Here is a 54,157-nt window from a genome sequence, read left to right on the forward strand (position 1 = left end):
CTCACCCTCACCGCCGACCGCACCCACGCCCGCCTCACCGACCCCACCCCCATCAACCCCAAACCCCCCCCCCCCCCCCCCCCCCCCGGCGCGGCCCCCCCCCCCCCCCCCCCCCCCCCCCCCCCCCCACGCCCGTTCCCGAGCCCGCGTCAGGCGCCGCCGCCCAGACCGCGCAGGGTCTCGTAGGCGGCCTGCAGGAACCGGCGCCGGCGGGTCGGCGGCGCGCTCACCAGGGCGACCAGCCCGGTGCCCGCCCTCGGGTCGAAGCCTGCGAAGGCGAGGAACCCCTTGGTGCTGCCCTCGTGGAACACCAGCTCCCGCTCGGGCTCCTCCTCCCCGTCCCGCAGCCCGCGCTGCTTCCAGCCGAGGCAGAACCGGGTGCCCGCCAGCTTCCACGGCACCCGCGGCCGGCGTACCTCGCGCAGCGCGGTGCGCAGCGCCTGGTCGGTGCCGGAGAGCAGACCGGCCGTCCCGCCCAGCGGCACGGCCCCGTCCACGGCGACCAGCGCCTGGAGGTAGCGGAGCATGTCGTCGGCGCTGGAGCGCAGCGCCGACGCCCCGGGCAGGGCCGGCATCCGGAACGACGGCACCCGGCGGCCGCGCCGGTAGCCGTTGCCGGGATCGCCGGCCGCCCCGCAGGAGGTGTCCAGCAGTCCCAGCGGCTCGCAGACCCGGTGGACCAGCAGGTCCTCGTACCGGCTGCCGGCGGCGTTGGCCAGGGCCATGCCGAGCAGCCCGGCGCCGAGGCTGGAGTAGCGCACCTGGGTGCCGGGCGTGCCGCGCACCGGTGTGCGGGCCAGCGAGCGGAGCAGGTGGGCCGCGTTGAAGGTGGCGCACGGCCGGGTGAACCACTGCGGCATCACCCCGGGCATCCCGGCCGGCAGCCGGGGCAGTCCGGAGGTGTGGGTGGCCAGGTGGAACAGGGTGATCGGGCGCTCCTTGGGATAGCCGGGCACCGCCTCGGTCGGCAGGTAGGCGCCGACCGGATCGTCGTACCGGACCTCGCCGCGCGCCACCATGTCGGCCAGCAGCAGCGCGGTGAAGGTCTTGGTGATCGAGCCCAGCTCGAAGCGGGTGTCGGCCCGGATCGGCCGCCGGGTCGCCAGGTCGGTGAAGCCCCGGCAGGCCACCGTCTGTTCGTCCCCCTCGATCACCGCGACGGCCACGCCGCTGTCGGGCGGCAGTCCCTGGAAGAGCGGGCGGAGCCGGCGGTCGGGGGTCAGCGACTCGGCCTCGCGGCGCCGGGCGGCCGCGCCGGGGAGGACGGGCACGGCGGGCTGGGCCGGCTTCGCCCCGCCGGGCCGCCGCCCGGCCGGGCCGAGCGGCTGGGTCGGCCGGACGGCCGAGGGGCGGCGCCTCGGCAGCCTCGTCGCGACCGGGTCCGCCGCCGCCTCCACGGTGGGCGGCCGCAGCGGTCGGGGCGGGATCAGCGGGCGGGCCGGGAGCGGCGGTTCCTGGGACGGGGAGCGCGGGTCCGGCCGGCTCGGCGGGGTGAGCGCGGCGGCCGGTAACCGGGGCGGGGCGCTCTGCGCGGCTCCGTCACCTCCGACGGCCGGGTGGGGCTCGGCGGACCGTCCGGGGGGCACCGGCGCGGCAGAGCCGGCCAGGTCGGCCGGTTCCTCGTGGGACATGGGGTTGCCTCCGGGTGGGGCGGGATCGGGCGGCCGCGGCGGGCCGCGTTGAGATGACGATAAGTTCGCCCACACCCCGTCGCATGCCCGCGCGACGGCGCCCGGGCGCGGTCCGGCGTCCACTGCCAGCGGCCAAGCCAGCAGCGCTACTTGGCGTAGCGGCACAGCCCGTGACGACCGTGACGGTGGGCAACGGATCGCCGTGACCGTCGGCAACCGCGCCCCGCGGAAGTCGGCCCGGCGGGCGCCGCCAAAAGGCGATCCCGCACCCGGCCGCAGGGGCGCAACAATCCCGCATGCGCTCGAAGCTGACGTGAGCTCAGCTCGCCACCGCCCGTCAAATCGCTTGACCGCCGCCCCGGATGACGGGGCTCGACCACCCCGCGTCGCGCACCGTGATCGAGCCACCTCACGCGCCCCTGGAGTGCGCCCCCGTCCGCCACCGTCCGCCCCCGCACGAGCCCGCCACGGCGGCCCACCCGAACGGACGCACACCCCCAGCGACCCCGCCCGGCCCACGCGACAGAAGCGCATGAAAAGATACGAAACGGATATTCACCCCAGATCTGGCAGGAGGTCACCCACGTGGTCAGCCCGCCCGGCCCGCCCCCGCGCCGTCAGTTCCTCGGCCTGCTCCCGCTCCCCGAGCGCCGCTACCTGACCGAGGCGCTGCGCACCGAGACCGTCGGCGGCGTGCTGCTGCTGGTCGCCGCGGTGGCCGCGCTGATCTGGGCCAACGCCTGGCCCGGCAGCTACCAGCAGGCGGTGCACCACGAGATCGGCCCATCCGGACCGCTCCACCTGCACCTGCCGCTGGAGGCCTGGGCCAAGGACGGCCTGCTCACCCTCTTCTTCTTCGTGGCCGGCATCGAGCTGAAGCGCGAGTTCGTGGCCGGCGAGCTGCGCACGCCCAGCGCCGCGCTGCTGCCGGTGATGGCCGCGGTCTGCGGCGTGGCGCTGCCCGCGGTGGTCTTCGCCCTGGCCAACAGCGGACCGGGCGGCCACCCGGCCGGCTGGGCGATCCCGACCGCCACCGACATCGCCTTCGCGCTCGGCGTGCTCGCCGTGGTGAGCAGTCACCTGCCCTCGGCACTGCGGGCGTTCCTGCTCACCCTCGCGGTAGTCGACGACCTGATCGCGATCCTGATCATCGCGGTCTTCTACAGCTCGGGCGTCACCTACTGGGCGCTGGCGGCCTCGGTGGCCGGCCTGGTGCTCTTCTGGTACCTGCACCGGCACGGCGTGCACGGCTGGTACCTCTTCGTCCCGCTCGCCCTGCTGATCTGGGCGCTGATGCACGAGAGCGGGGTGCACCCGACCGTCTCCGGCGTGGCGATGGGCCTGACCCTGCGCTGCCACCTGGAGGACGGGGAGGAGCACTCGCCGGGCGAGCACATCGAGCACCTGGTCCGTCCGCTCTCGGCCGGCATCGCGGTGCCGGTCTTCGCGCTCTTCGCCGCCGGGGTGCCGGTCTCGGGGACGGCGTTGCGGCAGGTCTTCACCCAGGCGATGCCGCTGGGCGTGGTGCTCGGCCTGCTGGTCGGCAAGACGGTGGGGATCTTCGGCGGCACCTGGCTGACCGCCCGGTGGACCCGGGCCGAGCTGAACCCGCGGCTGCGCTGGGCCGACCTGTTCGCCGTCTCGGTGCTGGCCGGGATCGGCTTCACCGTCTCACTGCTGATCAGCGACCTGGCCTTCCCCGGGGACCAGGCGCTGGCCGACCTGGCCAAGGAGGCGGTGCTGGTCGGCTCCCTGTTCTGCGCCGCGGTGGCCGTTCTGCTGCTCAAGCTGCGCAACCGGCACTACCGTCGGCTCTGCGAGGAGGAGGACGGGGAGGACGTCCCCGACCTCCACCGACGGGATCCGGCCACCGGTTGAACCCGCCCGGCCGCACCGGTCAGCCACCCGGACGGGTACGAGCGGGTGACACACCGTCCGGCCGGGGCAGCCCGAAGTGGTGCTTGACTGGTCGGTAGGGGCATGATTCTGAACTGTCCGGAATCTCAGCAGAGGAGAAGACCAGATGTCCGCAGGCTCCGCACGCCCGTCCGGCAGCTCGCGCGCACCCTACGAGGGTGAGCGCTCGGTCGGGCAGCTGTTCGCCGCGGCCACCACCGACCTCTCATCGCTGGTGCACGACGAGATCGCCCTCGCCAAGGCCGAGATCCGACAGGACGCCATCCGCGCGATCACCGGCAGCGCCTCCGGCATCATCGCCGGCGTGGTCGGGATCGCCTCCCTCCCGATGTTCAGCTTCTTCTTCGCCTACGGCCTCAACGACGTCTCGCACATCGGCCTCACCCTGTCGTTCCTGGTGGTGGCCGTCGCCTACGTGCTGATCGCCGTGGTGCTGGTGCTGGTCGCGATGAAGTTCTTCAAGAAGATCGAGAAGCCGAACCGGACCATCGAGGGCGCCCAGGCCACCGCCGAGGTGCTGCGCAACGCCAAGCCGCGCCCGGCCACGCCGGAGGAGCTGGCCGTCCTGGAGGAGCGGGCCGCCGCCCAGGAGCACTGACCGACCCCGCCAGCTCGCCCCCGCCGACCGTCGGGAGGACCCGCCCGACCGGATGTGAAACGCTCTCGCCATGTCACTGGACCAGGAACACCCCGTCCCCGCCCCCTCGGGTCCGCGCTCCGGCGCCCTCCCGGTCCGGTCGGGCGCGGGGGCGGTGCCGGTGGCCGGCCGGGGCGGCTGGACGGTGCGACACCCTGGCCCGTGGACCCACCGCGACCTGGCGGCCAACGGCGCCCGGTTCCACATCGCCGAGCTGGGCGAGGGCCCGATGGTGCTGCTGGTGCACGGCTGGCCGCAGTACTGGTGGGCCTGGCGCCACCAGATGACGGCGCTGGCCGCGGCCGGTTACCGCGCCGTGGCGGTCGACCTGCGCGGGATGGGCGGCAGCGACCGCACCCCGCGCGGCTACGACCCCACCAACCTGGCCCTGGACATCACCGGGGTGATCCGCTCGCTGGGCGAGCACAGCGCCCACCTGGTCGGACACGACACCGGCGGCTCGCTGGGCTTCGTGGCCGCGGTGATGCGCCCTTCGGTGATCCGCAGCCTGACCGTGGTCTCCGCGGCGCACCCCCGCCACCTGCGGCGCGCGCTGCTGCGCGACCGCCGTCAGATGGCCGCCTACGACCACGTGCTGGGCTTCCAGCGGCCGTGGATACCGGAGCGCCGGCTGGTCGCCGAGGACGGCGAGCTGGTCGGCCGCTACCTGGCGGAGTGGACCGGGCCGAACCCGCTGGGCGCCGAGGCGGAGGCCAACTACCGGCAGGCGATCCAGATCCCCAGCACCGCGCACTGCTCGATCGAGCCGTACCGCTGGCTGATCCGCTCGATGGCCCGGCCGGACGGCATCCAGTTCGCCCGCCGGATGAAGAAGCCGGTGACCGCGCCCACCCTGCACGTGCAGGGGGCGGCCGACCCGGTGCTGCTGGCCCGCACGGCGCTCGGCGCCGGGGAGTTCGTCGCGGCGCCCTACCGCTGGCGGCTGCTGCCCGGCGTGGGGCACTTCCCGCACGAGGAGGTGCCGGAGCAGTTCAGCGCCGAGCTGCTGGCCTGGATCGGCGAGCACAAGTGACCCCGGACCGCCCCGCCAATAGCTGACGCTCCGTCAGTTCGGTGCCCCGGCACCGGGTTGCCATGCCGCTGGCATAGGACAGTTCCCCCGGACGAGGGTGGTTACCCCCGGCGGCGCGGGGGCATTCATCGGGTATGACCTGGATGCCCGATCGCGCCGGCGCGGACCGCCGGCGCGCGAAGCGCGGCGCAGCCGCGAAGAACCCCGCCGGCCAGAACCTCGGCCACCTGCCCTGCCCCGCCGACTGGCCGGACGGGCCGTCGGAGCGCGCCAGTACCCCGCACCCGCTGGGCATCCCGCGGATCATCGGGCGCCGGGCCCGGTGGGTGGGAGCCCGCCTCCGCCGCGAGGCCTGAGGCGGGCCGAGCCCGTCCGCCGACCGTGCTCCCGACCGGGCCTCAGCCCAGCACGGTCGGCGCGCCCGCCGTGAACCAGAGCAGCGCGAAGGTGGCCACCGTCATGATCGGGACCAGCACCTTGGTCTCGACGTCGTTGCCGCTGCGCTTGATCAGCACGATCTCGTAGCGCTCCTTGTGCGGCCAGAGCAGCGGGGCGCCCATCTTGGTGAGGCAGTCGCCGAGCAGGTGGGCCAGCGTGCCCAGGCCCACCGCGTACGGCAGCCAGACCGGGGCGGACGGCATCCAGCGGTCCATCACCACGGTGCCGACCACGGCCAGGCCGATGACGGTCAGCCAGGTGTGGTGCCGGTCCCCCGGCACGTGCAGCCGCAGCGCCTTGATCGCCAGCGCCAGCAGGAAGAAGGTCAGGCCGAGGGTGAACCAGCGTCCCAGGTAGTGCACGCCGGCCCAGCTGCCGCCGCCCATCAGCGCCACGAAGAGCAGCGAGTGGGTGGCGTGCCGGTGCCCGCCCGAGACGGCGGCGACGAACCGGCAGAGCAGCTTGGAGACCGGGCCGAGGAAGTTGGCGATGGTCCCGTCGTGGTGGTCCAGGTCCGGCAGCAGCGCGGCGCCGGCCGCCAGCACCGTGCCCAGCAGGATGTCGGCCGGCCTGAGGTGGGTGTGCAGGACCAGCGGCGGCAGGAACGGCACGGCGGCCGCGTACAGCATCGCCCCGCTGACCGCGTGCGAGTGACCCATCATGGCCCGAGTACTCCTTCATCCGTGTGGCGTGCGCGCCACCCGGGACAGCCGTGACTGGGCCGAACGGGTGAGCGCGGCCGACGCTACCAGGATGAGCTGACGGATCGCCGGATGGCGCCTGGGGAAGCGATCCGGACGGCGCGTCAGCCGACGCGCCGTCTACTGGCCGGTCAGAGGGCGCAGCCCTGGGTGTCCACCTGGGCCGAGGCGGTGCTCCCGGTGGCCGCGTCCTGTTTCACCTCGGCCGCGGTCAGCACGTAGCCGGTGTCATCGCTGTCCAGCGACTTGGCGAAGACCACCCCGTAGACCTCGCCGTCCGGGGTGAGCAGCGGCCCGCCGCTGTTGCCCTGGCGGACCAGCGAGCGGATCGAGTAGACGTCCCTGACCACCTGGCCGCGATGGTAGATGTCCGGGCCGTTGGCCTGGATCCGGCCGCGGATCCGGGCCGGCTGGACGTTGAAGGAGCCGTTCTCCGGGAAGCCGGCCACGATCGCGCTGTCGTTGCTGCGCGCCTCGCCGGCGAAGGCCAGCGGCGGCGCGGTCAGCTTGGGCACCTCCAGCACCGCGATGTCGCGCTGCCAGTCGTAGCTGACCACCACCGCGTCGTAGAGCTGCCCGGTACCGCCGATCTGCACCGTCGGCTCGTCCACCCCGCCGACCACGTGCGCGTTGGTCATCACCCGGTGCGGGGCGAAGACGAAGCCGCTGCCCTCCAGCGTCTTGCCGCAGGAGGTGGCCGTGCCGACCACCTTCACCAGGCTCTGCTTGGCCCGCTGCAGCGCGGGGCTGGCGGCCAGCGCCGGGTCGGGCGGCTGCACCTCGGTGATCGGCTCGTGCTCGAAGGGGTTGAAGACCTGCGGGAAGCCGTTCTGCGAGAGCACCTTGCTGAAGTCGGAGAACCAGTTGGGCGCGTCGGACGGCAGCGCGTCCTGCACCCCGCCGAGCACCAGCGAGGTGCGCACCTGCTTGGAGACGGTCGGCATCGAGGTGCCGGCCAGGGCGGAACCGATCAGCCAGGCGACCAGCAGCATCGACAGCACGTTCACCACCGAGCCGCCCAGCGAGTCCAGCGCCTTGGCCGGGCTGCCGCCGATCCGCCCGCGCAGCTTCCAGCCGAGCTGGGTGGTCGCCGCCTGCCCGATCGCCGCGAAGACGATCACCACCACCACGGCCACCACCGAGGCCGTGGTGCCCGGGCTCAGCTGGTCGAGCACCAGCGGCAGCAGCTCCACCGCGATCAGCCCGCCGCCGAGGAAGCCCAGCACGGAGAGGATGCCCACCACGAAACCCTGCCGGTACCCGGACACGGCGAAGCCGATCGCGGCGGCGAGCAGCAGCAGATCCAGCACGTTCACTGTGCCACCCTCCCATGGACCGGCCGCTGCCCCGCAGCTGCCCCGGTCGCCCGTACCCTCCGCATCGGCGCCGTTCGCCTACCCGCCGAGCGGCAGGTCGATCACCCGCGACGCGTCCCAGGCCCGCTCCAGCCCGCTGTGGTGCAGCAACCGGTCGATCACCCCGGCGGTGAAGCCCCAGACCAGTCGCCCCTCGGCCTCGAAGGCCGGGCCGGCGAAACCGGACGGGTGCCGGAAGCGGCCGCGGTTGGCCGGATCGGCCAGCTCGGCCAGCGGCACCCGGAAGACCGCGCCGGTCTCCGCCGGATCCACCGGCGCGACCGGCGACTCCTCGCGCCACCAGCCGAGCACCGGCGTCACCACGAAGTCGCTGACCGGGATGTAGAGCGCGGGCAGGGTGGCGAAGACCTGCACCCCGGCCGGGTCGAGCCCGGTCTCCTCGGCGGCCTCGCGCAGTGCGGCGGCCACCGGACCGCTGCCCAGCGGGTCGCCGTCCACCGGATCGAGCCGGCCGCCGGGGAAGGAGACCTGGCCCGGGTGCGAGCGCAGCGCGGCCGACCGCTCGGTCAGCAGCAGGTCCGGGCCGGCCGGGCCGTCGCCGAAGAGCAGCAGCACGGCCGAGCTCCGGCCGCCCTCGGCCGGCGGCAGGAACCGGCTCAACTGCTCCGGGCGCACCGTCTCGGCCGCCTCGCGGACCGGCAGCAGCCAGTCCGGCAGCCCGTCCCGCACGATCGCCACCACTCCCCCGCTCGTCACTCAGCCCTCCCCGGTCGCCGTCGCCGCCGTAGCGCTCAACGCGCCGGGGGCCGCCGGTGTGCCCGGGTAGCCGGCCGGCGGGCGCAGCCGCTGGCCGGGCTGGCCGCCCATCTCGTACTTGAGCAGCTTGGCGGCCTTCTCCGGATCGGTCTCGCCCTCCCCGTAGGAGGGGCAGAGCGGTGCGATCGGGCAGGCCCCGCAGGCGGGCTTGCGGGCGTGGCAGATCCGGCGGCCGTGGAAGACCACCCGGTGCGAGAGCATCGTCCACTCGCTCTTGGGGAAGATCTCGGCCACCGCGGCCTCCACCGCCACCGGGTCCTCCTCGGCGGTCCACCCGAACCGCCGGGCCAGCCGCCCGAAGTGGGTGTCCACGGTGATCCCGGGGACGCCGAAGGCATTGCCGAGCACCACGTTGGCGGTCTTGCGCCCGACCCCGGGCAGTGTGACCAGCTGCTCCAGCCTGCCCGGGACCTCGCCGCCGAACTCGTCGCGCAGCGCGAGGGAGAGGCCGATCAGCGACTTGGCCTTGTTCCGGAAGAACCCGGTCGGCCGGATCAGCTCCTCCAGCTCGACCGGGTTCGCCGCAGCCATCGCCGCCGGCGTCGGGTAGGCGGCGAACAGCGCCGGGGTGGTCTGGTTCACCCGCAGGTCGGTGGTCTGCGCCGACAGCACGGTCGCCACCAGCAGCTGGAACGGGTTGTCGAAGTCCAGCTCCGGGTGCGCGTACGGGTACAGCTCCGCCAGTGCCCGGTTGATCTTGCGCGCCCGCCGCACCATCGCCAGATGCGACTCCGGCTTCCGCGGCTTCACCGCCACCGACTTCGCGACCGGCTTGGCCGCTGCGGCCTTCCGGATCTTGCTCTCTGCCATGCACGAAGGCTACGCCGGACACCTGGCCACCCGCGGTCGATTGATCAACCCGGACCAGGTGAACCGGTGACGAGATCGTCGCCGTAACGGCCCGGGGTCGGGCGGGAATGAACCGGAGCCCGACCCACGGATGGTCGGACCCCGGCTGTCAGTGCGGATGGGGGTCCGTACTGGGTTGTGATGCCTTGCCCGGCTCGGGTGAACAGGTCCTCCTACGGGGCGCGTGCGCTCGCGGGCGGTCTCCGGAGCGCGTTAGCGTGGCAAACGGACGGGAGTCCGCTGAGGCGGTCCGCCTCGTGCCCGTCGCGACCGGAGCGTCATGGCCGGTCATGGCCTGTTGGGAGCCGGTATGGACGATGTGTCAGAACTGGACGAGCTGGGCCCGATCGACTACCTGGTGATCTCCTTCCCCGGCAGCCGACTGACCGGTGAGGGACTACCGCTGCTGGTCGATCTGGTCGATCGCGGCATCATCCGGGTCCTCGACCTGACCTTCCTGCGCAAGAACGACGACGACACCGTCACCGGCGTCGAACTGGCCGACGTGACCGGCGACGGCCGACTCGACCTGACCGTCTTCGAGGGCGCCTCATCGGGCCTGCTCGGTGAATCCGACCTCGCCGAGGCGGGTGCGCTGCTGGCCCCGGGCGACTCCGCCGCCGTGCTGCTCTACGAGAACCGCTGGGCGGCACCGCTCGCGACGGCCCTGCGCCGGGCGGACGCGCGACTGCTCGCCGGCGGCCGGGTGCCGCTGGAAGACGTGGTCGCCGTGCTCGACGCGATCGAGGAACCAGGCAGCGGCGGATGAACGCCCTGCCCGACCGCCACTGACCCGCCACCGAGGAGGAACCCATGCCAGGACTGCTTCGAGGGGTCGCCCGCACCGCCGTCGTCGCGGGGACCGCGACCGCCGTCTCCAACCGGGTCTCCCGGCGCCAGAGCGGCCGCTGGGCGCAGCAGGAGGCTCAGTTCGCCCCGCCGCCGGCTCCCGCCCCCGCCCCCGTACCGGCGGCGGTGGCCGGGCCGACGATGGAGCAGAAGCTGGACCAGTTGAAGGAGCTGGCCGCGCTCAAGGAGCAGGGCGTACTGACCGAGGACGAGTTCGCCGCGCAGAAGGCCCGCCTCCTTGCCGGCTGAGCGGCCGGCCGCCACCGGCGCCGGTCGGTGGAAGCCGCTGGCCGTGCTCGGAACCGCCCAGTTCCTGATGGTGCTGGACGCCTCCGTGATGAACGTGTCGATCAGTCAGCTGGTCAAGGACTTCCACACCGAGGTCACCGCGATCCAGGCCGTCATCACCCTCTACACGCTGGTGATGGCGGCCTTCATGCTGACCGGCGGGAAAATCGGCGACCTCTTCGGTCGGCGCCGGGTCTTCGTCGTCGGCTTGGCGGTCTACGGCGTCGGCTCGGGGCTCACCGCCCTCGCACCCACGGTCGGGGTACTGGCGCTCGGCTGGTCGGTGATCGAGGGGCTCGGCGCCGCGCTGGTACTGCCCGCGTTGGCGGCGCTGGCAGCCGGCTCGTACCGGGGCCGCGACCGGGCAGTCGCCTACGGCGTGATCGGCGGGCTGGCCGGGGCGGGCATCGCGGTCGGTCCGCTGCTCGGCGGCTGGGTGACCACCTACCTGACCTGGCGACTGGTGTTCGCCGGCGAAGTGGTGCTGGTGGCGGCGATCCTGCTGCTGATGGGCTGGATTCCGGCGCAGCCGCCGCCCGCTCACCGGCCGCGCCTGGACGGGATCGGCGCTTTGCTGTCGGCCGCCGCGCTCGCGCTGATGGTGCTGGCGGTGCTGCAGAGCGGCAGCTGGGGCTGGGTCCAGCCGCGCAATCCGCCGTTCACGGTGCTCGGGTTCGCGCCGACGCTGTTCGTGATCGCGATCGGCGCCGGGCTGCTGTACGCGTTCGCCGCGCACGAGCGGCGGCGCGAGCGGCGCGGGCTGACGCCGCTGGTCTCGCTCGGGCTGTTCGAGAACAAGCCGCTGCGCTCCGGGCTGATGACGCTGTTCAACCAGAACACCGTGCTGCTCGGGCTGTTCTTCGTGATCCCGCTCTACCTGCAGGTGGTGCAGGGCCTGGACGCCTTCGAGACCGGCCTGCGGCTGCTGCCGGTCTCCGTCACCATGCTGGCCACCTCGATGTGCGGCTCGCTGCTGCTGCGGTACGCCTCGCCGCGGGCGATCTGCCGGATCGGGCTGCTGGTGCTGCTGGCCTCCACGCTCTGGCTCATCACGGCGATCGGGCCGCAGTTGAAGGGCTCCTCGTTCGCCGGGGCCATGGCGTTGCTCGGCATCGGCATGGGCCTGCTCGCCTCCCAGCTGGGCAACACTGTGCAGTCCAGTGTGCAGGCCGACCAGCGCAGCGAGGCCGGCGGCCTGCAGTACACGGCGCAGAACCTCGGCTCCTCGCTCGGCACCGCGCTGATCGGCGCGATCCTGATCGGCGCGCTCGCGACCTCCGTCACCAGCCGGATCGAGAGCGATCCGCGCGTCTCGCAGGCCGTCGCGGAGCAGAGCGCCGTGCACATCGAGGCGGGTCTCTCCTTCGTCCCCGCCGACCGGGTGGCCGCCGCACTGGCCAGTCATCCGGAGGTGCCACCGCAGGAGGCGGCCGCCATCGTCGAGCACTACCGGGACGCTCAGATCCAGGGGCTGAAGACAGCGGTGCTGGCCTGCGCCTGCATCACGGCTGGCGCGCTGTTCTTCACCCGCCGCCTGCCCGCCGACCGGCCGAGTCGGCCGCAGCAGGGCGGTAGGCGGCCGTGAGGATGGTGATGTCGTCTCGGTCCCGGTCGATGCCGAAGGTGTCGGCGGAGGCGCGGTGGTTGAGCAGGTAGGCGCCGAGGACCGCGGTGGCGACCAAGGCCACCGCCACTCCGACTCCGCGATCGTCCTCCGGCCCGGCCGGGAGTTCCCGGAGGTCGGGTGCGGGCCTGGCTACTCGCGGCGCCCAGAAGCCCTTCGGTCAGGCCGTAGTCATGCCCGCCGTCCCGAAGGCATTGCCGAGCACCACGTTGGCGGTCTTGCGCCCGACCCCGGGCAGTGTGACCAGCTGCTCCAGCCTGCCCGGGACCTCGCCGCCGAACTCGTCGCGCAGCGCGAGGGAGAGGCCGATCAGCGACTTGGCCTTGTTCCGGAAGAACCCGGTCGGCCGGATCAGCTCCTCCAGCTCGACCGGGTTCGCCGCAGCCATCGCCGCCGGCGTCGGGTAGGCGGCGAACAGCGCCGGGGTGGTCTGGTTCACCCGCAGGTCGGTGGTCTTCTCTGCCATGCCCGAAGGCTACGCCGCGCAGGTGACCGCCGGTGGGGGTTCCGGCGGGCCGTCAGCCGAGCGGGTCGGGGCCGGTGGTGCCCTCGCGGTAGGCGTCGGCGAGGTAGGCGTCCAGGTCGGGGGTGTCGGGGGTGAGCACGTGGCGGACCCAGGAGTCGCGCTCGTGGCGCATCGGGGCCAGCTCCCAGACGCAGCCGATCAGCGGGCGGGTCAGCCGGACGAAGTGGGTGGGGTCCAGGTCGGGGCAGCCGAGGGCCGGCTGGCCGGCGGCCGCGCCGGCGAAGCTGAGCACGTTGTCCCAGGCCCAGCAGTAGGCGCTGACGTAGGCGCCGGTGTCGTCGCCCCGGTGGACCACCACGAAGCCGGACTTCGGGGTGCCGTCCGGGAAGGGCAGCAGGTCGGGCAGCACGGAGTAGGCCGCCTTCTCCACCGCCGGATCGAGGCCGGCCGGATCGGCGGTGACGTGGTAGCGCTTCAGCCGGTAGCCGCCCACCTGGACCGGCCCGGGTGCCCGCAGGAGTTTCTCGGTGAATGCCATGGACGGACGGTAGTTGCGCGCGCCGCCCCGCTCAAGGGGTCCCGGCGGACCGGTTCCGGCCGGCTACCGATGCGTACGGATGGCCCCTTACCGCCCTCCACTGCGCACCCCCTCCTCATATGATCGGAGCGTCATGCGCCATGCTTGGTGATGTAGAGCACTGTTTCAGTACGTGACCGCCCGCCTCCCCACGGCGGTCGGCCGAGAAGGAGGAAGCACGTGGACGATGTTCTGCGGCGCGCCGCGCTCTTCGCGGCGCTCGACGACGAACAGGCCGGCGAGCTGCGCGCTTCCATGACCGAGGTGACCCTCGCGCGCGGCGAGTCGCTGTTCCACGAGGGCGATCCGGGAGACCGGCTCTACGTGGTCGCCGAGGGCAAGGTGAAGCTGCACCGGGCCTCGCCGGACGGCCGGGAGAACATGCTCGCGGTGCTCGGCCCCAGCGAGATGATCGGGGAGCTGTCGCTCTTCGACCCGGGCCCGCGCACCGCCACCGCCAGTGCGCTCACCGAGGTCAAGCTGCTCGGCCTGGGCCACGGCGACCTGCAGCCCTGGCTGCACGCCCGCCCCGAGGTGTCGATCGCGCTGCTGCGCGCCATCGCCCGCCGGCTGCGCCGGACCAACGACGTGATGAGCGACCTGGTCTTCTCGGACGTGCCGGGCCGGGTGGCCAAGGCGCTGCTGGACCTGTCCCGCCGGTTCGGCGTGCAGTCCGAGGAGGGCATCCACGTCGCCCACGACCTGACCCAGGAGGAGCTGGCCCAGCTGGTCGGCGCCTCCCGCGAGACGGTCAACAAGGCGCTGGCCGACTTCGCCGGCCGCGGCTGGCTGAAGCTCGAGGCCCGCGCCGTGGTGCTGCTGGACGTCGAGCGGCTCTCCCGCCGCTCCCGCTGAGCCCCGCTCGGAGGACCGCGGCGCTCAGATGAGCCCGTGGTCCTCCAGGTAGCGCAGCTGGGCCCGGACCGACAGCTCGGCGGCCGGCCAGAGCGCCCGGTCCACATCGGCGTAGACCCGGGCGACCACTTCTTCGGCCGTCCGGCAGCCCGCCTCCACCGCGGTCTCCACCTGGGCCAGCCGGGCCGCCCGGTGCGCCAGGTAGTACTCGACGCTGCCCAGCGCGTCCTGCAGCACCGGGCCGTGGCCGGGCAGCACCGTGCGCACCCCGTGCTCGCCGGCCAGGGTGCGCAGCCGGCGCAGCGAGTCCAGGTAGTCGCCGAGCACCCCGTCCGGGTGGGCGACCATGGTGGTGCCGCGGCCGAGCACGGTGTCCCCGGTGAGGATCGCGCCGTCGGCCGGCAGGTGGAAGGTCAGCGAGTCGGCGGTGTGCCCGGGGGTGGCCACCACCCGCAGCTCCAGGCCGCCGACCTCGATCACCTGACCGCCGGTCAGCCCCTCCTCGCCGAGCCGGTGGGCCGGGTCCAGGGCGCGCACCGCGGTGCCGGTGAGTTCGGCGAACCGGGCCGCGCCGGCCGCGTGGTCGTGGTGGCCGTGGGTCAGCAGGGTGAGCGCGATCCGGCGGCCCTGCCGCTCGGTGGCGTCCACCACCGCGCGCAGGTGGCCCTCGTCCAGCGGACCGGGGTCGACCACCACCACCTGGTCCGAGCCCGGCTCGCAGAGCAGCCAGGTGTTGGTGCCGTCCAGCGTCATCGGGGACGGGTTGGGGGCCAGCACGCAGAGCGCGCGGGCGGTGGCGGCCCCGCCGACGGTGTCGGCGGGGTCCCCGGGCAGGCCGTTGCTCACCGGTCGTGGCCGATGCTGCGGACCAGCGGGCGGTCGTCGTGCGGGCGGAGCAGGCGGCGCGGGGCGAAGTCCTCCGGCAGGCCGTCGTCGTCGCAGCCCAGCGATCGGGTGAGCGGGCGCGGTTCGAGGCTGCGGGAGGGGAGGTCGCGCACGCGAGCCACGTCGTTGTGGTTCATCGTTCCGCCTTTCCGTTCTCTGCCGAGGGGTCGTCCTCGGGGTAGTGGCCGTCGATGGTCAGATCGTCATACCCAGACCACCGGATGGTCATACGATCTCCCATGATCTCGGCCTCGCCGAGCACGGGGGTCAGGGTGCGCCGCTCCGCGGCGGCCAGCGCCTCGGCGGCGCTGCGCAGCGGCAGCAGTTCGCGCAGCACGGTGATGGTCGGCGGCAGCATGCCGTACCGGCCCTCGGCGTGGCCGCGGACCGCCTCGGCGGGGGGCAGCCAGGCCACCCGGTCGGCCTCGCCCACCTCGTGGGCGGCCAGTTGGCCGGGCGGCAGCGCGGCGACGAAGAACCAGGTGTCGTAGCGGCGCTCCTCGAAGGCCGGGGTCACCCAGCGGGCCCAGCCGCCCAGCAGGTCGCTGCGCAGCACCAGCCGGTTCTCGCGCAGGAAGTCGGCGAACGAGAGCTGGTGCGCCTCCAGCGCGGCCCGCTCCGCCGTCCAGTCCCGGGCGGGGGCGATCGAGTCGGCGTCCGGGCCGGCCAGCAGCACGCCGGCCTCCTCGAAGGTCTCCCGGACCGCCGCGCAGACCACCGCCTGCGCCGTCGCCCGGTCCACGCCGAGCCGCTCGGCCCACTGCTCCGGGCTCGGGCCGGCCCAGCCGGGCTCGCCCCCGGCGTCCCGCGCGTCCACCCCGCCACCCGGATAGGCGTACATGCCGGCGGCGAAGGCCATCGAGCTGCGCCGGCGCAGCAGGTAGGCCTGCGGACCGGCCGCGCCGTCGCGCAGCAGCACCACGGTGGCCGAGGGTTTCGGCACCAGCGGGGTCAGCCGGCCGGCCGCCAGCGCCCGGATCCGCTCCGGCCAGCCGGGCGGCATCGGGGGCGCGGGCCGGGTGCGACCGGCGGATTCAGCAGCCATGCCCGGATGCTATGCATCCGGGCATGCTGGTGAGAAGGGGCGGGCGGATCAGGCCTTGACCCGCACCTGGATCTCCACCTCGACGGGGGCGTCCAGCGGCAGCACCGCGACGCCGACCGCGCTGCGGGCGTGCACACCGGCCTCGCCGAGCACCTGGCCCAGCAGCTCGCTGGCGCCGTTCACCACGACCGGCTGGCCGGTGAAGTCGGGGGCGGAGGCGACGAAGCCGACCACCTTGACGACCTGGTCGATCAGGTCCAGGTCGCCGATCACCGACTTGACGGCGGCCAGCGCGTTCAGCGCGCAGATCTGCGCCAGCGCCTTGGCCTCCTCGGCCGTCACCTCGGCGCCGACCTTGCCGGTCTGCTTCAGCACGCCGCCGACCACCGGCAGCTGGCCGCTGGTCAGCACCTGGTCGCCGTTGCGCACCGCCGGGACGTAGGCCGCGACCGGCTTGGCGACCTCCGGCAGGGTCAGGCCGAGTTCGGCCAGCCGGCTCTCCACCGCGCCCATCAGTTCTTCTCCCGCTTGAGGTAGGCCACCAGCTGCTCCGGGTTGTTCGGCCCGGGCACCACCTGGACCAGCTCCCAGCCGTCCTCGCCCCAGGTGTCGAGGATCTGCTTGGTCGCGTGCACCAGCAGCGGCACGGTCACGTATTCCCACTTGGTCATGGAGCTGACTTTAGACCCTCGGCCAACGGGGGTGGGTGCAGGAGCGGCCTCCGGGCCGAGCCCGGGCGGCGCGACGCCGAAGACCCCTTGGCCGGAGGGTCCGGGACGGTCGGGGAGGCGCCGGCGGCGATGTGAGGCAGGTGTGAGGTAGGACACAAAGCGGCGTACCGGCGCCTTCCTCACCCGGATGCTCCCGGCATCCGGCGCGGGCGCTGGTTACGCTCGCGAGGAGGGATTCCGAGCGGACGGAGAGGCAGCGTGGACTGGGAGGGCGTACGGCTGCATGTGGTGAGCGGCAAGGGCGGCACCGGCAAGACCACGCTGGCGGCGGCACTCGCGCTGGCCCTGGCCGCGGACGGGCGCCGGGTCCTGCTGATCGAGGTGGAGGGCCGGCAGGGCATCGCCGAGCTGTTCGGCATCGCCGCGCTGCCCTACGAGGAGCGCCGGGTGACCGGGGTCTCCACCGCCCAGCTGGGCCTGCCCGGGCCCAAGGCCTCCGGCGACGTCTTCGCGCTGGCGATCGACACCGAGCAGGCGTTGCTGGAGTACCTCGACATGTTCTACAAGCTCGGCCGCGCGGGGAAGGCGCTGCAGAAGGTCGGCTTCGTCGACTTCGCCACCACCATCGCGCCCGGGGTGCGGGACGTGCTGCTCACCGGCAAGGCCTGCGAGGCGGCCCGCCGCAAGGGGCCGGACGGGCGGCGCCGCTACGACGCGGTGGTGATGGACGCGCCGCCGACCGGGCGGCTGACCAGGTTCCTGAACGTCAACTCCGAGGTGGCCGGGCTGGCCAGGTTCGGCCCGATACACAGTCAGGCCCAGGCCGTGATGGGCGTGCTCAAGTCGCCCGAGACGGCGGTGCACCTGGTCACCCTGCTGGAGGAGATGCCGGTCCAGGAGACGGTGGACGGCTTCGGCGAGCTGCGGGCGGCCGGGCTGCCGGTCGGCGGGGTGCTGGTGAACATGGTGCGGCCGCCGGTGCTGGACGCCGCCGCGGTGGCCGGGGCGCACGGCGACCACCGCGAGGAGGTGGCCCGGGCGCTGGTCGAGGCCGGGCTGGGCGGCCGGTCGCGGTCGGCCGCGACCCGGCGCTCCGCCGTCGAGCCGCTGCTGGATCCGCTGCTCGACCAGGCCAGGGAGCACGCCGAACGGGTGACCCTGGAGCAGGAGCAGCGGGCCGAGCTGGCCGCGCTGGACCTGCCGGCCTACGAACTGCCGCTGCTCGGCGGCGGTGTCGACCTCGGCGGCCTGTACCGGCTGGCCGGTGAACTCAAGCGACAGGGGGCGGCATGAGCAGCGGCGCGGCGGAGCAGGACGGCGCACCGGCCGCCCTCGACCTGGACCGGCTGATCGACGACCCGCGGACCCGGATCGTGGTCTGCTGCGGCTCCGGCGGGGTCGGCAAGACCACCACGGCGGCGGCGATCGGCCTGCGGGCCGCCGAGCGCGGGCGCCGGACCGTGGTGCTGACCATCGACCCGGCGAAGCGGCTGGCCCAGTCGATGGGCCTGACCGAGCTGGACAACACGCCCCGGCCGGTCAAGGGCGCCCGCACCGGGGAGGGATCCGGCGAGCTGCAGGCCATGATGCTGGACATGAAGCGGACCTTCGACGAGGTGGTGCTGGCGCACGCCGAGCCGGAGCGGGCCAGGGCGATCCTGGAGAACCCCTTCTACCAGTCGCTCTCCGCCGGGTTCGCCGGCACCCAGGAGTACATGGCGATGGAGAAGCTGGGCCAGCTGCGGGCCGCCGGCGAGTGGGACCTGATCGTGGTCGACACCCCGCCCTCCCGCTCCGCGCTGGACTTCCTGGACGCGCCCGGGCGGCTCGGCTCGTTCCTGGACGGCAAGATCATCCGCATCCTGATGGCCCCGGCCAAGGTCGGCGGGCGCAGCGCGATGAAGTTCCTGAACGTCGGGATGGGCCTGCTCACCGGCACCCTGGGCAAGATCTTCGGCGCCCAGCTGCTGACCGACCTACAGACCTTCGTGGCCGCGATGGACTCGATGTTCGGCGGCTTCCGGGAGCGCGCGGAGAGCACCTACCAGCTGCTCAAGGCGGAGGGCACGGCGTTCCTGGTGGTGGCCGCGCCGGAGCGGGACGCGCTGCGCGAGGCCGCCTACTTCGTGGACCGGCTGGCCGCGGACCGGATGCCGCTGGCCGGGCTGGTGCTCAACCGGGTGCACACCACGGGGGCGGCGCAGCTGACCGCGGAGCGTGCGATGGCGGCGGCGCAGGCCCTGGAGGAGAACGGCGCGGACCACGAACCGGTGCAGGCCGAGGCCGAGGCGCTGGCGGCCGGACTGCTCCGGCTGCACGCCGAGCGGGTCGAGGTGATGGGCCGGGAGCGGCGGACCAGGGACCGGTTCACCGCGGTCTACCCGGACGTGCCGATCATCGAGGTGCCGGCGCTGGCCGGGGACGTGCACGACCTGGACGGGCTGCGGCTGATCGGCCACCGGCTGGCCGGCGAGGCCGACTGACCGCGGGCTCGGCGCGCCCGGGCCGCGCGGCGGCCCGGCTGGCGACGAGTCAGCCCGCCTGCGCGTAGTCGGCGAGGATCACCCCGGTGGCCAGGGACTCCTCGTACTCCGTGCGCGCCGTCTCCAGCAGCCGGCGCCAGGAGATCACCGTCGGGCGGCGGCGCAGCAGTGCGCGGCGCTCCCGCTCGGTCATCCCGCCCCAGACACCGAACTCCACCCGGTTGTCCAGCGCGTCCGCCAGGCACTCGGTGCGCACGGGGCACCCGCTGCACACCGCCTTGGCGCGGTTCTGCGCCGCCCCCTGGACGAACAGTTCGTCCGGATCACTCGTGCGGCAGGCAGCCTGCGCGCTCCAGTCATCAACCCAGCCCATGCCCCGCCGTCCTCTCCCGATTCAATCGAGGCTCCCCCACGGCGGCAACGGCATATTCACCGCTGCCAGTTGAGGACGTTACGGAAGATTGGCGGAGCGCAACAGCCCCCTGGGGTCCAATCTCGAATGACCCGATCGGACTATGGGTGCCGGTCAGATCACTCGTTGGAGTGATCGCAGGTCGCAGCCCTTGCGGCTCCCCCCAGCTGACCTTTCGTCACTCAGCGCGACCAGTGCGACCCGCCGGAGGGGCATATGACGCCGACACAGCAGCTCGGCAACCGCCTCATACCCCGTCATACCGGACAACCCTCAACACTCACAGGAGTGTTCGACGCACACAGAGCGGAGCTGTCGCAGGCCTGTGACAAGACTAGGCGAACAGCTGCCCCGGTGTGCAGTAATCCGCAACGTAGAGTCCTGCCATGGCACCACAGCGCTCCTCCTCCGACCGGCGGCCGCGCCGGCGGACCGGCTCGCCCGCGGAACTCGCGGGGCTCGGGCTGACCTTCCTGGGAGTCAGCGTCCTCTCCGGCGTCCTGCTGGCCGGTCTGGCCCTGCCCGCGGTCGGGGCGATCGGCCTGGGCGCGAAGAACGGGGTGCAGGGCTTCGACAGCCTGCCGGCCGACTTCAAGACGCCGACGCTCTCCCAGGCCTCCTTCGTCTACGACTCCAAGGGCAACCAGATCGCCAAGATCTACGCCCGGGACCGGACGATACTGACGCAGGACCAGATGTCCGCGCTGACCCGGCAGGCCCAGGTCGACATCGAGGACGCCCGCTTCTACCAGCACGGCGCCATCGACCCCAAGGGCGTGCTGCGCGCGCTCGCCAAGAACGCCTCCTCCGGGGCCGACGCCCAGGGCGCCTCCACGCTGACCCAGCAGTACGTCAAGAACGTCTTCGTCGAGCAGGCCGGCGACGACCAGGCGGCGTTCCTGGAGGCCACCAAGAAGACCGTGGGCCGCAAGATCCAGGAGCTGAAGTACGCGATCAAGCTGGAGGAGGAGCTGCCCAAGGAGCAGATCCTCACCAACTACCTCAACATCACCTACTTCGGCCGGCAGGCCTACGGCGTCGAGGCCGCCGCCCAGCGCTACTTCGGCAAGAGCGACAAGGACCTGACCCTGCCCGAGGCCGCGCTGCTGGCCGGGCTGGTGCAGAACCCCAGCGCCTACGACCCGGTGGAGCACCCGAAGGCCGCCCAGGCCCGCCGGGACACCGTGATCGACAAGATGCTCGAGTACCACCACATCACCGCCGACCAGGCCAGGGACGCCAAGGCCAGCCCGCTCTCGCTGCAGTACCACGACCCGCAGAACGGCTGCATCACCGCGCAGGCCGGCATGGGCTTCTTCTGCGACTACGTGCGCAAGGTGATGCTCACCGACCCGGCCTTCGGCGCCTCCGCGGCCGAGCGGAACCGGCTCTGGGCCCAGGGCGGCCTGAAGATCTCCACCACCATCGACCCGGACAAGCAGGCCGCCGCCAACAAGGCCGTCACCGACAAGGTCTACCTGACCGATCCGGTGGCCGCCGCGATGACCATGCTCAAGCCCGGCACCGGCGAGATCCTGGCGATGGCCCAGACCAGGCCGTACGGCCTGGACCCCGGCAAGCACCAGACCGTGGTCAACCTCAACGTGGACGCGGCGATGGGCGGCGGGAACGGGTTCCAGCCCGGCTCCACCTTCAAGGCGGTGGTCGCCGCCGCCGCGCTGGACGCCGGCAAGGACCTCGGCCAGAGCTACGACTCGCCGGCCAAGATGGCCTACCCGGACATGACCACCTGCGGCGCGCCGTACCGGAACCTCAAGCAGGAGCAGGTCGCCAACGACAGCCCCGACGAGCACGGGCAGATGATGATGCCCGACGCGATGGCCCGGTCGGTCAACACCTACTTCGTCCTGCTGGAGCAGGACATCGGCCTGTGCGCGGTCAAGCAGATGGCCAACAAGCTCGGCATCCGGAGCAAGGCCAGCGGCGACCCGCTGGAGGAGGTGCCGGCCATGGCGCTGGGCGTGGAGGAGATGAGCCCGCTGGACATGGCGGGCGTCTACGCCACCTTCGCCGCCCGCGGGGTGCACTGCGACCCGGTCGCGATCACCTCGGTGGCCGACCTCGGCGGGCGGCAGCTGCCGGTGCCGCAGGCCAACTGCAACCAGGTGATCCAGCAGTCCACCGCCGACCAGCTGAACACCCTGCTCAAGGGCGTCACCGAGAAGGGCGGCACCGGTTCCGCGCTCGGGCTGGACGACGGCCGCCCGATCGCCGGCAAGACCGGCACCACCGACGAGCGGCGCGCCGCCTGGTTCGACGGCTACACCCCCGACCTGGTCGGCGTGGTCTGGCTCGGCGGGCCCGAGGGCGGGGTGAAGATGAGCGGCAACATCACCATCGGCGGCCACAACTTCGGGGGCGACGGCGGGGTCTACGGCGCCACCGGGCCCGGGCCGATGTGGCGGCAGGCGATGAGCCAGTCGCTGGCCGGCACGCCGCCGACCGGCTTCACGCTGGTGCCGCTGCCGAACCAGCAGTCGCCGGCGAACGGGTCGCCCAGCCCCGACCCCAACAACCCGGGGAACCCGCCGGGCGCCAGTCCGCCGGCGCCCAACCCGGCGCCGAACCCGCCGCCGTTCACGCTGCCGCCGGGCCTGGTCGGCGGCGGCAACGGCGGCCTCCCGGGGCTGCCCACCGGCAAGCCGGGCAAGCCCGGGCGCCACTAGCGCGAACAGGCAGGGCCCGGCTCGGGCCCTGCCTGTCCTGCTCCGTGCCTCTCCTGCTTACTTACCGGTGAGCGCGGCCTTCACGGCGGCGGCCACCCGGCCGCCCTCGGCGACGCCCTCCACCTTGGGGCGGACCAGCTTCATCACGGCGCCCATGCCCTGCGGGCCGGTCGCCCCGCTCTCGGCCACGGCGGCGGCCACCACGGCCGCCAGCTCCTCGTCACTGAGCTGCTTGGGCAGGTACTCGGCGAGCACCACGCCCTCGGCGCGCTCGCGCTCGGCCTGCTCGGGCCGGTCGGCCTTGGCGAAGGCGTCCGCGGCATCCCGCCGCTTCTTCGCCTCGCCCTGCACCACCTGCTGTACCTCGTCGTCGGTGAGCTCGCGCTTCTCGGCACCCGCCACCTCGGCCGAGGTCACCGCGGCCAGGGTGAGGCGGAGGGTGGCCGAGCGGAGTTCGTCCCGGGCCTTGATCGCGGCCGTCAGGTCATCCCGCAGCCGCTCCTTGAGCGTCGTCATGCCCCAATCCTCACATCCCGGCGGCCGTCGCGCCCGTGAATATGGTGCACGCGTGCCGTGACACCGGGTCAGCCGGCCGCCGCAGCCGCCGATGACCGGTGCCGGTCCCGCCCGTCCGCGAGCGGGCCGATCACCCCGGCGTCTGCCGGGGTCGAGCCGTCGGCGGCCGTCAGAACCAGTGCACGCAGTGCGGCGGCCGCTCCGCGCGCAGCAGGGCGTCCGCCTCCAGCGCCGCGCCCGGGCGCAGCTCGCGGATCCGGCCGGCCCGGACCAGGGTGCTCGCGGCGGTGCCGCCCAGGTAGAGGGCGCCGAGGTCGCTGATGTCCAGCGCCAGCTCGGCCGCCAGCTCGGTGCGCCGGCAGTGGCCGACCCCGCCGGACACGGTGAGCAGGTAGCGGCCGTGCTCCTCGAGGAACGGGTCGGCCACCTCGACCACCAGCCGGCCGCCGGCCAGGTAGCGGCGGGCCTCCAGGGCCCGCGGCACGTCGAGCAGCCGGACCCAGAGCCCGTCCCGCTCCGACTCGGTGCGCAGCGCCCGGCTGTCGGCGAACCGCCAGCGCAGCGGGCTCTGCGGCGGCAGGTTGGCGAAGACCACGGTGGCGACCAGGTCGTGGTCCAGGCAGAACCGGACCAGCGCGGCCTCGGCCTCGTCGGTGGCGGCGACCAGCTCCTCCACAGTGAGGGTGCGGGTGCCGTGCAGCGGGTCGGTGGCGGCGACGGTGTAGCAGGCGTAGCCCTGGGCCCGGCCGTCGGCGTCCCGGTGGAAGGCGATCTGGCGCGGCGCGTGCGAGACCGGGGGGCGGCTGGCACCGCCGGTCCACCAGCGCTCGGGGCGGGAGAGCGCGCCCGGCCGGGTCAGCCGGTAGCGGTCGTACACCTCGGCCAGCAGTTCGCCGCACTCCTCCCGGTAGTGCAGCTCCAGGCTGCCGCCCGGGGCCGGCGGGGTGGCGAAGGCACCCAGGTGGCGGGGGACGGCGCACTGCAGCCGGGCGGAGGCCGGTCCGTAGCCGTACCGCCGGTAGATCACCGCCTCCGAGGCCTGCAGCACCGCCAGGTACTCGCCCGCATCGCGCAGCTGCGCCAGCTGATGCCGCATCAGCGCGGTCAGCACGCCCTGGCGCCGGTGCGTGGGCAGCACGCCGACCCCGGTGATGCCGGCCACCGGTGCCAGTGCCCCGCCGGGCAGGGTCAGCTCGAGGGTGAACGCGCCCGCCACGCCGATCGGCCGGCCGGCGGCGTCCTCGGCGAACAGGTTCCGCCCCATCTCGTACGCCGCCCACCAGGGCGGGTCGTCCGCGTGCCACATCACGCCGAAGGCGTCGGACAGCGTGCGCAGGTAGGCGGGGAGGTCGGCCTCGGTGGTCGAACGGATCTGCATCGCGGTCCCAGTGCCCCCTCCGGCCGACCTGACGGCCCGTGAGAACCTAACCCGGCCCGTCAGGTGCGTCAACGAACCGGCGGCCCGAGCCCGCGCCCCAGTGGCAAGGCCCGGTTCACCCGGAGCGGGCCGGTCTGCGACCATGGACCGATGCGAAAGCTGTACTCCGTCCCGCTCACCGTCGCCGCCGCCGGCGCCGCCACCCTCGCCTACTCCGCCGGGTACGAGGTCCGTGCGTTCCGGCTCCGCCGGGTGGACGTTCCGGTCCTGCCGCACGGCGCCAGGCCACTACGGGTACTGCACGTCTCGGACATCCACATGGTGGTCGGGCAGCGGAAGAAGCAGCGCTGGCTGCAGGGCCTGGCCGGCCTCCGCCCCGACCTGGTGGTCAACACCGGCGACAACCTCTCCGACCCGCTCGGCGTGCCCGCCACCCTGGACGCGCTCGGGCCGCTGATGGAGTTCCCGGGCGTCTACGTCTTCGGCTCCAACGACTACTACGGCCCGGCCCGCAAGAGCCCGACCCGCTACCTCAAGGCGCTGGCCTCCGGGAACCACGGCCTGAACAACGCCGACGGCACCGGCCGGTCCGGCATCACCGGCGCCGTGCACAACCCGTGGGAGAAGCTGCGCGACGGCTTCGACGCGGCCGGCTGGCTGGACCTCACCAACGCCCGCGGCCGGCTCACCCTGGACGGCCTGGACATCGAGTTCACCGGCGTGGACGACCCGCACATCCGCCGCGACCGCTACTCCCGGGTGGCCGGCGGCCCGTCCGCCGACGCCGACCTCTCGATCGGCGTCGTGCACGCCCCCTACCTGCGCAGCCTGGACGCCTTCACCGCCGACGGCTACCCGCTGATCCTGGCCGGCCACACCCACGGCGGCCAGCTCTGCGTCCCCTTCTACGGCGCCCTGGTCACCAACTGCGACCTGGACGCCAAGCGGGTCAAGGGCCTCTCCACCCACCGCGCCGGCGGCAACCAGTCCCACCTCCACGTCTCCGCCGGCTGCGGCACCAACCGCTACACCCCCGTCCGCTTCGCCTGCCCCCCCGAGGCCACCCTGCTGACCCTGACCCCGCGCCCCCGCTAACCGGATTTCGTCTCCTGACCTGCGTCGGGTAGAGTTCTACTCGTCGCGAAGGAGACGGAGCGACGAACAGCAGGACCGGGGTGTGGCGCAGCTTGGTAGCGCGCTTCGTTCGGGACGAAGAGGCCGTGGGTTCAAATCCCGCCACCCCGACCCAGTAGTAGCAGGCAAGGGCCCTGCCGGAGAGATCCGGTAGGGCCCTTCCTCGTTCTGCGTGACTAACTGCGTGACTATCGCTCAGCGTCCTGCTGGAACAGGTCATCCATGACCACCGCGCCTGTCTGGATCACCGGACGGATCTGCTTCCGGTAGACCTCCTCGGTGACCGCCGTGCTGGAATGCCCGACGAGCCGTGAGATCTCTTCCAGCGGCACCCCGCTGTCGGAGAGCAGGGACACGAAGCTGTGACGTAGCTCACGGGGCGTCCATTCGGCGGCATTCACCCCTTCAGCTTTCGCGATGGCGGTCCGGAAGGCTCGGCGGACATGGGAGGGGTCGAGCTGCGTACCGACCGCTGAGTGAAAGACGAGGTTGTTCTCCTCCCACTTGTCGTCGGCTGCCAGCCGGTCCCAGCCCTGGTCGACCCAGTGATCCCAGAGCGCCTCCACGCAGCGCGCCGGCAGAGCCAGGGTGCGGCGGGACTTCCGGGTCTTGGTGTCGCCGGTGGCGCGGACCGAGCGCCACACCGCCATGTGGGGCGGGACGCGTGGGTCGGCGTCGGGCTGTCCCTTGAGGAAGACGTGGTCCCAGGTCAGCGGGCGAAGCTCCTCGGTGCGGGCCCCGGTGAGCAGGGAGACCACGATGTAGGCGTACATGGAGGTCTTCTCGGCCGCCTTGAGGATCGCTTCCGCCTGAGCGAACGTCAGGGCCTTCGACGGTCGGCCAGGCTGCCCGGTGGGGACGGAGCACAGCTCCACCACGTTGCGCTTCACCTTGTCGCGGGCCATGGCGCGCTTGACGGCCCGGTTCAGGCAGGAGTGGAGAGCCTGGAGGGTGCGGGTGCTCAGGGTCTTGGACTTCTGGGCCAGCCACTTGTCGACGTCTTCCGCGCTGAGATCCCGGAGCTTGCGGGCGCCGAGCGACGGGATGACGTGAGTCCGGCTGATGGTGGTCAGGGTCTTCAGCGTCTGCTCGTCCCGGCCGGCCAGCCCGTACATCAGCCAGTCGTTGACGGCGTTCTCCACGGTGTAGTTCGTGGGCGCGATGGCGAGGCCGTCCTCGTGATCCCGAAGGATCTCCTTCAGCTTGTTCTTGGCCTCGGTCTTGGTCTTGCCGCTCCCCCGCTTCACGATGCGCTTGCCGCTGGGGTCGAAGCCCAGGCTGGCCGTCGCGATCCAGCGCTGGCGCTTCTCATCCCAGTGGAGGCCGCCGTCCCCTCGGCTGCGTCGGGTGGTCACTGGTTCCCCCTTGCCTCGCGCTCCAGCAGCGCGACGTAGTCGGTGATGGCGGATGCCGGGATTCGGCGGCTGCGACCCTCGCTGACCGTGCGGAGACGACCCCGGCGGATCAGGTCGTAGATCACGCTCCGGCTCAGGTTCAGCAGCTCCATGACGTCCGCCACGCGGTAGAGGACGGGCGCGGTGAAGGCACCGGGCTGGGTGGCGGTGGTCATCTCTCCCCCTCCGTGCCAGGGGCGGGCTGTACGGCGGCGGCAAGCCAGGATTCGCCGGGGGTGAGGCCGACGCCGGCGAAGGTCCAGGTGGCGAGGACGAGGGTGGTCTCGTCGTCGGTGGTCTGGGTGTCGGGGCCGTGGTACTGCTGGGGTGCCTGGGCGCGGCGCCAAGCTGCGCGGGCATCGCGGAGGGCGCCCAGGGTGGTGGAGTAGCGGCGGGTCTTGGTGGAGAAGTGGCCGCGGAAACCGAGCATGTGTGCCCAGGCTCGCAAGCGGAGGTCATCGAGTTCGGGGCGGGCGCCGAGGGTCCAGCAGGTGCGGATGAGGCGGCGGGCGTGCTCGGGGATGTCGTGGTGGGCGATCTCGGCGAGCAGGCGGACCGGGCGGTCCAGGGTGCCGGTGGCTGTCTCGGCGCCCTTGGTGGCGTACTTGGCGATGTAGGCGGCGACGGCGCGTTCGGTGATCTGGACCGGGCCGTTGAAGTCGGCGCTTCGGATGGTGCGGATGTCGAGCTGGCGGCCGAAGGTGAATCGGTGCTCGCGGCCGGCGGTGAGCGGGCCAGGGATGTCGGTGCGCCGGGCGGCGGCGCGGATAGCGTCGGTGAGGAGTTCGACGGTGGCCCAGGCCGGGGGCGGGGTGTTGCCGCCCTCAGGGCCGTCAAGGCGGATGACGGCGTGGAAGTGGATGGCACCACGCTTCTGGTACTCGGCGACCTTGCCGAAGGAGATCCGTGCGAAGTCGCGGAACTCCCGCTGGCTCAGACCGGCGCGCTTGGCGATCTCGCGGCGCAGGTGGATGGAGAAGCGGGCCCAGAGCTTGCCGGCGTGGGCGTTCCAGAGAACCGCGGCTTCGTAGTCGTAGGTGTCCGGGGCGAGCGGCGATCCCAGGGCGGGGTCGTCGGCGGGGTGGGCAGTGCCGCAGCGACAGCGGCCGGCGGCGGGACGGTTGTGGACGGGGCCGAAGCTGGGGGCGGTGAAGGTCGCGAAGACGCGGGGGTGGGTGGCCACGGTCTCCGGGGTGCCTTTGCCACCGGTCAGGCCGGCGGTGATGAGGTGGTAGGTGTCGCGGCGGTAGGTCTCGGCGCAGGCGGGGCAACGGGTCGTGCGGCGGTTGTTGCAGCGGACCAGGAGGTTGCCAGCGGGCAGGTCGGCGGAGTCGAGGTGGTGCAGGATCTCACCGGTGCCGGGGTGGACTTCGGTGCGGTGGCCGTCGAGGCGGATGGGCCGACCGCAGCCGCCGAGGCCGGCGAGCTGGTGCATGAGGGCGGGCATGGTGCCGAGCTGGGCGATGGCGGTCAGCTCGCGAACCGGGGGCGGGGTGAGCGCGGGCATGGGGCCGGTTCCTCCCTTCGGGAAGCGGGGCCCCGGAGCCGTGGTGTGTGGCGGTCTCCGGGGCCCGGGGCGGTCAGTGCTGGTCGGGCACGGTGCTCGGGGTGCGGTGCTGGTCGATCCACTGCTCGGCACAGACCTTGTGGACGGGCTTACCGAGGTCAGATCGCAGGTGGGTGGGCTTGCCGCAGCATCCGCACGGGGCTTCGGCGTTGGACCAGTGCTTGGAGTCGCGCCAGTCGAGGAGGGCCATGTCAGGCCGCCGTGGCAGTGCGGGCCGGGGCCACGGGGCGGGTGCCGGAGCCGTGGCAGGTGCGGCAGTTGACCAGGAGGGTGCGGCGGGTGCCGTCCCAGTGGCGCAGGCCGGTGGTGATGGTGACGGTGGCGAAGCCGTCGCAGTCCGGGCAGATCCGGGCCGAAGTGGCGTGCTGCTGAGGCATGATGGAGCTCTCCTTCGTGGACCGTGGGTTCGTGGAGGGGTTGCGGTCCCCGGAGCGGCGGGATGCTTGGCGGCTTGCTGCCGCCCCGGGGGCCGGTCTTGCTCTAGCGGCGGCGGGTGGTGCGGTCGCCGGGCTTCTGGGCGTACATGTCGCGGTCGGCGGCGGCGAGCGCTTCGGTGAGCAGAAGCGCGGCCGGGTGCGAGGCGCCGACGGTGGCCGAGATGTTGAGCAACTGGCCGTTGTGCGAGACCGGTTCGGCGAGCTGGGCGCGCAGGGCCGGTATGCGGTCGGTGGCGTCGAGGATGACGGCGGCGAACTCGTCTCCGCCGAGGCGGGCAGCGAGGCCGGCAGAGCCGCACCAGGTGCGCAGCCGGTCGGCGGTAGCCGCGAGAACGGCGTCTCCGGCGGCGTGGCCGTGGGTGTCGTTGACGGCCTTGAAGTCGTCCAGGTCGATCAGCAGGACGGTGACGCGGTCGGCGTGCGAGCGGATGATCCGTTCGGCGCGGGTGGTGAAGCCGTCGCGGGTGTGCAGGCCGGTGAGCGGGTCGCGGCGGGCGGCGGCGATGCGGCGGGCGAGCCAGGTGCCGTGGGCGGTCCAGCCGACGAGCGGGACTCCGGCGGCGGCCAGGAGCGGGGTGACGTTCATGGGTGCGGGTCCTTTCTGGCGGGGTTGCGGCGCTCGGGGTGGCGGGATGCTTGGCGGCTTGCTGCCACCCCGGAAGCCGGTCAGAGTGAGGCGATGAGCAGGGCGGCGGGGAGAAGGCCCAGGGCGATGTGGGCGGCCTGGTCGACGTGCGCGGCACCGCCGGCGGCCCTGAAGCCGGCCTGTCCGGTGTGGTCCATCCACCAAGCGATGGCACGGCGGCGGTCGATGAACGAGTGGGAGACATGCACCCAGACCAGGCCGACGCCGGCGCCGAGCACGGTCACGTGGGCGTGGAGAACGACCCCGAGGAGCAGCAGCGCCAGCAGGGACAGGCCCGTGTGGGTGGCCGCGTGCACCTGGTTGGTGATCCAGCCGGTGACGGTGCGGTCGGCCTTGTGGCTGGCCTGGTGGTCGGTCTGACCGGGGTAGTCCGCCAGGTGATGAGCGGCGAACAGGGCGACGAAGACGGCGGCGAAGAGGGCGGTCATGGAGTCACATCCCGAGGGAGAGGGCGCGGGCGGCGGCGTGGTCGAGCAGCTGATGAATGTCGGCCTGGCGAGTGGTGGACTGGTCGTTGTACTGGTCCGGGGAGCGGACGGGGCGACCGGTGGCGTGCAGGATCTCCATGACCTGCCAGCGGGCGGTCTCGACGGTGCGGGCGGTGCCGTAGCCGTGGGCGAGGACGGCGGCCTGTGCGCCGAGGAGGCAGACCCGGCCGGCGGTGTCCCACATCGCGCCCTGAAGCCAGCCCAACTGGTTGATGTAGCGGGAGGTGAGCCGCAGGTGGTCGGCGGCGGTAACCGGGACCGGGCGGGCGGGGCGCCGGGTGAGCCGGTCGAGCAGGGTCGCAGTGGGCGCCGGGAAGTCGGCGTTCCAGGCCTGAACGGTGCTGCCGAGCGGGCAGACGTACGGGACCGGGGTGCGGGCCGGTGCCGGGAGGGAGGCCAGGTAGGCCTCGATCTCGGCGACCAGGGCGGAGCCGTCGACAGTCAACAGGGGTGGCAGCTGGGCGAGTTGGATGCTGGGCATGGCGGTTGGCCTCAGTGGTGGGTGACGGCGGTGACGCCGGTACGGGTGGTGGTGTCGATCGCGGAGGCGAGGAAGCTGTGGGCGAGGTAGAAGCCGAACAGGGCGATCAGAACCACGAGCCACGGGCGGACGCCGAGGTACTTGGCGGCGGCGATGGCGGCGACGCCCAGGACAAAGACCAGGGGCAGGGTGACGGTCACGGTCGGTCTCCTGTCAGTGGATCGGGCAGTGGTGAGTGCTGGCGGCGATCTCGGCAGCGGCGCGGGAGTTGTAGTCGGCGGAGAAGCCGCAGCGCGGGGCGGTGCAGGCGGCGGTGTGCTTCTCGCGGCCCCGGGTGTCGTAGTAGGTGGCGACCTGGACCGGGCCGATGCGGATGACATTGCGCGGGCGGATCTGGCGAGGCATGAACTGACGCTCCTTTCAGGAGAGTTGGGCGGCGATGGCGTCGGCGAAGTGCGGCGGGACGCCGAGGCGGGAGCGCAGGGTGTCGGTGTCGATCGGGGCGCCAGTGCGGGCATGGTGGTCGTCGGCGACTTTGCGGGCGTGGTCCAGCAGCGCGGCGGGCACGGCCACGGCCGGCGGCGCGGGAGCCGGTGCGGGAAGGGCCGGGACGGGCTCGGCCGACTCGATGGGTTCCGGGGTCTCCACCGGAGTGGGCTCCGGGAGCTCGGGTTCCTGTTCGTAGAGCGGCAGTTCGGACTCTTCGTCCTCGGCGACCGGCTGCTGAGTGGCCGGGGTGTGAGCGAGGAGAGTGCCGCCGAAGAAGGCGAGCGCGGGCCAACCGGCGACCAGGATGCGCAGCCAGCTGGGAACGTGGTGCAGGTCGAGCAGTCCGGCAGTGGCGATGTTGGCGCCGAGGGAGGCGGCCAGCGCGATGGCGAACCAGGTCCAAGCAGCCTGTGCGGGTTGGCCGTTGGCGCGAAGGACGCGCATCCGGTGCCAGGCGGCGACCAGCAGCAGGTCGACGGAGACGGGGTAGGCCCAGGCCTTCCAGCCGTTCTGGTTGGCGGCCCCCGCGATGTCGTGGAGGTGGGCGAAGGACAGGGCACCGGCGATAGCGGCTTGCACCAGGACGGCGTCGAGGCGGAGCTTGCGCATCGATCGGTCCTCCTTGCAGGGAAGTTGGAGCCGGGCCCGGGCGGGGCTCAGGGGATGCTCGCCGCCAGGGCCCGGCGGACTGAGGGGTTACTCGGCGGCGAGGCCGGTACCGAGGCAGGTAGGGCACAGGACCTCGACCTCTCCGGCGGGGCGGGCCTTCTTGCCCCGGCCGACGGTGTGGGTCTCCTTCACCCAGCCCTCGCCCGCGCAGCCGGAGCACTTCGGCGGGGCGGGGGGCGGGGCGGTCTTGTTCTTGTGGGCGGCCATCGGACTACTTCGCCGGGACGGTGTCGGCGTTCGCGGCGGCGAAAAGCTCCAGCGCGGCCAGGAAGTCGGCGGAGTTCTCGGCCAGCGACCGGGCGAAGGCCAACTGGTCGGCGAGCGGCACGTGGGAGTGCGAGCCCAGGGTGAAGCTGTAGCCGGGGCCGGACATGCCGAGGAGCGGGGCGCGCTCCGTGCCGTACGTGGACAGGTCGATCCGGGTCTCAGCGTTGGCGTAGAGCGCCATGGAGGCGGGCATCGGGCGGTCCTCTCGGATCGTGTTCGGGCATGGCGGTGGTAGGGACTTGGCGCGAAGACGGTCACGCCGACCGATGAGGCGAGGTGGTCAGCTGGTCGCCGGGAACGGGCGGGTCAGCGGCACCGCGTCGAGCGGTCCGGGTACCGGCGCGGTGGCCGGGCGGAAGCGGGCCAGCTTCGGCAGGTGCGGGACCAGGTGCGAGGTCAGACGGCAGACGCGGGCCGTCTCGGCGAGGGACAGGTGCGGGGTGCGGATGCGGCACCAGCCGCCGGAGGAGTCACCGGCAACGGCGACGCCCGGCATGTCGGGCGGGATCGCGGTGGCGGCCAGGACGGCGGCCGGCGAGATGTCGCCCAGGCCCATTTCGGCGGTCGGGCTGTCGTTGACCCGGTGCACGGTCCGGCTGGACAGCTGGGCCCGGAGCATCGTGGCGCCCTTGCCCAGTTCCGAGCCGAACCGCTGGCCGCAGGCTTCCAGGTACATGCCGGCGGCCCGGCCGAGCTGGGCGTAGCGGATCAGTTGGGTGACCATGCGGTCGCGACGCTTCTCGTCGTCCCTGGTAGCGACCAGGAACAGCTCCGCGATCTCGTCGACCAGCAGCACGACCGGAACCGGGCGCAGCTTCTCGGGCAGGCCCCAGACGTCCGAGGTGATCGCCTCATCCGGCACGTCCGAGCCGATGCCCTGGTGGGCGCGGATCAGACGGAAACGGTCTTCCATCTCGTCCACCAGCGCATCCAGCAGTTCGGCCGCCTGGTCCGGGTCGATGGCCAGGGCCGACAGACGCGGGGCGAACGGGGTCAGCTCCACGCCCCACTTGCAGTCGATCCCGACCAGCGCGACATCCTGCGGAGCCAGGCCCTTGACCAGGTTGCGGATGAACACGGACTTGCCCGACTCAGTCGCCCCCACGGTCAGGCCGTGCGGCACGCGCCGGTAGTCGCGCACGTGCACCTGCCCGTCGTCCCGAAGAGCCACCGGCACCACCAGCGGGCCAGACGGCAGCCGGCGCGGCATCCGGACCCGGCGTAGCACGTCGAACCCGGTCATCCGCAGCTCGACCAGCCCCGGCTTGACCACCGAGACGTGCACCGAGTGGACACCCCAGGCGTGCCGCAGCCGCTCAGCCGAAGCCGCCACGTCAGCCGGTTCCTGACCGGGCGCCAGCCGAAGCCGCACCCGCAGGCCGGTTGTGGTCGGCCGGACCCGCTTGATCTTCGGCGGAACCGGGCGGATCTCCCGCTGAGAGGTGGCCCGAGCGAACAGGATCCGCAGTCGGGACGGCGCGACGGTGAGCCCGCAGGCCTCCATCGTGCTGTCGTAGGTGGCCCGGAACCGGACCGTGGCGATCGGCAGACCGATGAGCGACCAGTACACCGCCGGAGCCTTCACCCGGGCGTACGCCGCACCGCCACCCACAGCGGCCAGCGGGAGCCCGAGTTCCGTCAGCGTGATTGCCCCCGACATCGCGATCAGCCCTGAGCCGCAGCCGGGACGAGCGAGGTGATCGCGGTCGCGCGGAACGAAATCCCGTGCCGCTTCTGGCCGTTGAACTCGTTCTCCCAGTCCCGGGCCTTGAGCCCGGTCACCGCGACCGGCATGCCGACCGTGAGCCCTTCGCTGATCCCGGTCTCCGGCACGGAGACGGTGTACAGGTTCGCCTCGCCCTCATCCGCGACGGTCAGTCCGACGGTGTACATCCGGGCGCCGGTCTCCCGGTCAACGGCGATCTCACCGGTCTGCTTGTTCACCAGCTTCGGCGCCGGCGCGACGACCACGAAGACGAACGCGGTCGAGAGGTCGATCTTGAACACGGCCATGGAAAGGTCTCCTCTATAGGAGGCTTGCTCCTGCACTCATGTACAGGAGTGATGAATAGAAGAGTGCCCGACTCCTGTACATGAGTCAACCCGCCGCGAGAAGAATCTCGTGACGGGTTGCGGGGGTTGATCGACCGTCAGTCCCTGGCGGGGAAGCGGTAGTCAAGAATGAACTGGTCAGCGGCCATGAGCGTGTCGCAGACCTCCACCACGCGGCCGGCGTCCGTCATCGCGTTCCGGACCAGTCGGATCACTGGCGCGCCGGGGCTCAATGCCAACGCGGACGTCTCCGCCTTCGTGGCAAGGCGAGCCTGAACGGTCTCGGTGAACTCCGCTAGCCGGTGCCCGTGTTCCTCAAGGCGGGCATAGATGCCGCCACCGCCCGGGTTCTCGGCGAACATCTCGGGGATGTCCTTGACCACATCCCACGGCAGGTAGGAGGTGGCTTCCTCGGTCGGGGTGCCGTCGCGGAAGTAACGCCGCTTGCGGGCCAGCACCTGCGAGCCGGCGGGGAGGCCGAGACGTTCGGCGATGTCCGCGGGTGCGTCGACCGGGCCGACGTAGAGCACGTTCACGGAGGGCGTCCCGCCCGACTGCTCGGCCTCAGCCAGGTACGCAGCCTTGCCGGCGAGACGGTGGGCCCGCCGGAAGCGGTCCGAGGACTTGCGCTGCACCGGCGGCCGGGAGCGGACGTAGGAGCCGCGGCCGTGGTGGGTCTCGATCAACTGCATCGTCCGGAGTTCCGCGACCGCCTTGCGGACCGTGCCGGAGGCTACCCCGTACCGCTCCATCAGCTCAGCCTCGCTGGGCACTGCTGCACCAGGTGCCAGGGTCCCTGACTTGATCTGCGCTGCCAGATCATCCGCGATCTGCAGATACTTCGCCTTGGCCGTCGAGGCCACCTCACCGCTCGCCATGGTCCTGCATTGTCTCCTATTCTCCTGTACATGAGTAACAGCGCCCCGGAGAAGCCGTCAACGCCCCTGCACTCTGTTTCCGTGGCCGGCGCGGTCGTCCGCGAAGACGGCCGAGTGCTGGCGATCCGACGCGCGGACAACGGGACCTGGGAGCCGCCGGGCGGCGTGCTGGAGCTCACCGAGACGGTCGAGGACGGCGTCCGCCGCGAGGTCTACGAGGAGACCGGCATCAAGGTCAGCGTCGAGCGGCTGACCGGGGTCTACAAGAACGTGACCCGTGGCGTGGTGGCGCTGGTGTTCCGCTGTCACCCGGAGGGCGGTCATGAGCAGCTGTCCGACGAGTCCACCGCGGTGGATTGGCTAACGCCGACCGAGGTCCAGGACCGGATGGGCGAGGTCTACGCCGTGCGCATGCTCGATGCCCTTCGTGACGAAGCCGCCCCGTCGATCCGGACCCATGATGGGCGGACGCTGTTGGACGGCCGGGCGGCGAGCTGACCAGAGTTCCAGACCCGGGTGGGGGAGCGCGTAAAAACCTTCTCTACGGGTTCAAGGCGCCGCGCCAGGCGCGGCGCGGCACTCGCCCGGCCGCCCGCCGTCGCTCCTGTCTTCGCCCCGCTCCCGGCGGGCGCCCGGCGGTGCCGCGGCTGCGGCAGAGAGAAGTGGGGCGCTGCCCCACACCCCGGCCCTCCTCGGAGGGAACCAGGGGCCGGCGCACAGGTGCGGCATCGATGGGGTGAGCGTGGTGGGTCGCGGGACGGCCCCCTCGTCGACCGGACACCCAAGGGCGTACCCGGAACCTCCAGGGGCCGCCAAGGCCAAGCGCAAGCGTCACGATGTGAGCCTTGGCGGCCCCTGGAGAACCCGGGTGCGGCGAAGCTGCCCGATCGAGGAGGGGACCACCCCGCTCAGCCCGACGCATGGCCGGGCGCCAGCAGAGATCCTCGGCCCTGCTTGAAGCGTGACACACCATCAGCTATGACTGGTACCGTGGCAGCACAGATAGCCACAGCACAGATAGCGCATCGGCGTCTGACCCGCCAAGATCGGGACGCCGTGCGCTCAAACGGAGGAGGATCGTTGGACGAACCCACTCGCGAAAACCAACCATCTTGCGCATGCTTGAAATGGTTCGCTTCCGCTTTTAGGAAGGTAACCCGGGCCCTGAGTACTGTCAAGCGTTGCGTCTGGAGTCGCAAGCGACGCAGAAGCATCGCAAGGGTGACTGCAGTGCTGGCGTCCCTGGTCTCGATCGCACAAGGGCTGCCTACCATCCTCGCTCTTATCGAGCACCACCTGATGTAGTCCGCAGCCACGGCGCCATCAGGCCGACGGATCCGAGGTGAGTGACCAACTGCGCTACAACGCCCCCGCACAACGCCGTACGCCCACGGACGCCGACGGACCGTTCGCGCAGGTCAGCGGCACGCTGACCCCCGATATCTCAACTCCCAGAGTTGCTTCGGGACGAAGAGGCCGTGGGTTCAAATCCCGCCACCCCGACCCAGTAGTAGCAGGCAAGGGCCCTGCCGGAGAGATCCGGCGGGGCCCTTCCTCGTTTCCCCGGGCACCCGGTGACGCCCACTCAGCCCCCCTGCACCCCGACTCACGGAGCCCGCCGCAACAGCCGACTCGGCGGCGGTGGTGGTGGTCCACCTGCCACTCTCCCCGGTCAGTCGGCTGAAATCATGCCGCTTGCCCTCGGCGGCGGGTGAACTCCCAGCTGGGAGCGGCCCCAACGAGGTTGGCCTGGTATAGACCGATGTGGCGCGAAACGACGTCGGCGGTTGTACGAATGACTTCCGGTACCGCCCCGTAACCCAGCCACGGTTCGTGGCGCGTTCACCGCTCAGCTCCCCCTGGTACACCGTCGGCCACTACTCATGACGCAGGCCGATCGCGGCCCGCACATCGTGAGTTCAGGAGATTTTCGTGACTCGACGCTCCGTCCGTCTCGCCGCCGTACTCAGCGCCACCGGCGCGTTGGCCGCGGGCTCGCTCGGCCAGGCCTACGCCGCCGACGCCGACCTCGCCGCCCGCCACCACGGTGCCGCCAAGCACGTGCTGCTGATCTCCGTCGACGGCCTGCACCAGTCGGACCTGAGCTGGTACATCGCGCAGCACCCGCAGTCGGCGCTGGCCCGGCTGGTCAACGGCGGTGTGCAGTACACCGACGCCAAGACCACCATCCCCTCGGACTCCTTCCCGGGCATGGTCGCCCAGGCCACCGGAGGCGGCGCCGGCACCACCGGTGTGTACTACGACGACACCTACAACGCCGCGCTGCTGCCGGCCGGCACCACCGACTGCAAGGCCGCCAAGCCCGGTGTCGAGGTGGACCTCACCGAGGACCTGGACCTCGACAAGAACTCGATCGACGCCGGCCAGGGCCTGGCCGGCCTGCCCGGCTCGATCCTGCAGATGACCGGCAAGCCGCAGAACCTGCTCAACCCGGCCGCGCTGCCGGTCGACCCGAAGACCTGCAAGCCGGTCTACCCGCACTCCTACCTCCAGGTGAACACCATCTTCGAGGTGGCCAAGCAGGCCGGCCTGCACACCGCCTGGTCGGACAAGCACGCCGCCTACGACATCCTCAACGGCCCGTCCGGCACCGGCATCGACGACCTGTTCGCGCCGGAGATCAACTCCGACGCGATCGGCTACCCGGCCGGCGACGACTGGACCAAGGACAACGCCGCCACCCAGCAGTACGACGGCTACAAGGTGCAGGCCGTCCTCAACGAGATCGACGGCTACGACCACAGCCGCAGCACCAAGGCCGGCACCCCGGCGATCTTCGGCCTGAACTTCCAGTCCGTCTCCACCGCCCAGAAGCTGCCCAAGAGCGACGGCCTGACCGGTGGCTACTCCACCAAGGACGTCCCCGGCCCGCTGCTGGCCAAGTCGCTGGACTACGTCAACGCCCAGATCGGCGCGCTCACCACCGAGCTGCGCAAGGAGCACCTGGACCAGAGCACCACGGTGATCCTCTCCGCCAAGCACGGCCAGTCCCCGACCGACCCGCAGGCGCTCAGCCGGATCGACGACGGCCCGCTGCTGGACGGCCTGAACGCCGCCTGGAAGCAGGCCCACCCGGGCGCCGGCGACCTGGTCGCCCACGCGGTGGACGACGACGGCGTGCTGCTCTGGCTGAACGACCGCTCCGCCGCGGCCACCGAGTTCGCCAAGAACTACCTGCTGGCCCAGAACGGCACCGGCACCGACATCAACGGCGCCCCCAAGGCCTTCACCGCCTCCGGCCTGACCAAGGTCTACGCGGGCGAGGCGGCGGCCGACTACTTCGGCGTCAAGCCGGGCGACGCCCGGGTGCCGGACGTCTTCGGCATCTCGCAGTACGGCGTGGTGTACACCGGCGGCAAGGGCAAGATCGCCGAGCACGGCGGCGCCCACGCCGACGACCTGGACGTGCCGCTGGTGGTCTCCGGCGCCGGCACCCCGGACCACGTGCGCGACTCGGCTCCGGTGCAGACCAAGCAGATCGCCCCGACCATCCTGAAGCTGCTCGGCCTCAACCCGGAGCAGCTGCAGGCCGTGCGCGCCGAGCACACCAAGGTGCTGCCGGTCCGCTGAACCCCCGCCGCCTAGGCGGCGACCAGCGCGGCGAGTTCGCCGCGCGAGGCGATGCCCAGCTTCGGGTACGCCTTGTAGAGGTGGTGCCCGACGGTGCGGGGGCTGAGGAAGAGCTGGGCGGCGATCTCCCGGTTCGACAGCCCCCGCGCCGCCAGCCGGGCGATCTGCTCCTCCTGCGGGGTCAGCCCCGCCAGCGGCCCGGCCGGCGCGGCCTGCGGCGCGGCCGCACCGGCCGCGCCCAGCTCGGTGCGGGCCCGCTCGGCCCACGGCCCGGCGCCGAGGCGCTCGAACACCTCCAGCGCCTCGCGCAGCCGGGTCCGGGCCTCGGTCTTGCGCTTTCCGCGCCGCAGCCACTCGCCGAACAGCAGGCTGGTGCGGGCGAGTTCGAACGGGCGGCCGGCCCGCTCGTGCAGCTCCAGGGCGGCCAGGTAGCCGGACTCGGCCAGCTCGGCGGGCCCCAGCAGCGCCTGACAGCGCAGCACCAGCGCCCTGGTCCAGTCCGGGTCGCCGATCCGCGCCGACCAGGCGGCGAACGCCTCGAAGGCCGCCGCCGCGCGCTGCGGGGTGCCCTGCCGCACGGCCGCCTCGACCAGGTCCGGCACGGTCCGCACGGACGAGACGTGGTGCCGGTACGAGCCGGAGGTGTGCACCGCCAGCCGGTCCACCACCTCCGCCGCCCGGCCCTGTCCCAAGTCGTGCACGGCCAGCGCCCACTGGGTCCAGGAGGTGCCGGCGGCCGGCGCGCCCCAGGCGCTGGCGGCCTCCCCCAGCGCCTCGGCGGCCCGCTCGGCCACCCGCTCGCCGTCGCCCCGCAGTGCCGCCAAGTAGGCATCCAGAGCGCAGAGTTGACTGACCCATTGGGACTGCCCGAGGTCCCGGGCCAGGGTCAGGCCCTCGGCGGCGGCCAACTCCGCGTCGCGGTGGCGCCCGTGGAACAGCTCGGCCTCGCCGCGGAAGAACAGCAGGGTGGGCAGCAGGGCAACCGCACCGGCCGCCCGGGCCTCGGCGACCAACTCGTCGGCGAGCTGGAAGGTCTCCGCGTCCCGGCCCCCGATCAGCGCCGCGCCGGCCAGCTGGACCAGGTCGCGCGGGCTGTCCGCGCCCGCCTCCCGGGCCCGCTTCGCGGCGGCCGGCAGCCCCTCCCGGTCCCGGTCGGCGGTCGGCCCGCCCAGTGCCGGGCCGACCAGCGCGACCAGCTGGGCCACCAGCGGCACCAGCGGGTCCGCCGCGTCCAGCGGCAGCGCGGCCAGCCGCTCCAGCACGTCGAGGACCTGCTCGCCGCCCAGGTACCAGGCGGTGTGGAAGGCCTGCAGCAGTCCGCGCGCCGCCACCGCCGGCTCGATGTCCCGGCCCACGGCGGCCATCAGCAGCCGGTGCGCCTGCGGATGGTCGCCGGTCCAGAACGCGGCCGTGCCGCGCACCCACTCCAGCACCGCCAGCACGTGGTCGTCGTCCCCGGCCAGCCCGGCGGCCCGCTCGGCCAGCCGCTGCGCCCGCTCGCCCTCGGCCGCGTCCAGCGCCGCCTCGGCCGCCAGGGTCAGGCAGCGCACCGCCGCCGCCGGGTCCGGCGAGAGCCGGGCGGCCCGCTCGAAGGCGGCGGCCGCGCCCGAGTGGCCGGCCTTGGCCGCCGCCCGGTGCCCGGCCCGCTCCAGCGCGGCGGCCAGCCCGGCGTCCTGGCCGGTGGCGGCCAGCGCCAGGTGCCAGCTGCCGCGGTCCTCCTCGCCGGCCGCCAGCAGCTCCCGGCCGAGCGCCGAGTGCACCGCCAACTTCTGCTCCAGCGAAGCCCCTTCGAGGATCGCGGTGCGCAGCAGCGGATGCCGCAGCCGCAGCCGGGCGCCGTCCGGCGAGCGCTCCAGCAGCCCGGCCCGCTCGGCCGGCAGCAGGTCGGCGGTGCCAGCACCCAGCGCCTCGGCGGCGCGCAGCACGGTGGCCAGCTCGCCACGCTCCTCGGCGGCGGCGACCAGCAGCAGCGTCCTGGTCGGCGCGGGCAGCCGGCCCACCTGGCCGAGGAAGGCCTGCCGCAGCTTGTCGGTGAGCGCCAGCACCCCCTCGCCCGGCAGCGCCCCGCCGGCCACAGCGGCGGGCAGCTCGGTCAGCGCCAGCGGATTGCCCCGGGCCTCGGCCAGCACCCGGTAGCGCAGCCCGGCGCCCGCGCCCGGCTCGCCACCCGCGGCCGCCGCCAGCAGCTCGGCGGCGGCGGCCGGCTCCAGCGGGGCGAGCCGCAGCTCGGGCAGGCCCGGCGCGGTGAACTCCCCCTCGCCGTCGCGGGCTGCGAAGAGCAGCACCACACCCTCCCGGTCCAGCCGGCGGGCGGCCAGCAGCAGCGCGTCGGCGGAGGAGCGGTCCAGCCAGTGGGCGTCGTCCACCAGGCAGAGCAGCGGGCCGTCGGCGGCCAGTTCGGCGAGCAGCCCGAGCGTGCCGAGGCCGCTGAGCAGCCGCTCGCCCGCCCCGTCGCCGTCCGCCAGCCCGAACGCCGCCTCCAGCGCGCGGCGCTGCGGCGCGGGCAGGGCCGGCAGCCGGTCCAGCGCGGGGGCGAGCAGCAGCTGCAGGCCGGCGAACGGCAGGTCGGCCTCGTACTCGACCCCGGTGACCCGGACCACCCGGAACTCCCCGGCACGCTCCGCCGCGTACTCCAGCAGCGCGCTCTTGCCGATCCCCGGCTCCCCGCGGAGCACCAGCACCCCGCTGCTCCCCTGCCGCGCCCCCGCCAGCAGCGCGTCGACGGATGCCTGCTCCCCTGACCGTCCGTACAACATGCGGGCAGCCTACCGATGGCTGACTGATTCGGCCGTCGCGCGTTCCGCCTACCTTTTCGACCAGCGGAAACGCCCCGAACGAAACGCACCGACCATCAGTCAGGAGAACCGACATGACGACCACTCAGGCCCCCGCCCAGCTGGCCGAGCTGTACCTCGCCACCTGGAACGAGACCGACCCGGCCGCCCGCCGCGCGCTGATCGACACCTCCTGGACGGCGGACCTGCGCTACACCGACCCGCTGGTGGAGGTGGCCGGCCCGGAGGCGCTGGACGCCACCATCGCCGCGGTGCAGCAGCAGTTCCCCGGCTGGGTGTTCAGCCTCGGCGAGACCGGCGTGGACGCCCACCACCGGCAGGCCCGGTTCACCTGGAACCTCGGCCCGGCCGGCGGCGAGGCCCTGGTGGTCGGCTTCGACGTGGTGACCACCGACGAGGAGGGCCGGATCGCCACCGTGCTCGGCTTCCTCGACAAGGTCCCCGCCGTCTGAGCGGACCGCACCGGCCGACTCCCGGCCGACCCCCGGCCGGCTCCCGGGCGCCGACCCGACCGACCGGCCCGGTCGGCGCCCGGTCCAGCCCCTTCTCCCCTTCTCCTCCCTCTCCTCCCCGAGGACCCGCCGTGACCACCTCGCTCGCCCGCCCGCTGCCCACCGCCGCCACCGCCGGACCGCGCCGCCGCGGCCTGCTCCCGGTGCTGCTCGCCGCCACCTTCATGACCAGCCTGGACTTCTTCATCGTCAACGTCGCCATACCCTCCCTGCAGACCGAGCTACGGGCCGGACCGAGCGCCGTGCAGTGGGTGGTGGCCGGCTTCGGCCTGGCCCTGGCGGCCGGCCTGGTGCTGGCCGGGCGGCTCGGTGACCGGTTCGGCCGCCGCAACGCCTTCGCCCTGGGCACCGCCCTCTTCACCCTCGCCTCGGCCGGCTGCGGCCTGGCCCAGAGCGCGGGCGTGCTGATCGCCGCCCGGGTGCTGCAGGGCCTGGGCGCGGCGCTGACCGGGCCACAGGTGCTGGCCATCCTGCGCACCGGCTTCACCGGCCCGGCCCAGGCGAAGGCCTTCGGCGCCTACGCCATGACCATGGGCGTGGGCGCGGTGCTCGGGCAGCTGATCGGCGGACTGCTGATCCAGGCGAACCTGTTCGGCCTGGGCTGGCGCACCGTCTTCCTGATCAACCTGCCGATCGGCCTGGCCGTGCTCGCCCTGGTCCGGCGCTGCGTCCCCGAGTCCCGGGCCCCCGGCCGCGGCGGGCTCGACCTGCCCGGCACGGTGCTGGTCACCACCGCCGTCACCGCCCTGGTGCTGCCGCTGATCCAGGGCCGGGCGCAGGGCTGGCCGCTGTGGACCTGGGCCTGCCTGATCGGCTCCGCCGCGCTGCTCGCCGTCTTCGGGCTGCACCAGACCCGGCTGGCCACCGACCCGGTGGTCGACCCGCGGCTCTTCCGGGACCGCGGCTTCACTCTGGGCGCCGCCGCCCAACTGGTCTTCTTCCTCGGCCAGGCCTCCTTCTTCCTGGTGCTGGCGGTCTACCTGCAGCAGGGCCGGGGCCTGAGCGCGCTCGGCTCCGGCCTGCTCTTCGTCTCGATCGGCGCCGGCTACCTGGCCTCCTCCACGGTGGCGCCCAGGCTCTCCGAACGGCTGGGCCGGCAGGCGATCGCGCTCGGCGCCCTGGTGCTGGCCGCGGGCCTCGGTCTGCTGGCGGGCACGGCCGGGCAGTTGGGCCAGGGCGACAGCTCCTGGTGGCTGGCGCCCGGCCTGTTCGTCGACGGCCTCGGCATGGGCCTGGTGATGGGCCCGCTGACCACCCGGGTGCTGGCGGCGGTCCGGCCCGAGCTGGCCGGCTCGGCGGCGGGCGTGGTCTCCACCCTCCAGCAGGTCGGCAACGCGCTCGGCGTGGCACTGCTCGGCAACCTCTTCTACGGCGCCCTGCCGCACGGCTTCGCCGGCGCATTCGCCGGCAGCATGCTGGTCCTGGTCGCCCTGGAGGTCGCGCTGGCCCTGCTGGTGCAGGCCCTGCCGAAGGGCGGCGGTCGGCGCGGATGAGCCCCCGTTGACCAACCCGGGGAGACCCGTGCCAAAGTGACTCGGATGAGTAGCGAGAAGAACGACGTGCCCGCCTGGGAGCAGCGCTTCCGGGCGGCACGCGTGTCCCTCCCCGACTGGGCGGACGACGCCCCCGACCGTTCGCTGTACGTGTCCAACGCCACCGGCAGCTACCAGGTCTACGCCTGGGACCGGTCCACCGACAGCCACCGCCAGGTCACCGACCGGCCGCACGGCACCACCGACGCCGCACTCTCCCCCGACGGCGACTGGATCTGGTGGTTCGACGACACCGACGGCGACGAGTTCGGCATCTGGCGCCGCCAGCCCTTCGCCGGCGGCCCCGACGAGCCGGCCGTACCCGGTCTGGAGCCGTCCTACGAGGCCGGCCTGGCGCTCGGCCGGGACGGCACCGTGGTGGTCGGCCGCTCCACCGACGAGGACGGGACCACCCTGCACCTGCTGCGCCCCGGCGCCGACGCACCGGTGGAGATCTACCGGCACGCGGAGTACGGCGGGGTCGGCGACCTCTCGCACGACGGCACCCTGCTCGCGATCGACCACACCGAGCACGGCGACGCGATGCACAACGCGATCCGGGTGGTGGCCACCGCGGACGGCGCCACGGTGGCCGAGCTGGACGAGGTGACCGGCCGCCAGGAGCCGCGCGGACTGGCCTGCCTGGGCTTCGCCCCGGTGCCCGGCGACAGCCGGCTGCTCGTCGCCCACCAGCGGCGCGGCCGCTGGGAACCGATGCTCTGGGACCCGCGGACCGGCGCCGAGACCGAGCTGGTGCTGCGCACCGAGGACGGCGCCCCGCTGCCCGGCGACGTCTCCGCGCAGTGGCGCCCGGACGCCCGGGCGCTGCTGGTGGAGCACGAGTACGAGGCCCGCAGCGAGCTGTTCAGCTACGAGCTGGCGACCGCCGAGCTGACCCGGGTGGCCACCCCGCGCGGCACCGTGGTCGGCGCCTCGCCCCGGCCGGACGGCAGCGTCGAGTACCTGTGGTCCTCGGCCGCCGAGCCCTCCGCGGTGCGCTCCACGGCGGGCGGCGTGGTGCTGCGCCCGGCCGGCGCGGTGCCGCCCGGCTCGGTGCCGGTGCAGGACGTCTGGGTGGACGGTCCGGGCGGCCCGGTGCACGCCCTGGTGCAGCGCCCGGCCGGCGAGGGCCCGTTCCCGACCGTCTTCGAGGTGCACGGCGGCCCGACCCACCACGACAGCGACTCCTTCGCCGCCGGCCCGGCCGCCTGGCTGGACCACGGCTTCGCGGTGGTCCGGGTCAACTACCGCGGCTCCACCGGCTACGGCCAGGCCTGGACCGACGCGCTGCGCGAGCGGGTCGGGCTGATCGAGCTGGAGGACATCGGCGCGGTCCGCGACTGGGCGGTGCGCAGCGGGCTGGCAGACCCGGAGCGGCTGGTGCTCTCCGGCGGCTCCTGGGGCGGCTACCTGACCCTGCTCGGGCTCGGCGTGCAGCCGGACTCCTGGTCGCTCGGCCTGGCCGCGGTGCCGGTGGCCGACTACCTGACCGCCTACGCGGACGAGATGGAGGCGCTGCGCTCGCTGGACCGCACGCTCTTCGGCGGCACCCCGGAGGAGGTCCCGGAACGCTGGGCCGCCTCCTCGCCGCTGAGCTACGTGGAGCGGGTCAAGGTGCCGGTCTACATCAGCGCCGGGGTGAACGACCCGCGCTGCCCGATCCGGCAGATCGAGAACTACGTGGACCGGCTCAAGGACCTGGGCCTGCCGCACGAGGTCTACCGGTACGACGCCGGGCACGGCTCGCTGGTGGTGGACGAGCGGATCAAGCAGCTCCGGCTGGAGCTGGACTTCGTCAAGCGCCACCTGAAGGTGTGACGGGCTGACGGGGCCTCGGGCTACTCCAGGACCGGGTCGAGCCCAAGTGCCCGGTCCTGGGCGGCCTCCGCCTCGCGGCGGGCCAGTCGGAACCACATGAAGCCGACGAAGCCCGCGAAGACGAACCACTCCAGGGTGTAGCCGAGGTTCTGGAAGGCCCGGGCGGTCAGCCCGTCGCCGCCGGCTGGCTGCGCGGTGGGCACCGCGGTCAGCCCGGCCGGCACGTCGTCGGCGGCCACCCAGCCGTCGTAGGTCGGGTAGGGCAGCAGGTTGACCAGGGTGGCGGGGGCGATCATGCCCAGCTGCCCGGTCGGCAGCCCGCCCGCCACCGCGCCGCCGGTGTCGCTGCCCTCCGGCGCCTGCAGCCGGCCGTCCACCGTGACCTGGCCGGCCGGCGGGGCGGGCAGCTGCGCACCGGGCGAGCCGGGCAGCCAGCCGCGGACCACGGCCACCGCCGGGCCGCCGGCGGCCGGGCGCAGCGGGGTGAGCAGGTAGTAGCCCGGCCGGCCGTCCACCGTGCGGTTGGGCACGGCGAGCTGGCGGGTTGCGTCGTAGCTGCCGGTGACGCTGACCGGCTTGCCCACGGTGACCGTGCTGACCTTGGCGTCCGGGGTGGCGAGCACCTGGGCCAGCGGGGTGGTGCCGCCCTGCTCGGCGGTGGCCGCCGCGGCGGCGTGCCGCGGCGAGACCCGGGCCTCGAACCGGCCCAGCTGCCAGCTGCCCAGCCAGAAGCAGGCCACGATGGCGGCGATCGCCAGGACGGTGCCGCCGAGCCAGCGCGGAGTCAGGAGGAACCGGTACACACCCACCACGGTAACCACCCTTTCCACCGGCTCCGGGCCGGGGGTGGGCGCTGCGGCGGGTGCTACTGCATCGGGCCGCGGTAGAGCGTGCCGCCGCCGCAGACGCCGGGGACGGCGGTGCTGGCGGCGTCCGGCGCGGTGCCCAGCGGGCGCAGCGCCACCGTCAGGGTGCCGGTGGCGGGCGCGCTGGACGGTGCCGTGCTGGGGCTGGGCGACGGGGGCGAGGACGGTGCCGGGGACGGGCTGGCCGCCGGCGAGGCGCCGCCGTCCGCGGCGGGGCCGGGCGAGCCGACGGCGGCCGGCTGGGCGGCGGCCGCCGCGCCGGTGCCGCTGCCGGTGCCGCCTGCCTGGGCGGCGGCGGCCTGGCTGGCCGGTGCGGCGGTCGGCGACGACGGCGTGGCGCTGGTGCTCCGGCCGCCGTCCGTGCCCGTCTGGGCACCGCCCCCGCCGGCCGCCGGGCAGGCGGCGTCCGGCACCCAGGCGAACGGCAGCTGGTAGCTGCCGCCGGCGGCCAGCAGCGCGCCGCCGGCCGGGATCGCCGCGGGCGCGGGCAGTCCGCTCGCCGGGTCGCCCGCGGTGTGGTCGAGCACCCGGACCGTGCCGCCCGCGCTGAGCAGCCCGCCCAGGGTGCCCGGGTCGGACAGCTTGCAGGAGCGCCCGGAGACGTTGGCGACGGTGAACGTGCCGTAGACCCGCCCGGCCGGATCGGCGGCGGCGACGGTGACCGAGGCACCGCCGAGGTCGGGGCGCTGGCAGGCGGGCACCACGGCGCTGGGCGTGGCGGCCGGCGTCGGGGGGGCGACGGCGGCCGGGGCGCTGGCACTGGGCGTGGCCGCCGGGGCGGCGGAGGCGCTGGACGACGGTGAACTGCTCGCCGTCTCCGGGGTGGAGCCCTCGGGCACAGGCAGCGGCACCACCGGGCGGCCGCTGCGGGTGGCGGCGGCCACCCCGGTGACCGTGCTGCCGGCGCTCACCGTCGGCGCGCCCGCGCCGGGCGCCGAGCCGTCGGAGAGCTGCAGCGCGCCGAGGCCGCGCAGGGTGGGCACGGCGACCGCGGAGAGCACCACGATCAGCGCGGCGCCGGTCCAGGCCTGCCGGTAGCGGGCCCGCCGGGCGGGCACGGCGCGGCGGATCCGGGCCAGCGCGTCCGGGGCCGGCTGGATGGCGTCCACCGAGCGGTGCAGCAGGGCGCGGACCGCCTGCTCCTCGGCCGGGGCCGGGGGCGACGGGACATCGGACGGCGGCGCGTGCGCCCCGTCCGGCTGGCCGAACCGGTCGTCAGTCATTACCGCTCTCCATCAGCACCCGCAGGGCAGCCAGGCCGCGCGAGCCATAGGCCTTGACCGCGCCCACCGAGACCCCCAGCAGCTCGGCGGCCTGGGCCTCCGTCAGGTCCGCGTAGTAGCGCAGCACCAGCACCTCGCGCTGCCGGCGCTGCAGGCTGCGCAGCGCCGCCTTGAGCTGGTCGCGCTCCAGAGCATCGTAGGCACCCTCTTCTGCACTGGCCATGTCAGGCATCGGCTTGGGCAGCAGCCGCAGCCCGAGGATCCGCCGTCGCAGCGTGCTCCGGGAGAGGTTCACCACGGTCTGCCGGAGGTAGGCGAGGATCTTCTCCGGCTCCCGGACCCGGCGGCGTGCCGAGTGCACCCGGATGAACGCCTCCTGGACCACGTCCTCGCAGCTGGACTGGTCGTCCAGGAGCAGCGCCGCGAGCCGCAGCAGGGAGCGGTAGTGCGCCTGGTAGGTGCTGGTCAGCAGGTCGACGCTGGCCCCGGCCGAATCGGCCGACGCCGGCGCCTCCGGCTCAACTGGTCGCCGCACGGGATCCAACCGCGCCCCGGTCCGCGGAGCCGGGCGTGTTCGGGTAGGGACGGCTGCCGCCCCCACCACTGCCAGGTCTGTCACGCCCGTTGGACACTTGATCCCCCCTCAGGGTTGCCCCGCCTGCGCCACATTCTTCCGCACAGGGCGGAGCCCCCTCCAGTGGAAGGGGGCTCCGGTCGGATCCGGCCGCGATCCGGCCCTCAGACGGTCAGTTCCGAGGCGACCAGTTCGGCGATCTGAGCGGTGTTCAGCGCCGCGCCCTTGCGCAGGTTGTCACCGCAGAGGAAGAGGTCGAGCGCGTTCGGGTCGTCCGGCGAGCGGCGGACCCGGCCGACCCAGGTCGGATCGGTGCCCACCACGTCGTTCGGGGTCGGGAACTCACCCTTCTCCGGATCGTCGTAGAGCACCACGCCGGGTGCCTGGGCCAGGATCTCCTGGGCCCGCTCCCGGCTGACCTCCCGCTCGAAGACCGCGTGCACGGCCAGCGAGTGGACGCTGACCACCGGGATCCGCACGCAGGTCGCGGAGACCTTCAGGTGCGGCAGCCCGAGGATCTTGCGGCTCTCGTTGCGCACCTTCAGCTCCTCGGAGGACCAGCCGTCCTCCTTGAGCGAGCCGGCCCAGGGCACCGCGTTGAGCGCCAGCGGCGCCGGGAACGGCCCGGTGTCGCCGATCAGCGCCCGCAGGTCGCCCGGCTGCTCGCCGACCGTCCGGCCGGCCACCGCGGCGGTCTGCTCGCGCAGCGCGCGCACGCCGGCCTGCCCGGCGCCGGAGGCCGCCTGGTAGGAGGCGACCACCAGCTCGCTCAGCCCGAACTCGGAGTGCAAGGCGCCCAGCGCGACGATCATCGACATCGTGGTGCAGTTGGGGTTGGCGATGATCCCGCGCGGCCGCAGCCGGGCGGCCGCCGCGTTCACCTCGGGCACCACCAGCGGCACGTCCTCGTCCATCCGGAACGCGCCGGAGTTGTCGACCACCACCGCGCCCTTGGCCGCCGCGATCGGCGCCCACTGGGCGGAGACCTCGTCCGGCACGTCGAACACCGCGATGTCGATGCCCTCGAAGGCCTCCTCGGCGAGCGCCAGCACGGTGGTCTCCCGGCCGCGCACGCTCAGCGTGCGGCCGGCCGAGCGGGGCGAGGCGATCAGCCGGATCTCGCCCCAGACGTCCTGCCGGGAGGAGAGCAGCGAGAGCATCACCCCGCCCACCGCTCCGGTGGCACCGACCACGGCCAGGTTCGGCTTGCCGGACCTGGCCGTGCCGGTCATCGTCCGGTCCCGCCGTAGACGACGGCCTCGTCGGTCTCGGTGTCCAGCCCGAAGGCGCTGTGCACGGCGCGGACCGCCTCGGGCACGTCCTCGGCGCGGGTGACCACCGAGATCCGGATCTCCGAGGTGGAGATCAGCTCGATGTTCACGCCGGCCTCGGAGAGCGCCTCGAAGAAGGTCGCGGTGACCCCGGGGTTGGACCGCATGCCGGCGCCGACCAGCGAGATCTTGCCGATCGCGTCGTCGTAGCGCAGCGACTCGTAGCCGATGCCCTCCTTGACCCGGCCGAGCGCGTCGATCGCCTTCTGGCCCTCGGTCTTGGGCAGCGTGAAGGAGATGTCGGTCAGTCCGGTGGCGGCGGCGGAGACGTTCTGCACCACCATGTCGATGTTGACCTCGGCGTCCGCGATGGCGCGGAAGATCCGGGCCGCCTCGCCGGGCTTGTCGGGCACGCCGACGACCGTGACCTTCGCCTCGGACGTGTCGTGGGCGACTCCGGAGATGATGGCCTGCTCCATCTCGCCCCCTTCGGGCTTGTTCGGGTTGTTCTTGCTGACGATGGTCCCCGGCAGTCCGGAGAACGACGATCGTACGTGGATCGGCATGCCGTAGCGCCGCGCGTACTCCACACAGCGGTCCAGCAGGACCTTGGACCCCGAGGATGCCAGTTCCAGCATGTCCTCGTAGGCGATCCAGTCGATCTTCCGGGCCTTCTTGACCACCCGGGGGTCAGCCGTGAAGACGCCGTCGACGTCGGTGTAGATCTCGCACACCTCGGCCTTCAGCGCCGCCGCCAGCGCGACCGCCGTGGTGTCCGAGCCGCCGCGGCCGAGCGTGGTGATGTCCTTGCTCACCTGCGAGACGCCCTGGAAGCCGGCCACGATCGCGATGTTGCCCTGGTCCAGGGCGGAGCGGATCCGGCCGGGGGTGACGTCGATGATGCGCGCCTTGTTGTGCACCTGGTCGGTGATCACACCGGCCTGGCTGCCCGTGAAGGACTGGGCCTCGTGCCCAAGGGATTTGATCGCCATCGCCAGCAGGGCCATGGAGATCCGCTCGCCAGCGGTCAGCAGCATGTCGAACTCGCGGCCGGCGGGAATGGGGGAAACCTGCTCGGCGAGTTCGATCAGCTCGTCCGTCGTGTCGCCCATCGCCGACACCACCACGACGACCTCATGGCCGTCCTTCTTGGCGTCGACAATTCGGCGGGCCACGCGCTTGATGCCCTCGGCATCCGCAACGGATGAGCCGCCGTACTTCTGCACGACAAGGCCCACGTGCGCTCCTCGACTGAGTCGTTTCGGGGGGTGGTGCCCGGCGCGGGGTGGCGCCGTCCGGTCTCCCCGGACCCCCCGTGACAGGGGGTACTGCGGTCGTCGTCAGTCTACCGAGCGCCCGACGCCCAGCCGTTGCTTTCCATATGATGAGACCGTAATTTCACGTTCTGAACGCGCCCCGGAGGGCCGAACGGGCAGGTCTGCGGGGGCGCCGGGAGGCCTCGAAAGAATTTCACGCCGCGGGTGGGGGGAGCTGGAAATATGCGGGCGAAGATTTTTCCGAGAATTTCGCGCAGGGGGGCGTTTGGAGCGCGTTCAGGGGGCGCACGGCGAACCGGCGGTCCTCAGATGCCGAGCTCCGCCGCCATCGGCGATCCTCAGATGCCGAGTTCCGCCGCCATCAGGTCGCCCGCCTGCTGCTCCAGCTGCTCGTCGGTGAGGCCGTCGTCGTCAGTGTCCGCGCCGTCCGGCACCGCGCCGATCGGGCTGTCCATCCGGACGTGCGCGATCAGCGACTGCAGCGCCCGCAGCACCGCCGTGCAGGTCGATCCCCAGGTGGACAGGTAGGAGTACTGCCACCACCAGAGCGCCTCGCTGACCCGGCCCTCGTCGTAGTGGGTCAGCCCGTGCCGCAGGTCGCTCACCACGCCGGCCAGGTCGTCGGAGATCCGGAAGGCGTTCGGCCGCTCCGGCGGGCCGTACGGGTCGAAGACCTCGTGGTAGACGTCGATCGGGGCCAGCAACTCGGCCAGGTGCTCGCGCAGCTCGACACCGTCCGGCTCCGGGCCCGCGTCCGGCTCGAACCGGTCCTCCGGGACCACGTCCTCCACCGCGCCGAGCCGGCCGCCGGCCAGCAGCAGCTGGGAGACCTCGAGCAGCAGCAGCGAGATCGCGCTGCCCGGCTCGTCGCCCTTGGCGATCTCGGTGACGGCCACCACGAAGCTCTTCACCGAGTCCGCGATCTGCACCGCGAAGTCGTCGGGCTCGGGCAGCCCGGACAGCTCGGGCAGCCCGTGGTTCAGCGCGTGGTTCAGCGCCGGGTTCTCGGACATCTCATGGTTCCCAGACATCTCGTGGATCCCAGACATCTCGTGGATATCAGACATCGAGCAGTCGTCTCCCTTCGAAGGCCCGGCCGAGGGTGACCTCGTCGGCGTACTCCAGATCCCCGCCGACGGGCAGCCCGCTCGCCAGCCGAGTCACCTTCAGGCCCATCGGCTTGCAGAGCCGGGCCAGGTAGGTGGCGGTCGCCTCCCCCTCCAGATTGGGGTCTGTGGCCAGGATCAGCTCGATGACGGTGCCGTCGGCGAGCCGGGCCAGCAGTTCGCGGATCCGCAGGTCGTCCGGGCCGACGCCCTCGATCGGGCTGATCGCGCCGCCCAGCACGTGGTAGCGGCCGCGGAACTCGCGGGTCCGCTCGATCGCCACCACGTCCTTCGGCTCCTCGACCACGCAGATCACCGTCAGGTCCCGGCGCGGGTCCAGGCAGACCCGGCACTGCTCGGACTCGGCGACGTTCCCGCAGGTCACGCAGAACCGGACGCGCTCCTTGACCTCCAGCAGCGCGTGCGCGAGGCGGCGGACGTCCACCGGGTCGGACTGGAGGATGTGGAAGGCGATCCGCTGGGCGCTCTTCGGACCGACACCGGGCAGCCTGCCCAGCTCGTCGATCAGGTCCTGCACCACGCCCTCGTACACCGCTCCGCCTTCCGTGTCGCGCCGTGCGGCGCCGGTTCGTTCACGTCGCCCTCATCATCCAACGAACGGAGCGCCGGGCACAGCGCCCGGCGCCCTGAAGTCGTCAAACGTTCAGGCTTGGTCTTTCACTGTTCAGACTCGTCGCCCGGAGGACGGCGCTCCTGCCAGTTAGAACGGCAGACCGGGGATCCCGGTTCCGCCGCCGCCCAGGCCCTGGGTCAGCGGGCCCATCCGCTCGGCCTGCAGCTTCTGCGCCGCCGCGTTGGCGTCGCGCACCGCGAGCAGGATCAGGTCGGCCAGCGTCTCGGTGTCCTCCGGGTCCACCGCCTCCGGGGCGATGGTCACCTTGGTCAGCTCGCCGCTGCCGGTCACCTCGACCTCGACCAGACCGCCGCCCGCCGAGCCGGTCAGCCGCGCCTCGGCCAGCTCCTGCTGCGCCTTCGCGAGGTCCTGCTGCATCTTCTGGGCCTGCTTCAGCAGTGCCTGCATGTTGGGCTGGCCGCCACCAGGGAACACGGGTCACTCTCCTGCTCGGTCTGTCGTCTCATCACACGCTGCGTCACCGGACGGACGCGCTGGCCCGAGCCTACGTCCTCGCCTCCGGGATGCCGGTGGCTCAGCGCCCGTGCTGGATCTCCTCCAGCACGGTGGCGCCCAGCTCGCGCATGATCAGCTCCTCGCCCGCGTTCTGCTGCTGCGCGGAGGGCGGCGGGCCGGCCGGGCCCGCGGACGGGTCCGAGTAGTCCCCGTAGTCCTCCGGCGGGAAGTCGTCGGGGTAGGCGTCGTCCTCGGCCGGCGGGGGGCCGACGGGCGGGGGCGACGGCTGGACCCGGGCCTGGGCCTGCGCCTGGGGGGCGGCCGGGGGCTGCGTGGGGGCCGGGGCGGCGGCGGGCGGGGTGGGGGTGGGGGCCGGGGTGGGCACGGGGGCGGGTGCCGCCGGTGCGGGGGCCGCACTGCCGAAGCCGCCCTGGCCCGCCTGGTGGCCGCCGACCGCCGTGGCCGTCGGGTGCTGCTGCTGCGGGCGGGCGGGGGGCGCGCCCCAGCCGCCACCGGGCTGGGCCGGGGGCTGGGGCGCGCCGCCGCTCGAACCGCCCGAGGGGTCGACGATGCACTCCACCCGCCAGTCCACGCCCAGCGCGTCGCCGAGCGCCTGGCGCAGCACGTCGTCGCTGTTGCTGGAGACGAAGCTGTCCCGGGCGCCGGCGTTGATGAAGGAGACCTGGAGGGTGCTGCCGTCGAAGCCGGCCACCTGGCCGTTCTGGCTGAGCAGGATCCAGGTGAACCGGCGGCGGTTCTTCACCGCCTCCAGCACCTGCGGCCACATCTGGCGGACCTGGGCGGCGCCCTGCTGGTTCTGCGGGGCGGGGGGCTGCGGCGAGGGTGCCGCTTGCACGGGTGTGGGGGTGGGGGTGGGGGTGGGCGTCGGCGTCGGTGCAGGCGCCGCTGCCGGTGCCGGTGCTCCGCCGGGCGGGAAGCTGCGCGGAATCGGCCAGGCTCCCGGCGCGGCGCCGGCCGGCGCGACCGGGGCGGCGGGGACCGGCGCCTGCTGCTGGACGGGGGGTGCCACCGGTGCCGCCGGTACGGCCGGTACCGCCGGCGCCACCTGAACCGGCGTCGGGGCCTCGGCCGCCACCGGCCCCTGAGCCGCCGTCATCACCGACCGGCGCTCCAGCTTGTCCACCCGCGCCATCAGCGACAGCTCGTCCTGGTACGCGCCGGGCAGCATCACCCGGGCGCAGATCAGCTCCAGCTGCAGCCGGGGCGCCGCGTTGCCGCGCATCTCCGTCAGCCCGGTGTTGACGATGTCGGCGGACCGGCTGAGGTCGGCCGCACCGAACCGGTCGGCCTGCGCCTGCATCACCTCGATCCGGTCGGCGGGTGCGTCGATCAGGCCCTTCTCCCCCGCCTCCGGCACTGTGGCGAGGATCACCAGGTCGCGCAGCCGCTCCAGCAGGTCCGCGACGAACCGCCGCGGATCGTGCCCGCCCTCGACCACCCGGTCGATCACCTGGAAGACCGTCGCCCCGTCCTGCGCGGCGAAGGCGTCCACCACCTCGTCCAGCAGCGCCGAGTCGGTGTACCCGAGCAGCGCGGTGGCCATCTGGTACGTCACGCCCTGCTCGCCGGCCCCGGCCAGCAGCTGGTCCATCACCGACATCGAGTCACGCACCGAGCCGGCACCGGCCCGCACCACCAGCGGGAAGACCGCGTCCTCCACCTCGATCGACTCGCGCCGGCAGACCTCGGTCAGGTAGTCCCGCAGCGTGCCGGGCGGCACCAGCCGGAACGGGTAGTGGTGGGTCCGGGACCGGATCGTCCCGATCACCTTCTCCGGCTCGGTGGTGGCGAAGATGAACTTGAGGTGCTCCGGCGGCTCCTCCACCACCTTGAGCAGCGCGTTGAACCCGGCCGAGGTCACCATGTGCGCCTCGTCCAGGATGAAGATCTTGTACCTGCTGTGCA

The 54,157-nt window shown here is 73.2% G+C and carries 58 protein-coding genes, 1 tRNA gene and 1 pseudogene (1 of these 60 cut by a window edge); 18 read left to right on the forward strand and 42 right to left on the reverse strand.

The window, feature by feature from the left end; genetic code table 11:
- Positions 1–149: 149 nt before the first annotated feature.
- Complete coding sequence (locus ACFYNO_RS35295; RefSeq protein ID WP_388021636.1) at positions 150–1,631, reverse strand: serine hydrolase; 1,482 nt, start codon at positions 1,629–1,631, stop codon at positions 150–152.
- Between the two features lie 585 nt (positions 1,632–2,216).
- On the opposite strand from ACFYNO_RS35295, the gene nhaA reads away from it, so the two are divergent.
- The 4 genes from nhaA (at position 2,217) to ACFYNO_RS35315 (ending at position 5,574) form a co-directional block, all read left to right on the forward strand.
- Positions 2,217–3,509, forward strand: a complete 1,293-nt coding sequence (nhaA, locus tag ACFYNO_RS35300) for a Na+/H+ antiporter NhaA (RefSeq protein WP_388021637.1) — start codon at positions 2,217–2,219, stop codon at positions 3,507–3,509.
- Between the two features lie 145 nt (positions 3,510–3,654).
- On the forward strand, positions 3,655–4,146 hold the full coding sequence (locus ACFYNO_RS35305) for a phage holin family protein (RefSeq protein WP_388021638.1): 492 nt from the start codon (positions 3,655–3,657) through the stop codon (positions 4,144–4,146).
- 70 nt (positions 4,147–4,216) lie between these two features.
- Positions 4,217–5,218: an alpha/beta fold hydrolase gene (locus tag ACFYNO_RS35310; protein ID WP_388021639.1), complete on the forward strand. Its 1,002-nt coding sequence runs from the start codon at positions 4,217–4,219 to the stop codon at positions 5,216–5,218.
- A 143-nt stretch (positions 5,219–5,361) separates the two neighbouring features.
- Positions 5,362–5,574: a hypothetical protein gene (locus tag ACFYNO_RS35315; RefSeq protein ID WP_388021640.1), complete on the forward strand. Its 213-nt coding sequence runs from the start codon at positions 5,362–5,364 to the stop codon at positions 5,572–5,574.
- A gap of 42 nt (positions 5,575–5,616) precedes the next feature.
- On the opposite strand, the gene ACFYNO_RS35320 is transcribed toward ACFYNO_RS35315, so the two are convergent.
- From ACFYNO_RS35320 to nth (ACFYNO_RS35335), 4 genes are all read right to left on the reverse strand, one after another.
- Positions 5,617–6,318, reverse strand: coding sequence for a metal-dependent hydrolase (locus tag ACFYNO_RS35320; protein WP_388021641.1), 702 nt, complete (start codon positions 6,316–6,318; stop codon positions 5,617–5,619).
- 170 nt (positions 6,319–6,488) lie between these two features.
- On the reverse strand, positions 6,489–7,673 hold the full coding sequence (locus ACFYNO_RS35325) for a MarP family serine protease (RefSeq protein WP_388021642.1): 1,185 nt from the start codon (positions 7,671–7,673) through the stop codon (positions 6,489–6,491).
- Positions 7,674–7,751: 78 nt separating this feature from the next.
- A complete protein-coding gene (locus tag ACFYNO_RS35330) occupies positions 7,752–8,429 on the reverse strand; it encodes an NUDIX hydrolase (protein ID WP_388021643.1) in 678 nt (225 codons plus the stop codon).
- Positions 8,430–9,299 (reverse strand): endonuclease III, encoded by an 870-nt coding sequence (gene nth, locus ACFYNO_RS35335; RefSeq protein WP_388021644.1) that lies wholly within the window; start codon positions 9,297–9,299, stop codon positions 8,430–8,432.
- 349 nt (positions 9,300–9,648) lie between these two features.
- Here nth (ACFYNO_RS35335) and ACFYNO_RS35340 point away from each other — a divergent pair, with 349 nt between their 5' ends.
- Genes ACFYNO_RS35340 through ACFYNO_RS35350 form a run of 3 tightly spaced genes read left to right on the forward strand, consistent with a single transcriptional unit; the run spans position 9,649 to position 12,060 of the window.
- Positions 9,649–10,107 (forward strand): DUF6325 family protein, encoded by a 459-nt coding sequence (locus ACFYNO_RS35340; RefSeq protein ID WP_388021645.1) that lies wholly within the window; start codon positions 9,649–9,651, stop codon positions 10,105–10,107.
- A gap of 44 nt (positions 10,108–10,151) precedes the next feature.
- Entirely contained in the window at positions 10,152–10,436 is a 285-nt protein-coding gene (locus ACFYNO_RS35345; RefSeq protein ID WP_388021646.1) for an SHOCT domain-containing protein, read from the forward strand.
- Positions 10,426–12,060, forward strand: coding sequence for an MFS transporter (locus ACFYNO_RS35350; protein ID WP_388021647.1), 1,635 nt, complete (start codon positions 10,426–10,428; stop codon positions 12,058–12,060). The genes ACFYNO_RS35345 and ACFYNO_RS35350 overlap by 11 nt, the downstream gene beginning before the upstream one ends.
- On the opposite strand, the gene ACFYNO_RS35355 is transcribed toward ACFYNO_RS35350, so the two are convergent.
- The 3 genes and pseudogenes from ACFYNO_RS35355 to ACFYNO_RS35365 form a co-directional block, all read right to left on the reverse strand.
- Entirely contained in the window at positions 11,999–12,169 is a 171-nt protein-coding gene (locus tag ACFYNO_RS35355; RefSeq protein WP_388021648.1) for a hypothetical protein, read from the reverse strand. The genes ACFYNO_RS35350 and ACFYNO_RS35355 overlap by 62 nt on opposite strands.
- A gap of 99 nt (positions 12,170–12,268) precedes the next feature.
- A pseudogene (gene nth, locus ACFYNO_RS35360) lies at positions 12,269–12,565 on the reverse strand (endonuclease III domain-containing protein); the annotation flags it as partial.
- 52 nt (positions 12,566–12,617) lie between these two features.
- Positions 12,618–13,103 carry a hypothetical protein gene (locus ACFYNO_RS35365; RefSeq protein WP_388021649.1) on the reverse strand — a complete coding sequence of 162 codons (486 nt, stop codon included), beginning with the start codon at positions 13,101–13,103 and terminating at the stop codon, positions 12,618–12,620.
- A gap of 219 nt (positions 13,104–13,322) precedes the next feature.
- On the opposite strand from ACFYNO_RS35365, the gene ACFYNO_RS35370 reads away from it, so the two are divergent.
- The gene (locus ACFYNO_RS35370) at positions 13,323–13,997 is read left to right on the forward strand and encodes a Crp/Fnr family transcriptional regulator (RefSeq protein WP_030288117.1); all 675 of its coding nucleotides are present in this window, start codon (positions 13,323–13,325) and stop codon (positions 13,995–13,997) included.
- Positions 13,998–14,021: 24 nt separating this feature from the next.
- On the opposite strand, the gene ACFYNO_RS35375 is transcribed toward ACFYNO_RS35370, so the two are convergent.
- Genes ACFYNO_RS35375 through ACFYNO_RS35395 form a run of 5 tightly spaced genes read right to left on the reverse strand, consistent with a single transcriptional unit; the run spans position 14,022 to position 16,598 of the window.
- The gene (locus tag ACFYNO_RS35375) at positions 14,022–14,843 is read right to left on the reverse strand and encodes an MBL fold metallo-hydrolase (RefSeq protein ID WP_388021650.1); all 822 of its coding nucleotides are present in this window, start codon (positions 14,841–14,843) and stop codon (positions 14,022–14,024) included.
- The gene (locus tag ACFYNO_RS35380; RefSeq protein ID WP_388021651.1) at positions 14,840–15,019 is read right to left on the reverse strand and encodes a hypothetical protein; all 180 of its coding nucleotides are present in this window, start codon (positions 15,017–15,019) and stop codon (positions 14,840–14,842) included. The genes ACFYNO_RS35375 and ACFYNO_RS35380 overlap by 4 nt, the downstream gene beginning before the upstream one ends.
- Entirely contained in the window at positions 15,016–15,927 is a 912-nt protein-coding gene (locus tag ACFYNO_RS35385) for an NUDIX hydrolase (RefSeq protein WP_388021652.1), read from the reverse strand. Before ACFYNO_RS35385 ends, ACFYNO_RS35380 begins: the two co-directional genes overlap by 4 nt.
- 48 nt (positions 15,928–15,975) lie before the next feature.
- Entirely contained in the window at positions 15,976–16,440 is a 465-nt protein-coding gene (locus ACFYNO_RS35390) for a RidA family protein (RefSeq protein ID WP_388021653.1), read from the reverse strand.
- Entirely contained in the window at positions 16,440–16,598 is a 159-nt protein-coding gene (locus ACFYNO_RS35395) for a DUF4177 domain-containing protein (RefSeq protein WP_100889483.1), read from the reverse strand. Before ACFYNO_RS35395 ends, ACFYNO_RS35390 begins: the two co-directional genes overlap by 1 nt.
- Before the next feature lie 258 nt (positions 16,599–16,856).
- Between ACFYNO_RS35395 and ACFYNO_RS35400 the strand changes: the two genes are divergently transcribed.
- Positions 16,857–17,891: an ArsA-related P-loop ATPase gene (locus tag ACFYNO_RS35400; protein ID WP_388021654.1), complete on the forward strand. Its 1,035-nt coding sequence runs from the start codon at positions 16,857–16,859 to the stop codon at positions 17,889–17,891.
- On the forward strand, positions 17,888–19,081 hold the full coding sequence (locus tag ACFYNO_RS35405) for an ArsA family ATPase (RefSeq protein WP_388021655.1): 1,194 nt from the start codon (positions 17,888–17,890) through the stop codon (positions 19,079–19,081). The genes ACFYNO_RS35400 and ACFYNO_RS35405 overlap by 4 nt, the downstream gene beginning before the upstream one ends.
- 49 nt (positions 19,082–19,130) lie before the next feature.
- On the opposite strand, the gene ACFYNO_RS35410 is transcribed toward ACFYNO_RS35405, so the two are convergent.
- Complete coding sequence (locus tag ACFYNO_RS35410) at positions 19,131–19,454, reverse strand: WhiB family transcriptional regulator (RefSeq protein ID WP_388021656.1); 324 nt, start codon at positions 19,452–19,454, stop codon at positions 19,131–19,133.
- A gap of 425 nt (positions 19,455–19,879) precedes the next feature.
- On the opposite strand from ACFYNO_RS35410, the gene ACFYNO_RS35415 reads away from it, so the two are divergent.
- Positions 19,880–22,180: a transglycosylase domain-containing protein gene (locus ACFYNO_RS35415; protein ID WP_388021657.1), complete on the forward strand. Its 2,301-nt coding sequence runs from the start codon at positions 19,880–19,882 to the stop codon at positions 22,178–22,180.
- Positions 22,181–22,237: 57 nt separating this feature from the next.
- Here ACFYNO_RS35415 and ACFYNO_RS35420 read toward each other — a convergent pair whose 3' ends face one another.
- Positions 22,238–22,696: a GatB/YqeY domain-containing protein gene (locus tag ACFYNO_RS35420; RefSeq protein WP_388021658.1), complete on the reverse strand. Its 459-nt coding sequence runs from the start codon at positions 22,694–22,696 to the stop codon at positions 22,238–22,240.
- Positions 22,697–22,865: 169 nt separating this feature from the next.
- Positions 22,866–24,074, reverse strand: a complete 1,209-nt coding sequence (locus ACFYNO_RS35425; protein WP_388021659.1) for a GNAT family N-acetyltransferase — start codon at positions 24,072–24,074, stop codon at positions 22,866–22,868.
- Between the two features lie 150 nt (positions 24,075–24,224).
- Here ACFYNO_RS35425 and ACFYNO_RS35430 point away from each other — a divergent pair, with 150 nt between their 5' ends.
- Both ACFYNO_RS35430 and ACFYNO_RS35435 read left to right on the forward strand, forming a co-directional pair.
- Positions 24,225–25,169, forward strand: coding sequence for a metallophosphoesterase (locus tag ACFYNO_RS35430; RefSeq protein WP_388021660.1), 945 nt, complete (start codon positions 24,225–24,227; stop codon positions 25,167–25,169).
- A 76-nt stretch (positions 25,170–25,245) separates the two neighbouring features.
- A tRNA-Pro gene (locus ACFYNO_RS35435) sits at positions 25,246–25,319 on the forward strand.
- Between the two features lie 77 nt (positions 25,320–25,396).
- Here the strand turns inward: ACFYNO_RS35435 and xerC are convergent.
- The 16 genes from xerC to ACFYNO_RS35515 form a co-directional block, all read right to left on the reverse strand.
- A complete protein-coding gene (gene xerC, locus ACFYNO_RS35440; protein ID WP_388021661.1) occupies positions 25,397–26,563 on the reverse strand; it encodes a tyrosine recombinase XerC in 1,167 nt (388 codons plus the stop codon).
- Positions 26,560–26,778: a helix-turn-helix domain-containing protein gene (locus ACFYNO_RS35445; RefSeq protein WP_388021662.1), complete on the reverse strand. Its 219-nt coding sequence runs from the start codon at positions 26,776–26,778 to the stop codon at positions 26,560–26,562. Before ACFYNO_RS35445 ends, xerC begins: the two co-directional genes overlap by 4 nt.
- The gene (locus ACFYNO_RS35450) at positions 26,775–28,109 is read right to left on the reverse strand and encodes a replication initiator (RefSeq protein ID WP_388021663.1); all 1,335 of its coding nucleotides are present in this window, start codon (positions 28,107–28,109) and stop codon (positions 26,775–26,777) included. The genes ACFYNO_RS35445 and ACFYNO_RS35450 overlap by 4 nt, the downstream gene beginning before the upstream one ends.
- A gap of 73 nt (positions 28,110–28,182) precedes the next feature.
- Positions 28,183–28,359, reverse strand: a complete 177-nt coding sequence (locus ACFYNO_RS35455; RefSeq protein WP_388021664.1) for a hypothetical protein — start codon at positions 28,357–28,359, stop codon at positions 28,183–28,185.
- A gap of 1 nt (position 28,360) precedes the next feature.
- A complete protein-coding gene (locus ACFYNO_RS35460; RefSeq protein ID WP_388021665.1) occupies positions 28,361–28,546 on the reverse strand; it encodes a hypothetical protein in 186 nt (61 codons plus the stop codon).
- Between the two features lie 103 nt (positions 28,547–28,649).
- Positions 28,650–29,192: a GGDEF domain-containing protein gene (locus tag ACFYNO_RS35465; RefSeq protein WP_388021666.1), complete on the reverse strand. Its 543-nt coding sequence runs from the start codon at positions 29,190–29,192 to the stop codon at positions 28,650–28,652.
- An 80-nt stretch (positions 29,193–29,272) separates the two neighbouring features.
- Positions 29,273–29,680: a DUF3307 domain-containing protein gene (locus tag ACFYNO_RS35470; protein ID WP_388021667.1), complete on the reverse strand. Its 408-nt coding sequence runs from the start codon at positions 29,678–29,680 to the stop codon at positions 29,273–29,275.
- A gap of 4 nt (positions 29,681–29,684) precedes the next feature.
- Positions 29,685–30,221, reverse strand: coding sequence for a hypothetical protein (locus tag ACFYNO_RS35475; protein WP_388021668.1), 537 nt, complete (start codon positions 30,219–30,221; stop codon positions 29,685–29,687).
- A gap of 11 nt (positions 30,222–30,232) precedes the next feature.
- Complete coding sequence (locus tag ACFYNO_RS35480) at positions 30,233–30,421, reverse strand: hypothetical protein (RefSeq protein WP_388021669.1); 189 nt, start codon at positions 30,419–30,421, stop codon at positions 30,233–30,235.
- A 13-nt stretch (positions 30,422–30,434) separates the two neighbouring features.
- Positions 30,435–30,626 carry a mobile element transfer protein gene (locus ACFYNO_RS35485; protein WP_388021670.1) on the reverse strand — a complete coding sequence of 64 codons (192 nt, stop codon included), beginning with the start codon at positions 30,624–30,626 and terminating at the stop codon, positions 30,435–30,437.
- 15 nt (positions 30,627–30,641) lie between these two features.
- On the reverse strand, positions 30,642–31,319 hold the full coding sequence (locus ACFYNO_RS35490) for a DUF2637 domain-containing protein (RefSeq protein WP_388021671.1): 678 nt from the start codon (positions 31,317–31,319) through the stop codon (positions 30,642–30,644).
- An 87-nt stretch (positions 31,320–31,406) separates the two neighbouring features.
- The gene (locus ACFYNO_RS35495) at positions 31,407–31,586 is read right to left on the reverse strand and encodes a hypothetical protein (protein ID WP_388021672.1); all 180 of its coding nucleotides are present in this window, start codon (positions 31,584–31,586) and stop codon (positions 31,407–31,409) included.
- Between the two features lie 4 nt (positions 31,587–31,590).
- A complete protein-coding gene (locus tag ACFYNO_RS35500; protein ID WP_388021673.1) occupies positions 31,591–31,839 on the reverse strand; it encodes a hypothetical protein in 249 nt (82 codons plus the stop codon).
- A gap of 87 nt (positions 31,840–31,926) precedes the next feature.
- A complete protein-coding gene (locus ACFYNO_RS35505; protein ID WP_388021674.1) occupies positions 31,927–33,306 on the reverse strand; it encodes an FtsK/SpoIIIE domain-containing protein in 1,380 nt (459 codons plus the stop codon).
- Between the two features lie 5 nt (positions 33,307–33,311).
- On the reverse strand, positions 33,312–33,659 hold the full coding sequence (locus tag ACFYNO_RS35510) for a hypothetical protein (protein WP_388021724.1): 348 nt from the start codon (positions 33,657–33,659) through the stop codon (positions 33,312–33,314).
- 137 nt (positions 33,660–33,796) lie between these two features.
- Positions 33,797–34,576 carry a GntR family transcriptional regulator gene (locus tag ACFYNO_RS35515; protein ID WP_388021675.1) on the reverse strand — a complete coding sequence of 260 codons (780 nt, stop codon included), beginning with the start codon at positions 34,574–34,576 and terminating at the stop codon, positions 33,797–33,799.
- Positions 34,577–34,594: 18 nt separating this feature from the next.
- On the opposite strand from ACFYNO_RS35515, the gene ACFYNO_RS35520 reads away from it, so the two are divergent.
- Positions 34,595–35,074, forward strand: coding sequence for an NUDIX hydrolase (locus ACFYNO_RS35520; RefSeq protein WP_388021725.1), 480 nt, complete (start codon positions 34,595–34,597; stop codon positions 35,072–35,074).
- A gap of 1,434 nt (positions 35,075–36,508) precedes the next feature.
- Positions 36,509–38,167 carry an alkaline phosphatase family protein gene (locus ACFYNO_RS35525; protein ID WP_388021676.1) on the forward strand — a complete coding sequence of 553 codons (1,659 nt, stop codon included), beginning with the start codon at positions 36,509–36,511 and terminating at the stop codon, positions 38,165–38,167.
- A gap of 11 nt (positions 38,168–38,178) precedes the next feature.
- Here ACFYNO_RS35525 and ACFYNO_RS35530 read toward each other — a convergent pair whose 3' ends face one another.
- A complete protein-coding gene (locus tag ACFYNO_RS35530; protein ID WP_388021677.1) occupies positions 38,179–40,923 on the reverse strand; it encodes an AAA family ATPase in 2,745 nt (914 codons plus the stop codon).
- 113 nt (positions 40,924–41,036) lie between these two features.
- On the opposite strand from ACFYNO_RS35530, the gene ACFYNO_RS35535 reads away from it, so the two are divergent.
- From ACFYNO_RS35535 to ACFYNO_RS35545, 3 genes are all read left to right on the forward strand, one after another.
- The gene (locus tag ACFYNO_RS35535) at positions 41,037–41,414 is read left to right on the forward strand and encodes a nuclear transport factor 2 family protein (RefSeq protein ID WP_388021678.1); all 378 of its coding nucleotides are present in this window, start codon (positions 41,037–41,039) and stop codon (positions 41,412–41,414) included.
- Between the two features lie 131 nt (positions 41,415–41,545).
- Positions 41,546–42,967, forward strand: coding sequence for an MFS transporter (locus ACFYNO_RS35540; protein ID WP_388021679.1), 1,422 nt, complete (start codon positions 41,546–41,548; stop codon positions 42,965–42,967).
- Between the two features lie 45 nt (positions 42,968–43,012).
- Positions 43,013–44,824, forward strand: a complete 1,812-nt coding sequence (locus ACFYNO_RS35545) for a S9 family peptidase (protein ID WP_388021680.1) — start codon at positions 43,013–43,015, stop codon at positions 44,822–44,824.
- Between the two features lie 20 nt (positions 44,825–44,844).
- On the opposite strand, the gene ACFYNO_RS35550 is transcribed toward ACFYNO_RS35545, so the two are convergent.
- The 9 genes from ACFYNO_RS35550 to ACFYNO_RS35590 form a co-directional block, all read right to left on the reverse strand.
- Complete coding sequence (locus tag ACFYNO_RS35550) at positions 44,845–45,627, reverse strand: SURF1 family protein (RefSeq protein WP_388021681.1); 783 nt, start codon at positions 45,625–45,627, stop codon at positions 44,845–44,847.
- A 62-nt stretch (positions 45,628–45,689) separates the two neighbouring features.
- A complete protein-coding gene (locus tag ACFYNO_RS35555; RefSeq protein WP_388021682.1) occupies positions 45,690–46,913 on the reverse strand; it encodes a hypothetical protein in 1,224 nt (407 codons plus the stop codon).
- Positions 46,906–47,457, reverse strand: a complete 552-nt coding sequence (locus ACFYNO_RS35560) for a SigE family RNA polymerase sigma factor (protein ID WP_388021683.1) — start codon at positions 47,455–47,457, stop codon at positions 46,906–46,908. The genes ACFYNO_RS35555 and ACFYNO_RS35560 overlap by 8 nt, the downstream gene beginning before the upstream one ends.
- 194 nt (positions 47,458–47,651) lie before the next feature.
- On the reverse strand, positions 47,652–48,719 hold the full coding sequence (locus ACFYNO_RS35565) for an aspartate-semialdehyde dehydrogenase (RefSeq protein WP_388021684.1): 1,068 nt from the start codon (positions 48,717–48,719) through the stop codon (positions 47,652–47,654).
- Positions 48,716–49,996, reverse strand: coding sequence for an aspartate kinase (locus tag ACFYNO_RS35570; protein WP_388021685.1), 1,281 nt, complete (start codon positions 49,994–49,996; stop codon positions 48,716–48,718). Before ACFYNO_RS35570 ends, ACFYNO_RS35565 begins: the two co-directional genes overlap by 4 nt.
- A 377-nt stretch (positions 49,997–50,373) precedes the next feature.
- Positions 50,374–51,048, reverse strand: a complete 675-nt coding sequence (locus tag ACFYNO_RS35575; RefSeq protein ID WP_388021686.1) for a DUF5063 domain-containing protein — start codon at positions 51,046–51,048, stop codon at positions 50,374–50,376.
- Between the two features lie 46 nt (positions 51,049–51,094).
- A complete protein-coding gene (recR, locus tag ACFYNO_RS35580; protein WP_388021687.1) occupies positions 51,095–51,694 on the reverse strand; it encodes a recombination mediator RecR in 600 nt (199 codons plus the stop codon).
- Between the two features lie 168 nt (positions 51,695–51,862).
- Complete coding sequence (locus ACFYNO_RS35585; protein WP_388021688.1) at positions 51,863–52,210, reverse strand: YbaB/EbfC family nucleoid-associated protein; 348 nt, start codon at positions 52,208–52,210, stop codon at positions 51,863–51,865.
- A gap of 100 nt (positions 52,211–52,310) precedes the next feature.
- Positions 52,311–54,157, reverse strand: partial view of a DNA polymerase III subunit gamma and tau gene (locus tag ACFYNO_RS35590; RefSeq protein WP_388021689.1) — the 3' portion only. It continues 349 nt past the right edge of the window; 1,847 of the gene's 2,196 nt are visible here — the last part of the coding sequence; its start codon lies beyond the right edge, outside the window; the stop codon is at positions 52,311–52,313.

Source organism: Kitasatospora sp. NPDC006697, from assembly GCF_042869935.1.
Lineage (GTDB): Bacteria > Actinomycetota > Actinomycetes > Streptomycetales > Streptomycetaceae > Kitasatospora.

Excerpts from the sequence above, each read along its gene's own strand:
- ACFYNO_RS35295 (WP_388021636.1), bottom strand. The coding sequence starts at position 1,631 with ATGTCCCACGAGGAACCGGCCGACCTGGCCGGCTCTGCCGCGCCGGTG.
- ACFYNO_RS35305 (WP_388021638.1), top strand. The coding sequence starts at position 3,655 with ATGTCCGCAGGCTCCGCACGCCCGTCCGGCAGCTCGCGCGCACCCTAC.
- ACFYNO_RS35310 (WP_388021639.1), top strand. The coding sequence starts at position 4,217 with ATGTCACTGGACCAGGAACACCCCGTCCCCGCCCCCTCGGGTCCGCGC.
- ACFYNO_RS35315 (WP_388021640.1), top strand. The coding sequence starts at position 5,362 with ATGCCCGATCGCGCCGGCGCGGACCGCCGGCGCGCGAAGCGCGGCGCA.
- ACFYNO_RS35320 (WP_388021641.1), bottom strand. The coding sequence starts at position 6,318 with ATGATGGGTCACTCGCACGCGGTCAGCGGGGCGATGCTGTACGCGGCC.
- nth (WP_388021644.1), bottom strand. The coding sequence starts at position 9,299 with ATGGCAGAGAGCAAGATCCGGAAGGCCGCAGCGGCCAAGCCGGTCGCG.
- ACFYNO_RS35340 (WP_388021645.1), top strand. The coding sequence starts at position 9,649 with ATGGACGATGTGTCAGAACTGGACGAGCTGGGCCCGATCGACTACCTG.
- ACFYNO_RS35345 (WP_388021646.1), top strand. The coding sequence starts at position 10,152 with ATGCCAGGACTGCTTCGAGGGGTCGCCCGCACCGCCGTCGTCGCGGGG.
- ACFYNO_RS35365 (WP_388021649.1), bottom strand. The coding sequence starts at position 13,103 with ATGGCATTCACCGAGAAACTCCTGCGGGCACCCGGGCCGGTCCAGGTG.
- ACFYNO_RS35380 (WP_388021651.1), bottom strand. The coding sequence starts at position 15,019 with ATGAACCACAACGACGTGGCTCGCGTGCGCGACCTCCCCTCCCGCAGC.
- ACFYNO_RS35385 (WP_388021652.1), bottom strand. The coding sequence starts at position 15,927 with ATGGCTGCTGAATCCGCCGGTCGCACCCGGCCCGCGCCCCCGATGCCG.
- ACFYNO_RS35390 (WP_388021653.1), bottom strand. The coding sequence starts at position 16,440 with ATGGGCGCGGTGGAGAGCCGGCTGGCCGAACTCGGCCTGACCCTGCCG.
- ACFYNO_RS35395 (WP_100889483.1), bottom strand. The coding sequence starts at position 16,598 with ATGACCAAGTGGGAATACGTGACCGTGCCGCTGCTGGTGCACGCGACC.
- ACFYNO_RS35405 (WP_388021655.1), top strand. The coding sequence starts at position 17,888 with ATGAGCAGCGGCGCGGCGGAGCAGGACGGCGCACCGGCCGCCCTCGAC.
- ACFYNO_RS35410 (WP_388021656.1), bottom strand. The coding sequence starts at position 19,454 with ATGGGCTGGGTTGATGACTGGAGCGCGCAGGCTGCCTGCCGCACGAGT.
- ACFYNO_RS35415 (WP_388021657.1), top strand. The coding sequence starts at position 19,880 with ATGGCACCACAGCGCTCCTCCTCCGACCGGCGGCCGCGCCGGCGGACC.
- ACFYNO_RS35420 (WP_388021658.1), bottom strand. The coding sequence starts at position 22,696 with ATGACGACGCTCAAGGAGCGGCTGCGGGATGACCTGACGGCCGCGATC.
- ACFYNO_RS35425 (WP_388021659.1), bottom strand. The coding sequence starts at position 24,074 with ATGCAGATCCGTTCGACCACCGAGGCCGACCTCCCCGCCTACCTGCGC.
- ACFYNO_RS35430 (WP_388021660.1), top strand. The coding sequence starts at position 24,225 with ATGCGAAAGCTGTACTCCGTCCCGCTCACCGTCGCCGCCGCCGGCGCC.
- ACFYNO_RS35445 (WP_388021662.1), bottom strand. The coding sequence starts at position 26,778 with ATGACCACCGCCACCCAGCCCGGTGCCTTCACCGCGCCCGTCCTCTAC.
- ACFYNO_RS35450 (WP_388021663.1), bottom strand. The coding sequence starts at position 28,109 with ATGCCCGCGCTCACCCCGCCCCCGGTTCGCGAGCTGACCGCCATCGCC.
- ACFYNO_RS35455 (WP_388021664.1), bottom strand. The coding sequence starts at position 28,359 with ATGGCCCTCCTCGACTGGCGCGACTCCAAGCACTGGTCCAACGCCGAA.
- ACFYNO_RS35460 (WP_388021665.1), bottom strand. The coding sequence starts at position 28,546 with ATGCCTCAGCAGCACGCCACTTCGGCCCGGATCTGCCCGGACTGCGAC.
- ACFYNO_RS35465 (WP_388021666.1), bottom strand. The coding sequence starts at position 29,192 with ATGAACGTCACCCCGCTCCTGGCCGCCGCCGGAGTCCCGCTCGTCGGC.
- ACFYNO_RS35470 (WP_388021667.1), bottom strand. The coding sequence starts at position 29,680 with ATGACCGCCCTCTTCGCCGCCGTCTTCGTCGCCCTGTTCGCCGCTCAT.
- ACFYNO_RS35475 (WP_388021668.1), bottom strand. The coding sequence starts at position 30,221 with ATGCCCAGCATCCAACTCGCCCAGCTGCCACCCCTGTTGACTGTCGAC.
- ACFYNO_RS35485 (WP_388021670.1), bottom strand. The coding sequence starts at position 30,626 with ATGCCTCGCCAGATCCGCCCGCGCAATGTCATCCGCATCGGCCCGGTC.
- ACFYNO_RS35490 (WP_388021671.1), bottom strand. The coding sequence starts at position 31,319 with ATGCGCAAGCTCCGCCTCGACGCCGTCCTGGTGCAAGCCGCTATCGCC.
- ACFYNO_RS35495 (WP_388021672.1), bottom strand. The coding sequence starts at position 31,586 with ATGGCCGCCCACAAGAACAAGACCGCCCCGCCCCCCGCCCCGCCGAAG.
- ACFYNO_RS35500 (WP_388021673.1), bottom strand. The coding sequence starts at position 31,839 with ATGCCCGCCTCCATGGCGCTCTACGCCAACGCTGAGACCCGGATCGAC.
- ACFYNO_RS35505 (WP_388021674.1), bottom strand. The coding sequence starts at position 33,306 with ATGTCGGGGGCAATCACGCTGACGGAACTCGGGCTCCCGCTGGCCGCT.
- ACFYNO_RS35510 (WP_388021724.1), bottom strand. The coding sequence starts at position 33,659 with ATGGCCGTGTTCAAGATCGACCTCTCGACCGCGTTCGTCTTCGTGGTC.
- ACFYNO_RS35515 (WP_388021675.1), bottom strand. The coding sequence starts at position 34,576 with ATGGCGAGCGGTGAGGTGGCCTCGACGGCCAAGGCGAAGTATCTGCAG.
- ACFYNO_RS35530 (WP_388021677.1), bottom strand. The coding sequence starts at position 40,923 with ATGTTGTACGGACGGTCAGGGGAGCAGGCATCCGTCGACGCGCTGCTG.
- ACFYNO_RS35535 (WP_388021678.1), top strand. The coding sequence starts at position 41,037 with ATGACGACCACTCAGGCCCCCGCCCAGCTGGCCGAGCTGTACCTCGCC.
- ACFYNO_RS35545 (WP_388021680.1), top strand. The coding sequence starts at position 43,013 with ATGAGTAGCGAGAAGAACGACGTGCCCGCCTGGGAGCAGCGCTTCCGG.
- ACFYNO_RS35555 (WP_388021682.1), bottom strand. The coding sequence starts at position 46,913 with ATGACTGACGACCGGTTCGGCCAGCCGGACGGGGCGCACGCGCCGCCG.
- ACFYNO_RS35565 (WP_388021684.1), bottom strand. The coding sequence starts at position 48,719 with ATGACCGGCACGGCCAGGTCCGGCAAGCCGAACCTGGCCGTGGTCGGT.
- ACFYNO_RS35575 (WP_388021686.1), bottom strand. The coding sequence starts at position 51,048 with ATGTCCGAGAACCCGGCGCTGAACCACGCGCTGAACCACGGGCTGCCC.